At 52.6% G+C, this 56,719-nt stretch carries 57 protein-coding genes, 1 tRNA gene and 2 pseudogenes (1 of these 60 cut by a window edge); 35 read left to right on the forward strand and 25 right to left on the reverse strand.

Annotated elements, in window-relative coordinates; all coding sequences use genetic code 11:
- The first annotated feature begins 9 nt into the window (after positions 1 to 9).
- A complete protein-coding gene (locus L5220_RS05440) occupies positions 10 to 216 on the forward strand; it encodes a zinc ribbon domain-containing protein (protein WP_499572281.1) in 207 nt (68 codons plus the stop codon).
- A gap of 198 nt (positions 217 to 414) precedes the next feature.
- Positions 415 to 708 (forward strand): DUF6825 family protein, encoded by a 294-nt coding sequence (locus tag L5220_RS05445; RefSeq protein WP_198406200.1) that lies wholly within the window; start codon positions 415 to 417, stop codon positions 706 to 708.
- Here the strand turns inward: L5220_RS05445 and L5220_RS05450 are convergent.
- The 8 genes and pseudogenes from L5220_RS05450 to L5220_RS05485 all read right to left on the reverse strand — a co-directional run bounded on the left by L5220_RS05450 (position 705) and on the right by L5220_RS05485 (position 5,567).
- A complete protein-coding gene (locus tag L5220_RS05450; RefSeq protein ID WP_499572198.1) occupies positions 705 to 974 on the reverse strand; it encodes a YciI family protein in 270 nt (89 codons plus the stop codon). The two genes, L5220_RS05445 and L5220_RS05450, sit on opposite strands and share 4 nt — an antisense overlap.
- Positions 975 to 986: 12 nt before the next feature.
- Complete coding sequence (gene prfA / locus L5220_RS05455; RefSeq protein WP_448515313.1) at positions 987 to 2,081, reverse strand: peptide chain release factor 1; 1,095 nt, start codon at positions 2,079 to 2,081, stop codon at positions 987 to 989.
- Positions 2,082 to 2,098: 17 nt separating this feature from the next.
- The gene (gene rpsD / locus L5220_RS05460) at positions 2,099 to 2,707 is read right to left on the reverse strand and encodes a 30S ribosomal protein S4 (RefSeq protein ID WP_499572200.1); all 609 of its coding nucleotides are present in this window, start codon (positions 2,705 to 2,707) and stop codon (positions 2,099 to 2,101) included.
- Positions 2,708 to 2,850: 143 nt separating this feature from the next.
- Positions 2,851 to 3,330 (reverse strand): AI-2E family transporter, encoded by a 480-nt coding sequence (locus tag L5220_RS05465; protein ID WP_499572283.1) that lies wholly within the window; start codon positions 3,328 to 3,330, stop codon positions 2,851 to 2,853.
- A 2-nt stretch (positions 3,331 to 3,332) separates the two neighbouring features.
- Positions 3,333 to 4,536 (reverse strand): annotated as a pseudogene (locus tag L5220_RS05470) (ISL3 family transposase).
- Between the two features lie 22 nt (positions 4,537 to 4,558).
- Entirely contained in the window at positions 4,559 to 5,200 is a 642-nt protein-coding gene (locus tag L5220_RS05475) for an RNA-guided endonuclease InsQ/TnpB family protein (RefSeq protein WP_499572285.1), read from the reverse strand.
- Entirely contained in the window at positions 5,127 to 5,288 is a 162-nt protein-coding gene (locus tag L5220_RS05480) for a helix-turn-helix domain-containing protein (RefSeq protein WP_499572202.1), read from the reverse strand. Before L5220_RS05480 ends, L5220_RS05475 begins: the two co-directional genes overlap by 74 nt.
- A 206-nt stretch (positions 5,289 to 5,494) precedes the next feature.
- A tRNA-Thr gene (locus L5220_RS05485) sits at positions 5,495 to 5,567 on the reverse strand.
- 72 nt (positions 5,568 to 5,639) lie between these two features.
- Between L5220_RS05485 and L5220_RS05490 the strand changes: the two genes are divergently transcribed.
- The 3 genes from L5220_RS05490 to rsmG all read left to right on the forward strand — a co-directional run bounded on the left by L5220_RS05490 (position 5,640) and on the right by rsmG (position 7,539).
- Positions 5,640 to 6,485 (forward strand): M23 family metallopeptidase, encoded by an 846-nt coding sequence (locus tag L5220_RS05490; protein ID WP_499572204.1) that lies wholly within the window; start codon positions 5,640 to 5,642, stop codon positions 6,483 to 6,485.
- 69 nt (positions 6,486 to 6,554) lie between these two features.
- The gene (locus tag L5220_RS05495) at positions 6,555 to 6,872 is read left to right on the forward strand and encodes a hypothetical protein (RefSeq protein ID WP_099799337.1); all 318 of its coding nucleotides are present in this window, start codon (positions 6,555 to 6,557) and stop codon (positions 6,870 to 6,872) included.
- The gene (rsmG, locus tag L5220_RS05500; RefSeq protein ID WP_499572206.1) at positions 6,859 to 7,539 is read left to right on the forward strand and encodes a 16S rRNA (guanine(527)-N(7))-methyltransferase RsmG; all 681 of its coding nucleotides are present in this window, start codon (positions 6,859 to 6,861) and stop codon (positions 7,537 to 7,539) included. Before L5220_RS05495 ends, rsmG begins: the two co-directional genes overlap by 14 nt.
- Positions 7,540 to 7,591: 52 nt before the next feature.
- On the opposite strand, the gene L5220_RS05505 is transcribed toward rsmG, so the two are convergent.
- The 3 genes from L5220_RS05505 to L5220_RS05515 are packed head-to-tail and all read right to left on the reverse strand — an operon-like array spanning position 7,592 to position 10,383.
- Positions 7,592 to 8,215, reverse strand: coding sequence for a hypothetical protein (locus tag L5220_RS05505; protein ID WP_448527830.1), 624 nt, complete (start codon positions 8,213 to 8,215; stop codon positions 7,592 to 7,594).
- Positions 8,216 to 8,236: 21 nt separating this feature from the next.
- On the reverse strand, positions 8,237 to 10,006 hold the full coding sequence (locus L5220_RS05510) for an RDD family protein (protein WP_499572208.1): 1,770 nt from the start codon (positions 10,004 to 10,006) through the stop codon (positions 8,237 to 8,239).
- A 44-nt stretch (positions 10,007 to 10,050) separates the two neighbouring features.
- Positions 10,051 to 10,383: a DUF565 domain-containing protein gene (locus tag L5220_RS05515; RefSeq protein ID WP_448513657.1), complete on the reverse strand. Its 333-nt coding sequence runs from the start codon at positions 10,381 to 10,383 to the stop codon at positions 10,051 to 10,053.
- Positions 10,384 to 10,442: 59 nt separating this feature from the next.
- Here L5220_RS05515 and L5220_RS05520 point away from each other — a divergent pair, with 59 nt between their 5' ends.
- Positions 10,443 to 11,402 (forward strand): alpha-E domain-containing protein, encoded by a 960-nt coding sequence (locus L5220_RS05520; protein WP_198406006.1) that lies wholly within the window; start codon positions 10,443 to 10,445, stop codon positions 11,400 to 11,402.
- A gap of 4 nt (positions 11,403 to 11,406) precedes the next feature.
- A complete protein-coding gene (locus tag L5220_RS05525; RefSeq protein ID WP_227517365.1) occupies positions 11,407 to 11,889 on the forward strand; it encodes a TolB-like translocation protein in 483 nt (160 codons plus the stop codon).
- On the opposite strand, the gene L5220_RS05530 is transcribed toward L5220_RS05525, so the two are convergent.
- Together L5220_RS05530 and coaD are read right to left on the reverse strand one after the other, a co-directional pair.
- Positions 11,886 to 12,530 (reverse strand): F0F1 ATP synthase subunit B, encoded by a 645-nt coding sequence (locus L5220_RS05530; RefSeq protein ID WP_499572211.1) that lies wholly within the window; start codon positions 12,528 to 12,530, stop codon positions 11,886 to 11,888. The two genes, L5220_RS05525 and L5220_RS05530, sit on opposite strands and share 4 nt — an antisense overlap.
- Positions 12,485 to 12,991, reverse strand: coding sequence for a pantetheine-phosphate adenylyltransferase (coaD, locus tag L5220_RS05535; RefSeq protein ID WP_448525969.1), 507 nt, complete (start codon positions 12,989 to 12,991; stop codon positions 12,485 to 12,487). The genes L5220_RS05530 and coaD overlap by 46 nt, the downstream gene beginning before the upstream one ends.
- A 141-nt stretch (positions 12,992 to 13,132) precedes the next feature.
- Here coaD and L5220_RS05540 point away from each other — a divergent pair, with 141 nt between their 5' ends.
- The 10 genes from L5220_RS05540 to L5220_RS05585 all read left to right on the forward strand — a co-directional run bounded on the left by L5220_RS05540 (position 13,133) and on the right by L5220_RS05585 (position 20,269).
- Positions 13,133 to 14,572, forward strand: coding sequence for a RecQ family ATP-dependent DNA helicase (locus L5220_RS05540; protein WP_499572213.1), 1,440 nt, complete (start codon positions 13,133 to 13,135; stop codon positions 14,570 to 14,572).
- Between the two features lie 118 nt (positions 14,573 to 14,690).
- Positions 14,691 to 15,386, forward strand: a complete 696-nt coding sequence (locus tag L5220_RS05545; protein WP_499572215.1) for an FxLYD domain-containing protein — start codon at positions 14,691 to 14,693, stop codon at positions 15,384 to 15,386.
- A 9-nt stretch (positions 15,387 to 15,395) separates the two neighbouring features.
- Complete coding sequence (locus tag L5220_RS05550) at positions 15,396 to 16,187, forward strand: HAD family hydrolase (RefSeq protein ID WP_099799328.1); 792 nt, start codon at positions 15,396 to 15,398, stop codon at positions 16,185 to 16,187.
- A gap of 52 nt (positions 16,188 to 16,239) precedes the next feature.
- Positions 16,240 to 16,521: a UPF0367 protein family gene (locus tag L5220_RS05555; protein ID WP_448527823.1), complete on the forward strand. Its 282-nt coding sequence runs from the start codon at positions 16,240 to 16,242 to the stop codon at positions 16,519 to 16,521.
- A 131-nt stretch (positions 16,522 to 16,652) separates the two neighbouring features.
- A complete protein-coding gene (locus L5220_RS05560; RefSeq protein WP_499572217.1) occupies positions 16,653 to 17,009 on the forward strand; it encodes an RNA-guided endonuclease InsQ/TnpB family protein in 357 nt (118 codons plus the stop codon).
- Positions 17,010 to 17,021: 12 nt separating this feature from the next.
- A complete protein-coding gene (locus L5220_RS05565; protein ID WP_499572287.1) occupies positions 17,022 to 17,864 on the forward strand; it encodes an RNA-guided endonuclease InsQ/TnpB family protein in 843 nt (280 codons plus the stop codon).
- 214 nt (positions 17,865 to 18,078) lie between these two features.
- Positions 18,079 to 18,642 carry a DUF2808 domain-containing protein gene (locus L5220_RS05570; protein ID WP_099799922.1) on the forward strand — a complete coding sequence of 188 codons (564 nt, stop codon included), beginning with the start codon at positions 18,079 to 18,081 and terminating at the stop codon, positions 18,640 to 18,642.
- 32 nt (positions 18,643 to 18,674) lie between these two features.
- The gene (locus L5220_RS05575) at positions 18,675 to 18,818 is read left to right on the forward strand and encodes a hypothetical protein (protein WP_499572220.1); all 144 of its coding nucleotides are present in this window, start codon (positions 18,675 to 18,677) and stop codon (positions 18,816 to 18,818) included.
- Entirely contained in the window at positions 18,811 to 19,494 is a 684-nt protein-coding gene (locus tag L5220_RS05580; RefSeq protein WP_499572222.1) for a lysophospholipid acyltransferase family protein, read from the forward strand. The genes L5220_RS05575 and L5220_RS05580 overlap by 8 nt, the downstream gene beginning before the upstream one ends.
- Positions 19,495 to 19,633: 139 nt before the next feature.
- The gene (locus L5220_RS05585; RefSeq protein ID WP_099799325.1) at positions 19,634 to 20,269 is read left to right on the forward strand and encodes a peroxiredoxin; all 636 of its coding nucleotides are present in this window, start codon (positions 19,634 to 19,636) and stop codon (positions 20,267 to 20,269) included.
- Positions 20,270 to 20,520: 251 nt separating this feature from the next.
- On the opposite strand, the gene L5220_RS05590 is transcribed toward L5220_RS05585, so the two are convergent.
- Entirely contained in the window at positions 20,521 to 22,140 is a 1,620-nt protein-coding gene (locus tag L5220_RS05590; RefSeq protein ID WP_448526576.1) for an HD domain-containing phosphohydrolase, read from the reverse strand.
- Positions 22,141 to 22,642: 502 nt separating this feature from the next.
- Positions 22,643 to 24,217 carry a mechanosensitive ion channel gene (locus tag L5220_RS05595; RefSeq protein WP_499572224.1) on the reverse strand — a complete coding sequence of 525 codons (1,575 nt, stop codon included), beginning with the start codon at positions 24,215 to 24,217 and terminating at the stop codon, positions 22,643 to 22,645.
- A gap of 809 nt (positions 24,218 to 25,026) precedes the next feature.
- Here L5220_RS05595 and L5220_RS05600 point away from each other — a divergent pair.
- From L5220_RS05600 to L5220_RS05615, 4 genes and pseudogenes are all read left to right on the forward strand, one after another.
- Positions 25,027 to 26,118, forward strand: coding sequence for a chlorophyll a/b binding light-harvesting protein (locus tag L5220_RS05600; protein WP_099799322.1), 1,092 nt, complete (start codon positions 25,027 to 25,029; stop codon positions 26,116 to 26,118).
- A 338-nt stretch (positions 26,119 to 26,456) separates the two neighbouring features.
- Positions 26,457 to 26,696: pseudogene (locus L5220_RS05605) on the forward strand (IS4 family transposase); the annotation flags it as partial.
- A 641-nt stretch (positions 26,697 to 27,337) separates the two neighbouring features.
- Positions 27,338 to 29,476 (forward strand): putative bifunctional diguanylate cyclase/phosphodiesterase, encoded by a 2,139-nt coding sequence (locus tag L5220_RS05610; protein WP_499572226.1) that lies wholly within the window; start codon positions 27,338 to 27,340, stop codon positions 29,474 to 29,476.
- A gap of 283 nt (positions 29,477 to 29,759) precedes the next feature.
- Positions 29,760 to 30,218 (forward strand): PepSY-like domain-containing protein, encoded by a 459-nt coding sequence (locus L5220_RS05615; RefSeq protein ID WP_499572228.1) that lies wholly within the window; start codon positions 29,760 to 29,762, stop codon positions 30,216 to 30,218.
- 58 nt (positions 30,219 to 30,276) lie between these two features.
- Here L5220_RS05615 and L5220_RS05620 read toward each other — a convergent pair whose 3' ends face one another.
- From L5220_RS05620 to L5220_RS05635, 4 genes are all read right to left on the reverse strand, one after another.
- Complete coding sequence (locus L5220_RS05620; protein ID WP_499572230.1) at positions 30,277 to 31,257, reverse strand: beta-ketoacyl-ACP synthase III; 981 nt, start codon at positions 31,255 to 31,257, stop codon at positions 30,277 to 30,279.
- Positions 31,257 to 32,282: a phosphate acyltransferase PlsX gene (plsX, locus tag L5220_RS05625; protein WP_448527674.1), complete on the reverse strand. Its 1,026-nt coding sequence runs from the start codon at positions 32,280 to 32,282 to the stop codon at positions 31,257 to 31,259. Before plsX ends, L5220_RS05620 begins: the two co-directional genes overlap by 1 nt.
- A gap of 89 nt (positions 32,283 to 32,371) precedes the next feature.
- Complete coding sequence (locus L5220_RS05630) at positions 32,372 to 32,905, reverse strand: gamma carbonic anhydrase family protein (RefSeq protein ID WP_499572232.1); 534 nt, start codon at positions 32,903 to 32,905, stop codon at positions 32,372 to 32,374.
- 37 nt (positions 32,906 to 32,942) lie between these two features.
- Entirely contained in the window at positions 32,943 to 34,253 is a 1,311-nt protein-coding gene (locus L5220_RS05635; RefSeq protein ID WP_499572234.1) for a dihydroorotase, read from the reverse strand.
- A 189-nt stretch (positions 34,254 to 34,442) separates the two neighbouring features.
- Here L5220_RS05635 and nuoH point away from each other — a divergent pair, with 189 nt between their 5' ends.
- From nuoH to L5220_RS05665, 6 genes are all read left to right on the forward strand, one after another.
- Positions 34,443 to 35,561 carry an NADH-quinone oxidoreductase subunit NuoH gene (gene nuoH, locus L5220_RS05640; RefSeq protein ID WP_448513911.1) on the forward strand — a complete coding sequence of 373 codons (1,119 nt, stop codon included), beginning with the start codon at positions 34,443 to 34,445 and terminating at the stop codon, positions 35,559 to 35,561.
- Between the two features lie 29 nt (positions 35,562 to 35,590).
- On the forward strand, positions 35,591 to 36,175 hold the full coding sequence (ndhI, locus tag L5220_RS05645; protein WP_099799316.1) for an NAD(P)H-quinone oxidoreductase subunit I: 585 nt from the start codon (positions 35,591 to 35,593) through the stop codon (positions 36,173 to 36,175).
- 11 nt (positions 36,176 to 36,186) lie between these two features.
- Positions 36,187 to 36,789 carry an NADH-quinone oxidoreductase subunit J gene (locus L5220_RS05650; RefSeq protein WP_099799315.1) on the forward strand — a complete coding sequence of 201 codons (603 nt, stop codon included), beginning with the start codon at positions 36,187 to 36,189 and terminating at the stop codon, positions 36,787 to 36,789.
- Positions 36,790 to 36,799: 10 nt separating this feature from the next.
- Positions 36,800 to 37,105, forward strand: coding sequence for an NADH-quinone oxidoreductase subunit NuoK (gene nuoK / locus L5220_RS05655; protein WP_499572236.1), 306 nt, complete (start codon positions 36,800 to 36,802; stop codon positions 37,103 to 37,105).
- A gap of 117 nt (positions 37,106 to 37,222) precedes the next feature.
- Entirely contained in the window at positions 37,223 to 38,350 is a 1,128-nt protein-coding gene (locus L5220_RS05660) for an HhoA/HhoB/HtrA family serine endopeptidase (RefSeq protein WP_499572289.1), read from the forward strand.
- Between the two features lies 1 nt (position 38,351).
- Positions 38,352 to 39,401: a DUF3326 domain-containing protein gene (locus tag L5220_RS05665; protein ID WP_499572238.1), complete on the forward strand. Its 1,050-nt coding sequence runs from the start codon at positions 38,352 to 38,354 to the stop codon at positions 39,399 to 39,401.
- Here the strand turns inward: L5220_RS05665 and dusB are convergent.
- From dusB to L5220_RS05680, 3 genes are read right to left on the reverse strand one after another with little or no spacing between them, the layout of a single operon-like run.
- Complete coding sequence (gene dusB, locus L5220_RS05670) at positions 39,376 to 40,401, reverse strand: tRNA dihydrouridine synthase DusB (protein WP_448527667.1); 1,026 nt, start codon at positions 40,399 to 40,401, stop codon at positions 39,376 to 39,378. The genes L5220_RS05665 and dusB overlap by 26 nt on opposite strands.
- Positions 40,402 to 40,439: 38 nt before the next feature.
- Positions 40,440 to 41,387 carry a glycosyltransferase family 2 protein gene (locus L5220_RS05675; protein WP_499572240.1) on the reverse strand — a complete coding sequence of 316 codons (948 nt, stop codon included), beginning with the start codon at positions 41,385 to 41,387 and terminating at the stop codon, positions 40,440 to 40,442.
- A gap of 35 nt (positions 41,388 to 41,422) precedes the next feature.
- On the reverse strand, positions 41,423 to 42,175 hold the full coding sequence (locus L5220_RS05680) for a TIGR00297 family protein (protein ID WP_499572291.1): 753 nt from the start codon (positions 42,173 to 42,175) through the stop codon (positions 41,423 to 41,425).
- A 154-nt stretch (positions 42,176 to 42,329) separates the two neighbouring features.
- On the opposite strand from L5220_RS05680, the gene L5220_RS05685 reads away from it, so the two are divergent.
- Positions 42,330 to 44,624 (forward strand): heavy metal translocating P-type ATPase, encoded by a 2,295-nt coding sequence (locus tag L5220_RS05685; protein ID WP_499572242.1) that lies wholly within the window; start codon positions 42,330 to 42,332, stop codon positions 44,622 to 44,624.
- Here L5220_RS05685 and pxcA read toward each other — a convergent pair.
- Entirely contained in the window at positions 44,548 to 45,933 is a 1,386-nt protein-coding gene (gene pxcA / locus L5220_RS05690) for a proton extrusion protein PcxA (protein WP_448513916.1), read from the reverse strand. The two genes, L5220_RS05685 and pxcA, sit on opposite strands and share 77 nt — an antisense overlap.
- A gap of 98 nt (positions 45,934 to 46,031) precedes the next feature.
- On the opposite strand from pxcA, the gene L5220_RS05695 reads away from it, so the two are divergent.
- The 5 genes from L5220_RS05695 (at position 46,032) to L5220_RS05715 (ending at position 52,389) form a co-directional block, all read left to right on the forward strand.
- Positions 46,032 to 48,134, forward strand: a complete 2,103-nt coding sequence (locus L5220_RS05695) for a hypothetical protein (protein WP_499572244.1) — start codon at positions 46,032 to 46,034, stop codon at positions 48,132 to 48,134.
- A 74-nt stretch (positions 48,135 to 48,208) separates the two neighbouring features.
- Complete coding sequence (gene metG / locus L5220_RS05700; protein ID WP_499572246.1) at positions 48,209 to 49,804, forward strand: methionine--tRNA ligase; 1,596 nt, start codon at positions 48,209 to 48,211, stop codon at positions 49,802 to 49,804.
- Between the two features lie 52 nt (positions 49,805 to 49,856).
- Positions 49,857 to 50,546: a LabA-like NYN domain-containing protein gene (locus L5220_RS05705; protein ID WP_448513919.1), complete on the forward strand. Its 690-nt coding sequence runs from the start codon at positions 49,857 to 49,859 to the stop codon at positions 50,544 to 50,546.
- On the forward strand, positions 50,533 to 51,738 hold the full coding sequence (gene lptC / locus L5220_RS05710; protein ID WP_499572248.1) for an LPS export ABC transporter periplasmic protein LptC: 1,206 nt from the start codon (positions 50,533 to 50,535) through the stop codon (positions 51,736 to 51,738). Before L5220_RS05705 ends, lptC begins: the two co-directional genes overlap by 14 nt.
- A gap of 303 nt (positions 51,739 to 52,041) precedes the next feature.
- Positions 52,042 to 52,389 carry a hypothetical protein gene (locus L5220_RS05715; RefSeq protein WP_499572250.1) on the forward strand — a complete coding sequence of 116 codons (348 nt, stop codon included), beginning with the start codon at positions 52,042 to 52,044 and terminating at the stop codon, positions 52,387 to 52,389.
- A 59-nt stretch (positions 52,390 to 52,448) separates the two neighbouring features.
- On the opposite strand, the gene L5220_RS05720 is transcribed toward L5220_RS05715, so the two are convergent.
- Positions 52,449 to 52,916: a hypothetical protein gene (locus L5220_RS05720; protein WP_499572252.1), complete on the reverse strand. Its 468-nt coding sequence runs from the start codon at positions 52,914 to 52,916 to the stop codon at positions 52,449 to 52,451.
- A gap of 298 nt (positions 52,917 to 53,214) precedes the next feature.
- Here L5220_RS05720 and grpE point away from each other — a divergent pair, with 298 nt between their 5' ends.
- The gene (gene grpE / locus L5220_RS05725) at positions 53,215 to 53,925 is read left to right on the forward strand and encodes a nucleotide exchange factor GrpE (protein WP_448513923.1); all 711 of its coding nucleotides are present in this window, start codon (positions 53,215 to 53,217) and stop codon (positions 53,923 to 53,925) included.
- 5 nt (positions 53,926 to 53,930) lie between these two features.
- Positions 53,931 to 55,307 carry a tRNA (N6-isopentenyl adenosine(37)-C2)-methylthiotransferase MiaB gene (gene miaB, locus L5220_RS05730; protein WP_499572254.1) on the forward strand — a complete coding sequence of 459 codons (1,377 nt, stop codon included), beginning with the start codon at positions 53,931 to 53,933 and terminating at the stop codon, positions 55,305 to 55,307.
- On the opposite strand, the gene menD is transcribed toward miaB, so the two are convergent.
- A protein-coding gene (gene menD / locus L5220_RS05735; protein ID WP_499572256.1) for a 2-succinyl-5-enolpyruvyl-6-hydroxy-3-cyclohexene-1-carboxylic-acid synthase crosses the window boundary here: on the reverse strand, positions 55,237 to 56,719 show its 3' portion. The gene runs 260 nt beyond the window's last position; the window shows 1,483 of its 1,743 coding nt (coding positions 261-1,743); the start codon falls outside the window, past its right edge; it ends in the stop codon at positions 55,237 to 55,239. The genes miaB and menD overlap by 71 nt on opposite strands.

Raw genomic sequence — 56,719 nt, forward strand, 5'->3', positions numbered from 1 at the left:
GCTCTTCCGATCTCCGTTCAATTCATTGAGCGCTGGTTCCCGTCCACCAAGCTTTGCTGGGATTGCGGGTCACTGAACGACAATTTGACGCTCAGTGACCGAGAGTGGAGGTGCCCATCGTGCGGCAGGCAGCATGTTCGCGACGTGACCGCTGCATGGAATATCCTGCAAGAGGCGGTTCGTCTTTTACCGGGGAACCCGGAATTAAGCCCCTAACCGGGGTAGAAGCCTCGCTCTTCTAGGGCGGGGTTCAGTTCACATGGTCTAGAGATATGGTCTAGAGTCATAGACTCTATCGTGAGTTGCCTTTAAGGCGACACGTGTGGGTGCGAGGGTAGGGGCGCAGCGTCGGCAATTGGCAAACTTTGTTACACTCAGGGGTTGGAAGTAATGAATCCAAGGAATGAACCTGCCATGAGTCAATCGCCGCTAGATGCTTTTTTCTTAGGTCGAGCCACAGCGACGCTGCTACGCGACCAAGCGCAACATCTGTTTGTTGAACTACTTAGTCAGATTGGGCGGTTTGATGCCGAGCAACAGCAGCGGCTGCATCAGTTTATGCAAGAGGTTCAGGAGCGGGCGCAGCAGGAAGCCCAAGCTGTTTCCCCCCACGCCAGTGAACCTGTGGACTGGCAAGCCCTTGTGGATGATCTGCGGGCAGAAACTGCGGCCTTGCGTACCGAACTGCAACGCTACCGCAACCGTTAGAGGGCTTGAATCCATTCGTGGATGGTATAGTCTGTCCAGACGTGGTGCTGCCAATAGGGATCGGCTTCGATGAGTTGGCGCACCGCCTCTTCACTCTCGGCAGTGTAGATGGCAAAAAAGTAGCGTAAATCTTTGGTGGGGCCGATGGTCACTAGGCTGCCTTGGTCTTTTTGGCGGGCAAGGCCATCTAGGTGGTCTTGGCGATGGGGGGCACGGCGCTCAAGGACATCCTCGCAGTAGTGCCCCCAGACAACAAATTTAGCCATACTAAGCTCTCCTTAGGCTTGCTCTGCCGCTAACCGCGCTAACTGCTCCTGTTGATCGCGGCTAATGCACGATTGAATAATCGTTTCTAGATCCCCTTCGAGGACGGTGCTCAGGGTAAAGTTCTGCCCTAAGCGGTGATCGGTGACGCGATCGTCTTTGTAGTTATAGGTGCGAATTTTTTCGGAGCGATCGCCAGTGCCCACTTGCGATCGTCGCATGGAGGTAATGGCTTCCTGTTGCTCGCGCAGTTTCATTTCGTAAAGCTTGGCGCGCAAAATCTGAAAAGCCCGCTCTTTATTTTTCAGTTGGCTGCGCTCTTCGGTACAAAAAATGCGGATCCCCGTTGGTTTATGGAACAGATCAACCGCTGTTTCCACCTTGTTGACGTTTTGGCCGCCGGCACCGCCCGATCGCGCAGTGGTCAATTCAATATCCTTGGGGTCAATCTCAACCTCCACCTCATCCACTTCTGGCATCACCGCCACCGTTGCCGTAGAGGTATGCACGCGCCCTCCCGCTTCTGTAACGGGCACCCGCTGCACCCGATGCACTCCGGATTCAAACTTCAGTTTGCTATAGACGCGATCGCCCTTGATCTCCAAAATTGCTTCCTTAAAGCCGCCCATTTCTGCCAGCGATTCGCTGACAAGGTTGACTTGCCACCCTTGCGATTTGGCATAGCGGGAGTACATGCGCACTAAATCTCCCGCCCAAATTCCTGCTTCGTCCCCTCCAGCTCCTGCCCGAATTTCCAGCATGATGTTCTTGTCATCATTGGGATCTCGCGGTAGCAGTAGTACCTTGAGCCGCTCCTCCAGCTCGGCAATACGAGCTGTCAGGTCTGCTATCTCTTCTTCCGCCAGTTGCCGTAGCTCTGGTTCATCGCTAGCGTCCTTGAGGAGTTGCCGCGTATCTGCCAACTGTTGATGCAAGGCTTGCCATTCGTGGTAGGCATTCACTGTTTCCTCGAGGGCTGCTCGTGAGCGAGCCACTTTTTGGAACTCAGAGGGGTTGACGGCAACGTCTGGATCTGCCAGACGCCGCGTCAACTCCGTAAAGGTTTGCTCAACGGTACGCAGTTTTTCCAGAAGATAGGCTTCCGCCATAGCTGCTGACCGCCGCCTTAGACTTTACGCGAGTAGTATTCAACCACCAAGAGTTCATTCACTTGTAGAGCCACCCATTCCCGCTCTACAAGGCCATTCACCTTGCCTGTGAGGGTGTTTTTATCTAGTTCCAAGTGGCTGGGTAAGTTGGCAAGGCCAGGATTCTGTAAGTTGGTTTGTACAAGCTGTCGTGAGCGATCGTTATCGCGCACCGTAATCACGTCACCAGGGCGACATTGATAGCTGGGGATGGATACACTGCGACCATTCACCATAATATGCCCATGACTCACCAATTGGCGGGCTGCCGGAATGGTAGGTGCCATGCCAAGGCGAAAAACGGTGTTGTCTAAGCGCATCTCTAATAATTGCAAGAGCGTCTGGCCAGTGGAGCCGCTGACTCGCCGGGCTTTGCGCACATACCGCACCAACTGCCGCTCAGACACGCCGTAGTTAAACCGCAGTTTTTGCTTTTCATCAAGACGCAGCGGGTACTCCGAGCGCTTTTTACGGGCTTGACCGTGCTGACCAGGCGGATAACTGCGCTTAGGGGCTTTACGGGTTAAACCGGCTAATTCACCCAGACGACGAACAATTCTTAGACGAGGGCCACGATATCGAGCCATGCAACTATACCCAACCTACAATGATGACGGTGTCCAACCAGACGAGTTCATAACGTGAGCGCGATCTATGTCGCAAGGGGCGATTAGATCAGCTTTCCTAGCATATCAATAGTCTGGGGGCGATCGCAACCACCATCTGCGGATCAATTGGCTGGCGGCTGATCTGCGGCAGTTTTTGGCCGCAGTGTCTGGTGCCCTGCCTGCAAGGCTTCTAACTTAAATAGGCTGACAAGTGTTCCGGTAATCGGAATCGCCAGAAAGACCCCGACAAAGCCCGCTAGGGTTGCCCCGACAAGCAGGGCTAAAAACAAGATGACCGGATTCAAATTCACCGAGTTTCGCATAATACGGGGCATCAGAATGTTTTCTTCCACCTGTTGGAGCAAAATGCAGCCAACGAGCACCTTAAAACTGAGAGCAAGACCCTTAGGCAGCAAAATCAAAGACACAATCGCAATACCAAGGGTGGCGCCAATTCCCGGAATCAGATCAAAGGCTCCGGCAATGGCAGCAAGGGCAAGGGCATAGGGGGCGCGCAGCAGTAAAAGGATAATAAAAACCGATACACCAAAAAACAGAGAGAGCAAAAAACGCCCCCAAAAGGGCTCTATCGTCCGAGTTATGCTTAATCAATAGCTAAATGCCAGCAAATTAAGCAACGTAACTGAAAATTGTCAAAGTTCCTGAACCCATAACCTGACCGCTTGATCAGCTTCAATTTATTGTTAATACCTTCGACAACACCACTATTTGTGTGATTATCAAAATAGGCGGTGACTTCACCAAACCACCGACAAATTGTTCTTACGCTCTCTTGAAAAGAATCCTGAGCTTGAGCTAACCAATCGAGCAATTGAAAGGTTCCATCTTTCCAATCTTTTGCTGGCTCAAAGATGGCTCTAAACGATTCCTTCTCCTGATGCATTCGAGCCAGACTTGGCACTACTTCTCGAATTTCTTCCAGTTTTGCTTTTTGCTTCTGAGTTAGATTTTCCTCCGGCTTGAGTAAGGCATATTTACTTTGTTTGAGCGCGGCTGCAATCTGGGCTTTCTGGACTTCATTTACCGTCTGTTCATTCGCTTTACAAATACTTTTTCGAGCCTTATCTAATTCCTGATTCACAATTTTCATAACATGAAATCGGTCGGCAACCACCGTAGCATTAGGTAGGAGTTTATGAACCAAACTTTTATAGTTTCCAGACAGGTCAATGCTCACCTCAATAATTTGATTGAGTACTGCTGCTCACCATGTCTCAAGCACTTGCCTCACATCTTCCTGCTTTCGAGAAGGGGCAAGGGGAATTCGCCGCTCTAAATCGACCAAAACGACTATGTAATCTCCTTGTCCTTTACGTAAGGAAATCTCATCTATACCTAATCGTTTTACTGAACTCACATCGATGTGGAGTTTTTTGACTGACATACTGCACTATTGACCATACTTCTTCATCAGTGAGACCATTTGAAATTGCAACATGATGAATGTTGCTGTGCAAAACCTGTTGCACGATTGACTGAGCAAATCGATCCGTTTGCTTGCGACGATTGCCGATGAAATCGAGCGTTTCACTGAATGGCTTACCACAAGTTCGACACTTAAACTGGCGACGATTGATCTTAAGAAATACGGTTCGTCCACTGAWGATTAAATCTCGCACTAGATGCCAATGATTCTGGTGTAAATGACAACTTTTTTGTTGGCAACGTGGGCAAATCGCCTCGGTTGTCTTTGCTTCCACTATAAGAATCAATTCTCCCGCAACATCGGTATAATCTTCAACCTCAATTCCAGGTAGGTTTAGTAGATCAGTTAGAAGTAGCTGCATATCTCAGATTTCGTATAGCATGTTACATTAGCATACCAAGTCCGATAGACCCAGATGCTTTAACCTTCTTTTTGCGGTTAGGCGCACGTTTGCGCCTCAGCTTTTTAGAAGCTTGCTTGATCTTCTGTTGGTTACTGGTTAAGAATTTCGGATTATCGATTATTGTTCCATCCGAACAAGCAATAGCGTGGTGAATACCAAAATCTAAGCCGATAGCACCGGTGCTAGTTTCTCGCTTCGGCTCACAATTTACAGTGATTGAGGCGTACCATTTACCTTGTTTCCAGAGGATTGTACACGTTGTTGGCGTGCCCCAAGTTCTGGCCTTCCCCCTCATCTGGATTGATCCTAAATTAGACAACTCCAGATAGCCGTTAACGCCTGTTGTATGGGCTTTCCATCCGCTAGTAGCTGGATATGTCCATCTACGATAATGCCGCGCGGGCTTAAACGTTGGATAACCACCTAATCCACCCAGAAATCGCTGGAAGGCATAATCAACACGCTTGACTGTTGCTTGTAGAGCCTGTGCGCCTAATTCCTTGTATTCAGGCCAGCAGTCCTTAAAATCTGGTAGGGTATTTTGTTGATCATACGTAACTAATAGACTTACCGAAACGCTGATATTCAGTCTTTCTATGATAAAGGCAGGCGTTATACAGATCTTTGTGGAGTCGTCGCCAATAATGTAGCTTCGACTCTTGAGATTTAGTAGGATACAATCGAAAAGTAGTTCTACGTGTTACTATCATGTCTAATATGCTAGCACTCACCTAACGTCCAATGCAGCCCTCTCTTAGAAAGAGTTCTCACGCTGTTTTTTGTATTCACTTGATGTGCTGAAAAAATACATCAAGCGACAAGAATCTCCGTCTGAATAACTATATTCTGCCCTTGCTTTCATCCCTAGGTTCCGAAGACTTCACCTAGGGACTTCCCGCAAGGAATGTTAAAGAGAAGCTGGTGAGGGGACTTGAACCCCTGACCTACTGATTACAAGTCAGTTGCTCTGCCAACTGAGCTACACCAGCACAATTGTTAAGTCTATCAAAGATAGAGACCGTTTGGGTGACTAGGAGAAGTGCCGTGGCACTTGAGTTTTTATGATGTCCCAGAACCTCTTGCCTTGGTTTGTCCCTGCTGCCGCACTCATCTCGCTGGCTGCAACCACCACTCCCCTCAGCGTCAGCGTCAGTCCTGATCGTGCTGTTTTAGGGGATACCTTTAGTATTGTGGTCACAGCTGCTGAAAAACCCACAGTAGAGGCCGGCGGTAAACCAATGCCCGTCTTTCCTATCGGGCAGCAACAGTGGCGTGCCTTTGTACCGACGACACCGCTACAACCGCCGGGGCGGCGATCGCTAATTGTGCGGGCGGGCGGTGAAACCCGAAATATGCTGTTGTGGGTTGGCAATCGCTCCTTTCCGGTGCAGCGGATTTGGCTGCCCCCCGGCAAAGACTCCCAAGGCACCGATGCCGAGTTTGATCGGGTGGATGCCTTCAAAGCCCTAGTAACCCTCGAAAAACTCTGGACAGGTGCCTTTGTTCGTCCCAACAGTGGTCCGGTGACGACCCCCTACGGTGTCCGCCGCTACTATAACGGTGTGTTTGCCCAAGACTATTTCCATCGGGGGTTAGACTATGCTGGACCGCGAGGCTCCGCCGTCAAAGCTGCGCAGCGCGGGCGGGTTGCCCTAGTGGGTCGAGAAGCCCAGGGCTTTTTAATTCATGGCAATACCGTTGGCATTGATCATGGTCAAGGTGTTCTCACCATCTACTTACACCTCGATGACATTCGCGTTCAAGAGGGGCAAGTGGTGGAAGCAGGTCAAGTGATTGGGACGGTCGGCAACACAGGCGCATCCACCGGCCCCCATTTGCACTGGGGACTTTACGTGAATGGCGAATGTGTCGATCCCCGCCCATGGATGGCATACGCTTGGCTGTAAGTCCATGGGAGAATCTGAAAAGTCAAGCTATACTCACCAGTAGATGTTTGCTTGGGAGCAATTGCGCTTATGTCTGACGAACCAACCTCTACGGAAACGGTTGATACAACACCAACCTCTGAACCGTCCGAATCTGTTGCTGCTAGCCCCGAAGAGGTAACCGAAGCAGCAAAGGCGCTGATGGCCGCCTTGCAGCGATTTGCAGCAGCCCAGTTGAAAGCGTTGCCAGCGGATGTACAAAAAGCACTGGAAGCCGCAATGGCCGACCTCAAAGCAAATGCTGATACGGTGTCTGTCCACGTCAAAGACTTTGAAGAGCGGCTCAAAGCAGCGTGGGAGGTGCTAACGGCCAAAAAAGAACTMCCCGCCGGTGATGGCGACAGCTAACCCGCTGCTGCTGCCCCTCAATGCTGCGCTGTGGCAAGAAACGCTGCATTGGCAGCCCAGCGATCGCCAACAGGAACAGTTTCAGCGTTTTTATGGTGCAGTTTTAAGGGCGAATCAGTCAATTAACCTCACCCGTATTACCACCGCAACAGATTTTTGGGAAAAGCACCTCTGGGACTCTCTCAGGGGAATTGCCCCGTGGCTACTGCCAAGGTCGTCTCCGTGGGGCGCCTCGATCCAGCGGGTGGTTGATATTGGCAGCGGCGGCGGCTTTCCGGGGGTGCCCGTGGCGATCGCCCGTCCCGATTGGCAGATTACCTTACTGGAGGCCACCCAAAAAAAGGTAAGATTTCTAGAATCGCTACCACAGCAGCTAGGGTTGAGCAACCTCAGATCCGAGTGGGGGCGCGCCGAAGCGCATCAATTCACCTACGACTTAGCGATGATTCGCGCGGTGGGAGACTTAGCTCGTTGCTGTCAGTACGGCCTACCACGGCTGCGTCCGGGGGGTATTCTCATCCTTTATCGTGGGCAATGGACAGCTCCTGAAGTCAACACCTTAAAGGCACTCCTGCCCCGCTATCACAGCCAACTCTTAGACGTGCAGGACTTTGTCACCCCCCTTAGCCACGCTCAGCGCCATTGCCTATACCTCCAGCGAACCTAGAACCGTTCGGCGAAGGACAATGCGCTCAATTTCTCAGTTTCTCAATTTGAGACTAGGGACTTGATGAACGGCGCTTCCACCATTCAAAGCTGCGCTTCCACTCCCGCGATCGCGGCGCTAATTCCTGAGCGGTTGCCGCTACATGGCTAAAGACCTGTTCAATCATTGGCAGCGGCACGTGATCGTCCGCTTCAAAAATAATGGCTAACCGTCGCCCTCCCTGTAGGCGCATTAGGTATAGCTCTTGGTGCAGGGGGCGAGGGGTTTGATGATAAAACACTTCCCCACGAACCCGCCGCCCTAAAATGCGGCGTTCAACCCGTCCGGGGGCAGCAGACAGGGGGCCGTCCACTTCAGTAAACCGCAACCAACTGCGCAGTTCCTGATCCGATAGGCCTCCGAGGACATCACTCATGGGAGGCAAGCTAATTAAGCTCACCATTAGCTCGTGCTCACCGGGCACTGAGTTGGCCGGATAGACCACCGCCACGCCATTTTCCCCCATTGCGGTTGGTGCTGAAAAACTCACGGGGGTTTCAAAGGAGACCCCCATAAGGGCGTAGCGTTGAGGAGTAGGCGCGACGGCTTGTAAAGTTACTTCGCTGGCAACACTGATGGCCGGCGGGATTATGCTCACAAAGGCAAGGCTACAACCAAGGGGGATTAGATAACGCATAGACTTCTCTGCTTCTCTCGATTAGGAGGGGGAGGACGATTGGTACTGTTGGCGGTAGGCAAGGTACAGGGCTTCCAAAAAGGCCTCGGCACTGAGTTGACTGGTATCCAGCGAGAGCGGGTTCTCAGATGGTAGCAATAAGGGTTCTAGGTGTTGCCGCAGTTCACTAGCCGCTTGGTAGCGACCTACTGGGCTGAGTTGATCTCGAGAATTGAGGAAGTTTCGCAGCATTAGATAGTGCTCAGGGGTCATGTGTTCCCAGCGGGCAGTGTGCCGCAACGAGGCAACCCACGCCGTTGTTTCGGCATTCACGGCTGGAGCCAGTGGTGCTAGGCGGGTTGCTTGCTCATCCTGAATGACGAGTGTGCCTGCCACCATATCCCCCAGCCGTTTTTCTGATCGCGTTAACGCAATAAGGAGCGCTCCTATGCCAAAAAAAGCAACATCAATGGACTGTAGCAGACTGCGCAAGGTGGCCTCTTTAATACCAATCGGACGGCCATTCTCTTGGACAACGCGGATTTCCGCATAGCGTTTGCCGGGGGTTTGTCCCTGCCAGTAGGATTCAAAAAAGATGTAGTAGCCGTTATAGAGGGCAAAGATCACCAAAAGGTAAAGCCCTAAGCTCCATGCCTCAAGATGTTGGTCGCTGTTGGGGGCAACCTCAATTAGCCAAGGATAGATGGCATAGATGTAGATGTAAGCTGCCAGCAGAGAAAAGAGCACCAGAGCGCTATAGAGAATGACTTGGTCAATGAGCCAAGCAAGGGCACGACTGCCAATCCCCGCTAGGGCAAAGTCAAGTTCAATACTTTCGGGAGTGCGTAAGGTCACTCGCCGTAGCCACCGCATGGGGTTTGCGGCTTCCGGGCGCACTTGAAAGGCAGCACCTTCGTTACGGATTCGCAGATCCCAGTACATGACCGCTTTAATGCCTTGCCAGAGCGGAAGTAACAATACCCCCACAAATAACCCCGCAATGGGGATAATCACCAAGCTATTAATAATGCTGGCCACAATATTGGCGGGAATGACCAACACAGACGCAATGAAAAAAACGGTGAGGGTATGCCATGTCTGCCCTTGGGTTAACTGCCAACTCCGCTGCAGCGATCGCCTTGGTGTTGTGCCCGGCTCTAGGGCAAGGACAACATCCACAAGGGAGAGGCGGGCACTGACGTAGGAAATGACTAGGAGGGCAAGTAGTAATACCAGCAGCCCACCAAGGGCAGCGCTCATCAACAGAAACCCCCGTGCGGCATCGGACAGGCTGTCGGTGTCAATGAGTTGGATGAGTGGCCAGATCCCTAGGTATAGGACGTAGGCGATCGCCGCCAAAATGGCATAGACAACCGCTAAAATCAGGCCAACCAAGAGGGTTGCCAGCAAATAGTGCGCCATCTTGGGGAAAATGGCTGCGCGGGCTTCGGTTTCTGACTCCTCAAGGGCTGCTAACACCGTGTACATCCGCCGGGAAATAAGGGCACCGCTAGCCATGAAGCGGGTCCAGCCAAACAGATAGATAGGCAGGGCGGTGAGAACACCAGTCCCCACTAGGATTAAAAATCCCCCAGCACCGTTGAAGGCCGCAAGGGTAAACCCAGCAAGGGCGATCGCCACCAGCAAAACGATAATGGCCGCAATCGTCAATAGAAAAAACCATGCATGGGCAAAGAGGCTCAGCAGAAAGTAGCGATTACCTTGGTGGCGATAAATTTCCAGCGCCACAGTGGTGATATTGCCACTGGAGAGGGACTGGGCTGGCCGCCCACGGCGATTAAACCCAAACATGCGATACCCAAACCATCCCTTCCATCATGGCACCAGCTGCTCCCTTAACTGCCCAAGAGGAAGGCCACTAAAAATAACCCGTAGAGGACACCAAACTTGAAAGCATTCAACACTTCACCAAAAAGCGTTTGGCGTAATTTCCAGCGATCGCTATAAAACAGAGCACTGATCACCTCTGCTGCGATCGCCACTAAAGAAGAGGCAACAATATCTAAGTAGCCCACTTGCCCCGCCGTTGAGGAAATGGCTAACCCCAAAAAGATGCCAAAGAGGATCGCAATGACTAACGTAGCCAAACGCCGCCACGGGTTTTTTAGCTGATCTTGAATCTGCGTCCCCAGACGATCCAGCAGAGTGTTTAAGCGGGTTTGCTGCATATGTTCAGGGCCGGCAAAGCTTGCTAGAGTGTGAGCACGGAGTGGATGCTTGTCAGTATATGCTAAGTCGTGTTGCCGATGCCGTCTATTGGCTCAACCGCTACATTGAGCGGGCGGAAAATATTGCCCGGTTTGTGGATGTCAACCTGAATATGCTCCTCGACCTGCCAACGAACCCAGGCGGACAGTGGGAACCACTGGTGTTGACTACCGGCGACTTACCCTTTTTTCAGGAGCACTACGGCGCCCCTACCGCTGATAATGTCATCCATTTTCTGACCTTTGATGCCAGCTACCCTAACTCCATTGTCTCCTGCATTCGAGCGGCGCGGGAAAATGCTACCTCGATTCGCGAAGTTATCTCCTCGGAAATGTGGCAACAGGTCAACGCCTTTTACACCCTAGTGCGCGAAGCAGCCCAAGCCCCTGAACAGGTGGAGATAGCTAGATTTCTGGAGCGCGTGAAACAGGCCAGTCACCTGTTTGCTGGGGTGATGGATAGTACCATGAGCCACAATGAAGCTTGGCATTTTGGCCAAATGGGACGGCTATTAGAGCGTGCCGATAAAACCTCCCGTATTCTAGATGTCAAATATTACCTGCTGTTGCCATCAGTGGAGGATGTTGGCAGCCCCATCGACGAGTTAGGTTGGATTGCCCTCCTGAAATCTGCCAGTGCCTACGAAATGTACCGCAAACGTGGCCTACACCGCATTACCCCTGCGGGGGTCGCAGAGTTTTTGATTTTGGATGCCGAATTTCCGCGGGCAATTCGCTTCTGCCTCTTACAGGTGGAAAAGTCCCTCTACAAAATTACGGGCACCCCCCTTGGGAGTTGGCATAACCGCGTTGAGCGCCACCTTGGACGCTTGCGATCTCAGTTGGACTACCTCACCATTGAAGAGATCATTCGCCAAGGCATGCACGAGTTTTTAGATAGTTTGCAGCAGCACATGAATGAAGTGGACGCAGAGATTTTTCAAACCTTTTTTACCTTGGAGCCGATCAAGGCTCGCTAAGGGTGTGTTGGGGCTTGGCCTGCTGTGCATCCTCATGGGCTGTCAGGATCTACAGGGGTTTGTGCCGCCACCGGTGAACCAAGGGGCAGGATTTAACAGTACCGCTGCGGATGAAGCCCCTTCCCTGAGTGCCGATGGGCGCTATTTGGCCTTTGGCAGCGATCGCCAAGGGCAGCGGAACCTCTACCTGTACGATTTACAGGAGCGCCGTTTTGTGGATCTTCCGAACCTCAATCGCCCGAACTCCAGCCAAGAGCAACCCAGCCTCAGTGCCAATGGTCGCTTTATTGCTTATATTTCCACCGAACGGGGGCGACCCGATGTCTTTGTCTACGATCGCCAGACCCAGCGGCCTCAGCTTCTAAGCCAAGCTGTGCGGGGGATTTGTCGGCACCCAAGCATCAGTGGCGATGGCCGCTATGTTGCCTATCAAACCAGTGAGCGGGGGCAATGGAACATTGAAATTTACGATCGCGGCAGCCCCTAGGACGATCGCGAGGCCTGATGTTGTTTGAGGTACTGGCGACCATTCTGAATCACGGCCAGCATCTCCTTAAATTGACGCTCCATTTCCCCTAGGGTGCGTTCGGCATAGGTATCTGCTTCCTGCTGCCGCTCTTGACACTCGTGGCGGGTCATTTGCCGTAGATGCGCCAGTTCTTTTTCCGTATTTTGCCGGAGTAAATTCATCTCTTCGATCGCCCGCTGTCGCATTAGCTCGACCTCCTGCTGGACTTGCTGGCGAATTTTTTGCGCCTCTAATTCCGCCTGTTGGCGAATCCGCAGTTCATCGGCAATTTGGGCAGCGCGTTGTTCGGCATGGCGAATGATCTCCTGTGCCCGCTGCTGGGCTTGCTTGAGCAGATCATCCCGCTGGTTGAGGATGCGCTGTGCCAAGGCCACGGATTCAGGAATTGCCTGCTCAATCTGAGCCAGATGGGTGAGGAGTTGCTCTTCGTCAATGAGTTTTCGTCCAGTGAAGGGGATTTTTGTCCCTTCCAGAATCAGGAGTTCTTCCAATCGTTGCAACTGCTGTAGCAGGAGGAGGGGAGCCGAACCGGTTACACTCTCCGGTAGCTCTGTCATGCCGGTGGTTGTGGAGATGTAATCAGTGTTTGAGTAAAGCATTCTTCTAAGTCCTTAGCAACGGTTGCTGGAACAAGATGACGAACATTACCACCAAATCGGGCAATTTCTTTCACTAGGCTACTACTTAAGAAACTATACTCATTTGATGTCGTGAGGAACACGGTTTCAATCTCCGGCCATAGGCTTTTGTTGGTGTGAGACATTTGTAACTCATACTCGAAATCTGAGAGCACTCGCAGGCCGCGCAGGAGTACCTTGGCCTGTTGCGATCGCGCATACTCAACGGTCAGGCCATCGAAGGTATCGACCCGCACATTGACCAGATGAGCGGTTGCGGCACGAATTTGGGCAATCCGTTGCTCAACACTAAAAAGAGCTTTCTTTTGGGGATTGTGGGCGATCGCCACGATCACCTCCGCAAACAAACGAGTACCCCGCTCAATAATATCAAGGTGACCGAAGGTAATTGGGTCAAAGCTTCCGGGGTAAACAGCAACCATGGCGTGGCTCCAGTTCTTTCAGCAACAGTCAAAGGATGACAATGGCTAGATTGTACCGAGTTGATGCTGGAATCTCTGCACAATGGGGGCGCGCCATAAAAAAATATAAATTTAAGAATAACGACTTCAGCGAGGTCGCTCATGTCAGAGGTGACTTTGGCGCAAGTCCACCAAGCACTACAACGCTACTGGGGCTACACCGCTTTGCGATCGCCTCAGGGGGAGGTGATCAGTGCACTGCTAGAGCGGCGAGATGTGGTGGTCGTGCTGCCGACTGGTGCAGGCAAGAGTCTGTGCTTTCAGCTCCCAGCATTGCTCCAGGAAGGGATCACCCTTGTGATTTCTCCGTTGCTGGCTCTTATGGAAAACCAAGTGGCAGACCTGCGGCAGCGGGGTCTGAAGGCAGCGGCCTACCACAGCGAGTTATCGACCTACCAGCGACGGCAGGTGTTACGGCAGGTTGAGCAGCAGCAGCTGCGGTTACTCTATCTTTCGCCGGAGTCCCTCTTTAGTCCGGCAGTGTGGCAGTGCCTGTGTGCCCCGACCCTGCGGTTGAACGGCTTCATTGTAGATGAAGCCCATTGCCTAGTTCAGTGGGGCGATCGCTTTCGCCCAAGCTATCGGCGCTTAGGCACCGTTCGGCCGGAAATTGCCCGCCTCAAACCCGAGCACCCCCGTATTGGCCTTGCGGCTTTTACCGCCACCGCCGATCCCAGCAGCCAGCGCGTCCTCATCGAGGTTTTGGGCTTAGACACGCCAGCGCAGATCCGGCACAGCCCCTACCGCCCCAATCTGCACCTGCGGGTACACAGCGTCTGGAGTCGAGGGTACCGCCGCCACTGTTTACGCCACTTTGTCCAGCAGCAGGGGCGCACCTCAGGTTTGATCTATGCCCGCACCCGCCGCGACACAGAAACCCTCGCAGCATGGTTGCAGCACCACGGATATACCACCGCCGCTTACCATGGTGGCCTGCCCGCACCGGAGCGTCGCCGCATTGAAACCGCTTGGCTGCAGGGCACCCTACCCTTTGTGATCTGCACCAGTGCCTTTGGTATGGGGGTGAACAAACCGGATGTGCGCTGGATTTGCCACTATCAACCTCCCCTACAACTCAGTGAATACCTCCAAGAAGTGGGGCGCGCCGGTCGTGATGGCCAACCGGCAGTGGCACTGACCTTGGTGAGCGATCGCTGGGGACTAGATCGCGACGATCAGCAACGGTGGCAGTTTTTCGAGCGCCAGAGCCAAGACATTCAGCGGCAGGCCATGGCACAAGCCACAAAACTTCCTCGCCAAGGCAACCTGAATGCGCTGCGATCAACCGTTGCCAATTTGGAGCTGACCCTTGCCTTGCTCCACCAACAGGGGGCACTCCAGTGGCAGGATCCGTTTCATTTCCAACTGCGGCAAATTGCCCCCAGTGTTGTGCCCCCCAACCGCGAGGATCCTGAAAGCCGCCGTATGCAGGAGTTTCTTAGGTATAAAGGCTGTCGTTGGCAGTTCCTACTGCGCGCCTTTGGATTTACCCAAGAAGCCCAAACCTGCCGCTGTGGCCACTGCGATCGCTGCAATAGCTAGCCCCACCTGTCCTCTTGTAAATTCCCGTAAATTGACGGATTCCCCTTCGCGCTAGGTTGTGTACACTGGCACATATGCGTTAGCAGTCATCCACAGGCAAACGGTGGGGGTTCGGGGCATGGGGCTACTGCAAGTTGAGCAAATTCGCGAAACACTGCAAGAGGTATTGTCCGAGCATTCGGTGATTGTGCAAGTCAATCAGTTTCGCAACCAACTGAATATCATCCTCAACAAACCGCCGGGAACCATCGCCCACTATGCGGCCTTAGTGGACTTGCTCAAGTCGCGCTTAGGGCAGTTTCACCTCGACGACATTGACCGCATTAAAATTATTGGCCGCATCCAAGGGTCGCCCAAATCCGACTGGGAAGAGGTGATTGATCTGCGTCCCACGCCGCTGGTATCCCAACCCACCTATGCATCCTCAGCCCCTTGGGTGGTGGCGATCGCCGCTGGCGTTGTCAGCCTCCTCGTGATTTTTAGCTACCACATGGGACAATGGCAGCAGCAGCAGCGAATGCAGTCATTAATCGGCACAGCGTCCTCTCGTCAAACTGTCACGTTGGCGGACTACAAGTGGCACATCGAGGGAGGGGCACCCTTCTTAGTTGGTGTCCTCAAAAATTACAGCGAAGACAGTTTTCGCCTTGTCCAAGCTGATTTTGAACTGTTTGACAAGGGAGGGCAGCGCGTGGGGCAAGTCTCTGTTCAGGTCTATGGTTTAGGCCCAGAGGAGACGTGGCATTTCCGTGAACCCGTGGGTAACCTACAGGCCGTGCGGGCACGGCTGCTAAAGCTGCAGTCGTTTCTCTAGCAGGGAATCATGACGGATCTCAAAGCCTTAATTTTTGATGTTGATGGTACCTTGGCAGATACCGAGCGGGATGGTCACCGCCTTGCCTTTAACAAAGCCTTTGCCGCTGCTGGGCTTGACTGGGAGTGGGATATCCCCCTCTACGGCCAACTGCTAACGGTTGCTGGCGGCAAGGAGCGGATGAAGTACTACCTGGATCGTTTTCGCCCCGATTGGCCGCGCCCCCAAAATCTTGATGCCCTGATTGCCGATCTCCATAAAGCCAAGACCCGCTACTATACCGAGCTACTTGCTCAGGGCGCGATTCCCCTAAGGCCGGGAGTGAAACGATTACTGACCGAAGCCCGTGAAGCGGGATTACGGCTGGCGATCGCCACCACCACCACCCCCGCCAACGTCACAGCTCTGCTGCAAAATGCCCTTGCGAGCGATGGCGTAGAGTGGTTTGAACTTATTGCGGCTGGGGATATGGTACCCGCCAAAAAACCCGCACCGGATATTTATTTGTATGCCCTAGAGCACATGCGCTTGTCTCCCCAAGAGTGCCTTGCCTTTGAAGACTCTGCCAACGGTATCCAAGCAGCGGCGGCGAGCGATCTGGCCACCATCATTACCATCACCGACTACACCAAGGATCACGATTTTCGTGCCGCTGCCCTTGTGTTGGACTGTCTCGGAGAGCCAGACTACCCCTTCCGCGTACTGAAGGGCGAAGTAGGCTGGACCACCTTTGTCGATGTTGCCCTGTTGCGATCGCTCCACCGTCAATGGCTCACTATGCCAGCCACCAGCCGTCTGTGATCTAAGTTTCCAGAGCGTTCTACAGTAGAATTAGCCAGTTATTTGGACTGCTATGTACACGATTGATTTAATTCTGCGCCATGTCCCCATGCCCGTTGGCGTTGAACGCAAAGACACAACTGCTGCGGAAGCACTGTATCAGACCGTTTGTCAGGCCATGGCCAGCGGTACGCCCACGGTGCTAGAGCTGACCTGCGATCGCCAAGTTGGCAAAAAACTCACCGTGCTCACCACCGATATTGTGGCAGTGCAACTAGCTGATAAGAATGCCTCTACCGCCGTCAGCAGTCGCGGTGGCTTCTTTGCTCAGTTAGTCCAACCGCAAAGCACCTAAAAACCTTTGACAAAAAATTAACCTTTCTTTATCGAGTATGAGCGAAAAAAACTGTCCGCTTGCGGCGGGGATGGATAGCGAACCAATAACCCTGCTTAGAGCCTGCGCAAATACACGGTACGATGTAACGCATGGAAAAAGCGTTTAACGACCGCTTCTACCCAACTGCCGAACAGGAATCCCTGCTGCGGAAAACAGTAGGTTGTGTCCGGTTGGTCTATAACCGAGCTTTGGCGACACGAACGGAAGCGTGGCGTGAACGTCAGGAGAGGATTGACTATCTTCAAACCTCTGCCCTCCTTACCGCATGGAAAACGCAAGATGACCTCCAATTTCTCAATGAGGTGAGTTCTGTTCCCCTTCAGCAAAGCTTGAGGCATCTGCAAGCTGCCTACGATAACTTCTTTGCCGGTCGGGCAAGCTACCCCAACTTCAAAAAGAAACGGAATGGGGGTAGTGCAACGTTTACCAAGTCTGCGTTTAAGTGAAAAGATGGCAAGATATTTCTGGCAAAGTGTTCAGAACCATTGAATATTAGATGGTCTAGACAATTGCCAGAGGGTGTTGAGCCATCCACAGTGACCATTCGGCTGACCCCTGCTGGACAGTGGTACATCAGCATCCGGTTTGACGACCCCAGAGACTTGAGCCTTCAGCCTGTTCAACAATCAGTTGGACTGGATGCTGGGATTAACAGCCTTGTTACCCTGAGTACGGGTGAAAAGGTTGCCAATCCTAAGCACTTTAACCGCCATTACAAGCGGCTCCGTCAGGCTCAGAAGGATTTGAGTCGCAAACAGCAAGGGTCTCGCAATCGAGAGAAAGCCAGACGGAAGGTAGCTAGAGTCCACCAACGCATTTCTAACGCTAGAAATGATCATTTGCACAAGTTGACGACGCGGCTGATTCGTGTTCGCGTAGCGTGCGTGAAGCGCATGAACCAAACGATTGCCGTTGAGTCGTTGGCGGTGAAGAATATGGTCAAAAACCGCACACGTGCCCGTGCCATCAGTGATGCTGGCTGGGGTGAACTGGTGCGGCAGTTGGCGTACAAAGCCCAGTGGTACGGTCAAACACTGGTGCAGATTGACCGCTGGTTTCCCAGTTCTAAACGCTGTGGAACGTGTGGTCACATTGTTGGGCGGTTGCCGTTGAGTATCCGGGAATGGGAGTGTCCTGAGTGTGGGGCACACCATGACCGCGAGGTGAATGCGGCGCGAAACATTTTGGCCGTGGGACACACGGTGACTGTCTGTGGAGCGGGTGTAAGACCTGATAGGCATACGTCTAAAGGGCAACTGCGAAACGCCAGCAATGGAAAGAAGCAGAAACCTAAGTCGTGAGGCTTAGGAATTCCCGCTGCTTGCGGCGGGAAGGATGTCAACAATTGTGATGATTTGTCGCTAGGATACAAAAGATCACAGAGTCGTGCGGCTGCATCTGGAACTTGCTTGTTTCCATGCAGTGGTCTAGGGGAACGTTCAGCGAATCCTCCCCGTCTAAGCATTGGAGCATCTGTGGTGTGTTGTACCTCCTTGAGGGTGTTTTATGGTTACTATGCGGCGTTTCCTTCCGGCGTTAGTGCTGCTCAGTTGTGCAGTTAGCGTTGCCATGCCTGCCCTTGTCCATGCCCAAGTGAACCAAGGGTTTACCTTTACCTGGGGCGACGGGCCGAGCGGACGGCAGCAATTGCAGTACCATCTGGAGAATGGCACACCGGGGTTTATGGGCGATCGCTACTGGCTACGCCTTGGGCAGCAAAAGGTTGCCATCAACCGCATCAATATCACCTACCCCGATTACTACAGTGGCATCATCGATCCCAGCGGTATTGAAGTTAGGATTGGCGGCAATCGCAGTAATAACTTTTTCCAGTTTCGCCGCGATCCCGGCAAAAAAATTGAACTTGCCGAGGTGTCTCTTGATCGCGATAACCGAGTCATTGATATTGTGCCTGCGGAAGTTATTCCTGCCGGTACAACGGTTCAAGTCATTCTCAACAATGTGCGCAACCCTAACAATGGCGGGATGTACTACTTCAACGCCCGCATTGGCTCACCGGGGGATATTCCGTTGATGCGCTACATCGGGACTTGGGTGCTGAGTATTGCCCGCAATTAACCCCGCCCTGACAATTTGCGAACTGGTAGGCTATGGCGATGATTACCGGGGCGATCGCCCTAGGTCTTTATCTTTACTCAAGGCGAGGGCGTGCCACCCTCGCCAGCTCGTTCCTTGAAACCCACCTGCCTCAGCAGTTTTCTATGATTCTGTTCACTGGCTGTGTCAATGTTTAACGTGTTCCATCCCCCTCAGCCTCACATTTCACCCATTTTGACCCCCCTGATGTATTGGGTGGCGGGTGATTTAGTCTTGCAACGCTACTTTCGCGCTATTGACGTGGACGGACAACACCATATCCCTCGATCTGGGCCGGTTATCTTAGCCCCGACCCATCGTTCTCGTTGGGATGCCTTGATTGTTCCCTATGTTGCTGGGCGACGGGTAATGGGGCGAGATTTATACTTTATGGTGTCTCACGATGAGATGCTTGGGCTCCAAGGCTGGGTCATTGGCCAATGCGGTGGTTTTCCAGTGAATACCCAAGCGCCAGCCGTCAGCGCACTACGCACTGGGGTTGAACTCTTGTTGCAAGGGCAGGCACTCGTTGTTTTCCCAGAGGGCAATATTTTCCGTACCCCTCAGATTCAGCCCCTCAAGCCCGGTCTGGCTCGTCTAGCGTTCCAAGCCGCTCAGCGATGCACTGCTGTGACCATTGTCCCCATTTTGCTGACCTACAGCCAGCCCTATCCTCGCTGGAGTAGCCACGTCAACGTAGTCATTGGCGCCCCTTTAACCACGGCAAACTATCCCCTAGATCAACCGAAATTATCGGCACAACAGTTGACGGCGGATTTGTTTGCTGCGTTACAACGCCTACAGCATCCGCAGCGCCACCTCTGCTCCGTCTAGCAATCCCATAACCCTATACAACCCTATACAACAGTGTCGGATTGTATCTTTTCTTCCATATTCCGAGCGGTAAAGGAGAGTTTGTGGCAAGATAGGAGTCGTAGCTAGTGATACATTCATAACCTAGGAGCAACAACCTATGAGCCTAAAACTTGGGGATGTCGTACCGAACTTTACTCAAGCCTCCTCAATGGGGGAGATTAACTTCTACGATTGGGCGGGTGATAGCTGGGTTGTTTTGTTTTCGCACCCTGCAGATTACACCCCCGTCTGTACGACGGAACTGGGTGAGGTGGCACGGTTGCGCTCAGAGTTTGAGAAACGCAATGTGAAAACGCTTGCCCTGAGCGTTGATAGTGTTGAATCTCACTTGGGTTGGATCAAGGATATTGAAGAGGTCAATAACGTTAAGGTTGATTACCCGATCTTGGCAGACGAAGATAAAAAAGTCTCCGAGCTGTACGACATGATCCATCCTAACTCCCTCAACAACTTAACGGTGCGCACCGTTTTTATCATTGATCCCCAGAAAAAACTGCGCTTAACCCTCACCTATCCCGCGAGTACTGGCCGCAACTTTGCTGAAATTCTGCGGGTGATTGACTCACTGCAACTCACCGACAATTACAGTGTGGCAACCCCAGTGAATTGGCAAGACGGGCAGGAGTGTGTGATTGTGCCCTCAATCAACGATGAAGAAGCCAAGGAAAAATTTCCCAAGGGCTTCAATACTGTTAAGCCTTATTTGCGGCTGACTCCTCAGCCCAATAAATAGAGATAAAGGCGTTGCTGAATAGACGTATGATGTTCGGGTTTGAGTCTTTTGTCGCCCTCACCCTAGCCCTCTCGCAAAGGAGAGGGAACAAGACTCTTAGCTCCCTTCTCCCCAAGGAGACGGGTTGGGGATGAGGGAAACTCATAGCCACATTCAGCAATACTGAGATAAATAGAGGATCTAGGAATCTCACGACACTGTTAGCGGCACCCTACAACCCTGTGGGGTGCTTTTTTGATCTGCGCAGGAGCCTAAGCCTCATGCCCCAAAACACGAAACACCTGCTGTTGGGTAAAGAGTTCTACTAGGTCGGCATTAATTTTGAACTCGTCGGCTTCTTGACGCAAAATGCTTAAAGCGGTTTCAACGGGTAAGCTTTTTTTGTAGGGGCGATCGCTAGCGGTGAGGGCATCATAGATATCGGCGATCGCCAACATTTGGGTTTGTAACGGAATGTCTGCTGCTCCAATTCCCCGCGGATAGCCGCCGCCATCGAGCCGTTCATGGTGGCCATAGGCAATAATTGGCACGTTTTTGAGGTGCTGGGTCCAAGGAATGCGTGACAAAAACTCATAGGTATGGGTGACGTGAGACTCAATCATCTGTCGCTCCGCTTGGGTCAAGCTGCCACGGCGCACCAGTAATTGTTCAAGTTCCGAGGCCGTAATCAGGGGGTACAGCTGGCCATCAATCCCCTTGTAGTAGAACTGGGTCATGTCCTGAAGGCGGGCAAGGGGTTCCTCGTCAAGCACTCGCGGTTCATTGGCCTGTTCGAGGGTATGCCAGTAAGATTCTAGGAGGTGCAGGCGCTGCTGTAATTCGCTGTCGAGGTGCCGGAAAAATGCACAGTGATCACAGGGATGCTCGCCGCTGTGGGGCGTGTGAGGATGCGAGATCAGATAGTTCACCTTTGCTTGAGCTGTTTCCATTTCCAAGGTGCGGCGAACCAAGGCAAATCGCTGCCGCATGACTTCAAGGTGTTCTGGAAAAATTTTCTTTTGTTTATTGAGGATCGCTTCGGGAACGCCTATCTTGCCAAAATCGTGGAGTAGCGCAGCGTAGCGAATTTCCTGAAGTTGGCGATCGCTAAAATAGCACTCCCGAAAGACCCCGTGGGTGGTTGCATTTGTGATTTCTGCTAGGCGCACGGTTAGTGCTGCTACGCGCTCTGAATGGCCTGCTGTCGTTGGATCTCGGGCTTCAATTGCCTGTACTGAGGCAGTCACAAAGCCTTCAAATAACTGTTCAATACTTTTAAGAAGATGGTTGCGCTCAATAATCACCGCAGCTTGACTGGCCAGTGCCCGGACAATATGTTCTTCCCATGGGCTGTAAGGCTGAGTGAGGTCTCGGGCAGTCGCAGGGGTTAAAATAGCGTTCTGCTGGCGTTTACGATTAATGAGCTGCAAAACCCCAATCACTTGGCCACTGATATTCTGCATCGGCACCACCAGAACCGAACAGGTGCGGTAGTTAAAGGACTCATCAAAAAAACGATTAAACTGGTAGGTTTCACTGCCTGACAGGGCATACACATCAGCAATATTCAGCGACTCTGCCTTCAGGGCGGCATAGCCCACCAAGCTTTGGGCTGTCAGAGGAACGGTGTACTGCTGGACATGGTCAGGGAGGACTACACTGTCATTTTGTGCCGCCTTGAATTCTAAGACCGCTGGCTCTGCCTCTGCCTTCACCAGAAAAATAGTGCCCGCATCACTGAAGGTTATCTCACGGCTTTTCGTAAGAATCAAATGCAATAACTCGTCTAAGGATTCTGTGGCTGAGAGGGCAAGCCCAATCTCCAATAGTTGATCTACAAGTTGCTGAGTGTTTTTACCTAACGTTTCACGTTCAAAGGGCGTGGTAATCATTGGCAAAGGCTCGTTAGCTACAACCCGCCGAGAAGCCCCGCACTCTATGCGCTAGCATGAGTTCGGCAGTATGTCACGACTGAGGCCATTATAGCTGCCCCACCTCAGTATCGTTATAGTGAAGTACATAGTGAAGTACTTTAATGCGACACTCGCTGAAACAATCTGCAGATGAACCGCTCAATTGCTTGTTGCCGTTGTGACTGACAAACGGCGTTGCTGAATAGACGTATGACTTTCAGGTTTGAGTCTTTTGCCGCCCTCACCCTAGACCTTTCCTGAAGGAGAGGGAACAAGACTCTTAGCTCCCGTCTCCTTGGGGAGAAGGATTGGGGATGAGGGCAATTCATAACTACATTCAGCAACACCCGACAAACGACCACATCTAGTCACACTGAATCATTAGCCGCCCTTTTTTTAGCTCGTACGCTCACTTGGCACGGCACGTTCTGATAGGGTTCATTGAAGTCAAACCAAGTTAGGCAGTACGGCGTTTTCAGACTTAGTTAGACGGATCCCTTTGCTGAAAAACCTCAAGCCAATGGCGTAACTTTTCAGCAGCCAATTCCCGGCCACCAAAACCAAACGCAATGGCAATAGCGACTGCTATGGAACCCATCAACAAACCAAAGGCTAGGTTAATAATATTTGGCGCAATTCCCATCTGTTGTAAAGACATCGCTGCCACCAAAATAATGATGGAGATGCGTGCAGCTTGGGCAAGAATGAGGCCACTACGTCCGCCGGTGTGCCGAATCACATTAAAGGCAAGATTAGCAAAATAGAGGCCAATCGCAAAAACCACTAACCCAGCAATGACCTGCCCCAACATACGCATCAGATCAGTTACAATCTGTGTCAGCTCGACAAAGCCAAGTACATTAGTGGCTGCTACAGCCGCAAAGAGCATGATGCCAACCAAGGCTACCACCCCAACAAATTGGGAGGGGGTATAGGTCACCGTAGCCGAACTCTCTGGCGTGTCGGGAGCTGCCTCAGACCCAGCTGACCCTGCAACAGCGATGGGTAACCCCAACCACTGAAAAACATTGTCAAATCCTAGGCTTGTTAAAAAGTTAGTGACGAGAGATTGAACAAATTGACCCACAAGAAAGGCAATAATCAAAATTACGATAGCGGCAAAGATCTGGGGCACCGCAGCCAAAATTTGATTCAGCATATTGACTGCTGGAACTGTAATTGCCCGAATTTCTAAGGCTTCCAAAGCTGCAATCGCAGTTGGAATTAAAATCAAAACATAGGCCACAATTCCTAAGAGTCCCGAAATGGAATACTGACTTCCTTGGAGGGGGAGGCGGCGCACCAAGCGATCAGCACCAGCAGCGGCTAAAAGATTAGTCACTAAACCTTTGACAACCCGAGCAATCAACCAACCCACACCTGCAATGATGATTGCCTTGAGAACCTTAGGCAACGCAGAGAGCAATTCATCTAGCAAGTTCTGGATGGGTGCAAGCGGACCTTCTAGATTCAAAACGCCTAAAATAGTTGGCAAGAAAAATAAAAAGACAAACCAATAGAGCACGTTACCTAGAGTACGGCTGAGCTTAAAGACGTTCTCTGGAGGAGTTGCCGCTGTAGTTGTTGTTTCTGTTAGCTTTTGATCTAGGTTTAGGGACTCAGCCAGACGAATCACAATAGTTTTAACAATGGTAGCAATGATCCAAGCCAAAATGCTAAGGCCAATAGCGGCACCAATCCGAGGTAAAAATCCCGTAACTTCTTCTAAGAACTTATTGAGAGGGCGAGAAACTTCGGTGAGATTGAGGGCATTGAGAGCAGCAATAATTGCCAAGAGCATGATCACCCAAAAGGTAATCCTGCTGATCCACACTTCAATTGGAATGGTAGGCCTCTCGTGTGCTTCGCCACTCACCCACTCTGTTAGGCGATTATCAAGACCAGTGCGATTCAGCAGTTGTTTAACCCCCGTTGCGACTAAGGTTGCAATCAGCCAGCCTAAAATTAAAAGGGCGATCGCGCCAATCAATTGGCTTAAAAGCAGCCCCAGATCATCAGGAATCAGACGATCAACAAGACTAGTTTCCTGTCTCATATCTGTTGGAAATTGAGCCGGCAATCTGACAATAAAATTAATACAACTTGAACAGCTTGCATAGATCATAATCAGTTCTCCATACTTTAGTCAGGTCGTAAAAACACTAACTCACTACAATAGCAAAAAATTAAAAGCCAATGATTAAAAAATATAGAAAATTATTGCAAAATATTAGTCAATACTTAAAGTAATAGACTCGGAATATGAGGACATAAACATGGCTAACAACAAATTGGCAATTCAATAGGTATCAATACCGAGGGTAGTTACGTGGGATTGGGGAACTAAACCCATAGACACTTCAGTAAAAATAAAAGACAAAAAAGACGTTACCTTAAGTTGTCTGAAATTTTTAATACCCCACATTTGGTAAGAGTAAAAATATTATGGATCACTCTAATTTTTACACCCACTCATTCTATCACCTGTTTTTCAGGCACAAGTATAACTGCTGTTATTAATTTTTGCAACAATATATTGATAAAATTTGCAAAGTTCAGACTTGCAAGTGCAGGGGTCAATCCAGTTCAGCCAAGTGCCAAACCCTGAGAGTCCTAGGTATGGGGGAACGCCTGGGGCAAGGGTCTGACTGGTTGTGTTTGAGGAATTCTAAATTATGCAACGCCAAAGACAACCACTACACCACGCAATACTGCTTAGACCTTGTTACATATCTTTACACTTTGTTGAGTCTTAGTTGAGATTTTTTCTCATTAGATGCGCTAGACTGATTCCGGTGATTGTTGACATAAGCAATCAACAACAATCCCTCAATTGTCCAGACTATTTGTTTCTAGGAGGACTCTATGGCGATCGCCAGCGACCCCGTAGCCACGGTGAATACACCGCCTGCTAGCAGTGCAGGGCTACAAACCTACGGTCAAGCCAACGTCAAGTACGACTGGTGGGCCGGTAATTCACGCTTTGTTGGTCTTTCCGGCCTGTTTATTGCTGCCCATGTTGCTCAAGCCGCCCTGACGGTCTTCTGGGCAGGAGCTTTCACCCTTTATGAAATTTCTCAGTATCAACCCGATGTCCCCATGGGAGAACAAGGGCTGATTTTACTACCCCATCTTGCCACCCTTGGATTTGGGATTGGCGACGGCGGTCAAGTGGTTGACACCTATCCCTACTTTGTTATTGGTGCAGTTCACCTCATTGCTTCAGCCGTGTTGGCCGCTGGGGCTCTGTTTCATACCTTTCGTGCCCCTCAAGATCTCAGCACCGCCAAGGGTCGGGCACGACTCTTTCATTTTCGCTGGGATGATCCGAAACAATTGGGTCTCATCCTTGGGCACCACCTGCTCTTTTTGGGCTTGGGGGCGCTGTTACTGGTGCTTAAAGCCACCGTCTGGGGAGGGCTTTACGATGCCAACCTCCACGAAGTGCGCCTTGTAACTCAGCCCACCTTAGACCCATTTGTGATCTACGGTTATCAGACCCACTTTGCTAGCATCAATAATCTTGAAGACCTCGTCGGTGGGCATATTTACGTGGCAGTCCTCCTGATTGGGGGTGGTATTTGGCATATCGTTGTACCACCGCTGAACTGGGCACGGAAAGTCCTGATTTTCTCTGCTGAAGCCATCCTCTCCTACTCCTTGGGAGGAATTGCGCTGGCTGGTTTTGTTGCCGCCTACTTCTGCGCCGTCAATACCCTCGCTTATCCGGTGGAGTTCTATGGCCCACCCCTTGAAGTGAAATTAGGGATTGCGCCTTACTTTGCCGACACCATCCAACTCCCCCTCGGTCAACATACACCGCGGGCGTGGCTCGCCAATGCTCACTTTTTCCTCGCCTTTTTCTTCCTTCAAGGGCATTTATGGCATGCCCTGCGAGCCATGGGGTTTAACTTCAAGCAATTAGAAAATATTCTCAATCCAATTGCTGAGACTTAATCGCAATTAGTTCTTTATATCTCTTAGGCAGTCTCCCTCGATCCATGGCGATCGGGGGATTCCTAATGGATCAGGTTACTCTACTTCGAGATACGTTGCGTCCCCATTGAGCTTGGCATGGAGCAAGATTAAGCTGTGCTGCTGCCCTCCTCATTGCCCTATTGCGGATGAAGACTTCGCAACAGGCTTTAGCGGCAAGGCTAAAACTGATTCCCATTACAAACACTTGCAACCATTCTTCCGCTTGAGCTGTGAGTCAAACTAAGATTTTGCGTCACAAACGAGGCTAATGGGGACACTGGGTCGATATTGCGGTGTTAAGGTTCCCTAAATCTACCATTACTGATTATGCCAAACGCTGGTCAATTGAAACCTGATTCGGTATCTTCAAAACCCGTGGGTTCTGCCTAGAATCAGCTCATCTAACCGATGGAGAACAGCTGAGCAAACTCCTAGCATAACTCTCAGTCACCCTGTGCTGGATTATCTTCACCGGGGCACGGCGGCATGAGATGAAGCCATTGACAATCAAAACGCATAGGCGTAGAGCCAAGAGTATTTGCCGTTATGGCTTTGACCCACGAGTGTTGACCAACTTGAGCAATCTTTGCGAGATTGATTGGGTTTGCAGATCGATATCACTTTAGTAAGCCACAGGCCAACACGTCATTGGTGCAATGGACAAGGATTTGAGTTCTTTATATGCTCCTTGATTTTTTATACAAAAATACATTGTTCAGATCAAATAAAGATAAATTGGCATTGCATAATATAGATATGAATTAGCGGAGCTGCACCGGAAAACATTGTGCGATTCTAAATCCGTAGAGATGTTAAGATAGTGTATTGTTTTACCAATTTATTATTTGAAGTTTCAAAAAATAATTGTTAACTTTTGATTCATAGCTCCATTCATCAATGCCTAAATAATTAAGAAAAACCTAAATTAGTAGTCTTTAGTATAGTCAACTACAAAGAAAGCGTAAATTGCAGTTTACAATTCAACTATAAAATTACCAAAATTCACCTATAAAATTATCAATTAAAACCTGAGAACTTGTAGGTTCCGTTGATGTCTCAAAAAACAAGGTGTACGCTATGGTCAGCGTTTTAAGGCTGGGAATTGAGGAACTGTGGTTGCTACTTTTAGCCAATTTTGCCCTGCTATCGCCATGTGTTTACCTCATGCTGGGATGCGCCAATAAGCTAGGATAGTACTATGGAAAGTGATAAATTTTTTTTGTATCCCACATTTGATCTGAAGGACATGGTTAGCCGTCAAGGCTATGGATTCGACTGTCCAGCGGGCGCAGACCCTTACGAGCTAATGCGGCCAATTCTTGCGCGGCTACCTCTATTAATGATCTTTTACGGAAATGAAGGTCAAGTTCTTTCGATTAATCAAGAGGTAACAACCCATTTGGGGTGGGATATAGGAGATTTACTCTCACGCGATTTGTTGAGTCAGTGTTTCCCTGACCCCGAAACCCAACGCCAATTCCGCTACTGGATGCTCCATCCCCCCCTTGGTTGGCAAGAGATTCCCTGTCATTCTGCCTATGGCCAAGTATTAGAGATGATCTGGGCGTTTGTGCGTTTTCCCAATGGTGAGGGCTTGGTTTGTGGATATAACGTTACCGACGCAAAGCTCACCCAATCGGCACTGCTAGAAACCAGCGATCGCTATGCGTTGCTCACTCGGGGCATGAATGATGGCGTGTGGGACTGGAACCTCATCACCGATGAAACGTTCTACTCCTCACGCTGGAAAGCCCTGCTCGGGTATCAAGACCACGAAATTGGGAATCACATTGATGACTGGCTACGGCTTATCCACCCTCAGGATGCAGAGCGGGTGAAGTTAAATTTAACCTTACATGTGCGCGGCCAAACTCCACATTTCCACCAAGAGTTTCGCATTCAGCATCGCAATGGTTCCTATCGCTGGGCGTTGGCGCGGGGGTTAGTCTTGCGGGATGCCTACGGCAAAGCCTATCGGGTGGCTGGCTCGTTAACCGATTTAACGGAACATCGCTTAGCAGAGGCGCAGTTACTTCACGATGCCCTCCACGATTCCTTAACGGGGCTAGCAAACCGGACGTTGCTGTTTGATCGCATTGAGCAGGCAGTACGGCATGGTCGTCGCCGTCCTGACTATAAATTTGCCATTTTATTTATTGATATTGACCGCTTTAAGGTCATTAACGATAGTTTGGGGCACAGTTGTGGGGATGTCATTTTAATTGAACTTGGACAGCGCCTTCAGCGCATCGTGCGTCCGGATGATACAGTTGCCCGCATTGGTGGCGATGAATTTGTCATTTTGCTGGATGATATTAATGGCAATAACGATGCCTTGGGGGTGTGCGATCGCATTCATTGTGAACTGAACACTCCTTTTATCCTCAAAGAGGAACGGATTATGCTACGGGTCAGTATTGGGGTGGCCACCCGTACTCCCAACGTTGAAAAGGCCGAAAATTATTTGCGCAATGCCGATATTGCCATGTATCGTGCCAAGCTGGCGGGGGGAAGTTGCTACCAAGTTTTTAGTGAAGAGATGCATCTAATGGCGCGCGATCGCCTGTCGTTAGAGGTGGGACTGCAGCAAGCCCTAGAAAGAGACGAGTTTACACTACACTATCAGCCCATTTACTGTCTTAAGGATAATCATCTCTACGGCTTTGAAGCCTTGATTCGCTGGCAGCATCCCACCGAAGGGTTACTCAGCCCCGAGCGGTTTATCCCTTTGGCTGAAGAAACGAGCTTAATTGTACCGATTGGGGATTGGGTATTGTGGCGAGTCTGTCGTGATCTGCAACGCTGGCAAGAGCAGTATCCCCAACACTCTTTCTGTGTCAATGTGAATCTTTCCAATCGCCAACTCATGCATCCTAGCCTTGTAGAACAGGTGCTAGCGGCGCTTGAGCAGACCCAAGTGCCCCCTGAGTCTCTCCACCTAGAGATTACAGAAAGCGTGGGTATGGATAAACCTGAGCAGGTGCGGGACATTTTGCTCGCCCTCAAGGCTCATGGCCTCAAACTGAGCATGGATGATTTTGGCACGGGGTACTCGTCCCTCAGCTATCTCACTAACTTACCCATTGACAGTCTCAAGGTGGATCGTTCGTTTGTGAAGTTAATTACCGAGACCAACCAACAGCACTCGGTCATTGATGCGATTCTAAGTTTGGCGAAGGGGCTAGATTTGGAGGTGGTTGCCGAGGGGGTTGAGCATGCCTATCAGGTCATTCGCCTGCGGGAATTGGGGTGTGACTATGCCCAAGGCTATTACTTTTCACGGCCTCTAACGCGAGAGCAGGTGGATCAGCTGCTGGCTGAACGCTATCGTGTTTGAGCGCTACAGCGGCCACAAGCGTCACTAAGGCAGCAATGGCTAAAACCAAGGGATTGTTCAGCGATGTCTATCAACTAGATCCCACGAGCAATCGCTTCATGATTGAAATAATGGAGTGATTCTCGTCTTATCAAGGCATAGCAGGCACTGTCCGGAGCATTGCCAGATGAGATGGGTCTTCAAATTATTCTTCAGCCTCAGCGTACTTTGATAGTAATTTCCATGAGCAAAGAGGGAATCATGGGTTTAGATAGAGCATAGTAAAGCCACCCTAGAACAAGCCATGCAACTTTCTGTTAGTAGCATATCCTCTAAACTCCTTATGGCAATTCTATGCCTTGGCATTGCAAGCTGTGACGGATCTGGTTCGGAGGCGTCAGTTCCCAGCGCTGTTTTACGGGCATTCAATACAACCTACCCAAATGTATCTCCGAAATGGGAGCTAATGCCTTATGGGTATGAAGCGGTATTTGTTCAAGATGGACTGGAATATGAAGTGGAGTATTCGTCATCTGGAGAGTGGCTGGAGACGGAATATGAGGTTCAAGAAGTCCAATTTCCCCAAGCCGTATTGCAAACGGTGAGGCAGCAATATCCCAATTACACCATCACGAAGTATGAAATTGAGCTAACACCTCTAGGCACTTTCTATGAAGTAGAAGTGGAAGGGAATGGCCAAGAGATCGAGCTTTATTTTGATGAACAGGGGCGGCCAACTGCCAATTCCAATGAGGATGTATGAGAGACGCTTAAGCATCAATACTCCAGATTGTTATTGTGGGAGCGTATGACCCGTGCGTTTACCCCCAGCGGAACAGCGCCGCTCCCCACGTCAATCCTGCGCCAAAACCAGCTGTGGCAATAAGGTCGCCGCGTTCGATCTGCCGTTGCTGTAGGGGAGTGGTTAAGGCAATGGGAATGGAGGCCGCGGAGGTATTCCCGCACTGGCTGACATTGCTAATGACTTTGTGGGCGGGCACACCGAGGCGATCGGCAACGGCATCTAAAATGCGCTGATTGGCTTGGTGCAACACCAACCAGTCAATGTCGTCAGCACTGAGGTGGGCGCGGTGCAAGGCTTTTTCAATAACTTCCGGCACTTGGGTAACAGCAAAGCGATAGACTTCGCGACCATTCATGGCAATGGGGGCAAAGCTCCCTTGGGCGATCGCCACCGCATCACAGAGGGGCTGGGCGTTGCCCTGAAAGCTAAGGGTTAAATGCTCGTTGAGGCGACCATCACTGCGTAGCTCAAAACTCAGGAGCTGATCCACGTCACTGGCTTGTAGCACCATTGCCCCTGCTCCATCGCCAAAGAGAATGCAGGTGCGACGATCCTGCCAGTCCACCCAACGCGAGAGAATATCTGCCCCAATCACAATCGCATTGCGGTAAGTCCGGGTTTGTAGGTACTGAGCGGCAGTGACCAGCCCAAAGATAAACCCTGAACACGCAGCGGTGAGGTCAAAGGCCACGGCATTCGTAGCGCCAATGCGAGTTTGCACTAAACACGCCGTGCCAAACAGATCATCGGGGGTTGATGTGGCTAAAACCACTAAATCCACGGCGGTGGGGTCTAGGTTTGCCATAGCTAGGGCGGACATCGCCGCCTCGGCAGCCAAATCCACAAGGCGCTGATCCGGTGCAGCAATCAGCCGTTGCGTAATTCCGGTACGGGTGCGAATCCATTCGTCAGAGGTCTCCACCAAGGCACTGAGGTGCGCGTTTGTTAGGGTTTGGGTTGGGGTTGCGGCGCCTACCCCAGTAAATCGAACACCCACTAAGCGCGATCCTCAATGGTAACTGTGTGTTGGTAGCAGGCTTGAATCCGCTCTGAAACTCGATGATCCACCGCCTCTTTAGCAAGGCGAATTGCATTAAACATTGAAGGGGCTTGGGAGCTGCCATGGCTAATGATGCAGATGCCATCCACCCCTAGCAGCAGCCCCCCGCCATGCTCGGCATGATCAATCCGCTGCTTAATTTGCCGCAAATTAGGGCGCAGCAGCGCCGTCCCCAGTTGTCCCCGCCAGCCTCGGGGCAGTTCCTCCCGCAGAATTTGCACCAGTACCCCCCCAAGGGACTCGGCAAATTTCAGCAACACATTTCCCACAAAGCCATCACAAACCACCACATCAAACTGACCAGACATGATGTCGCGGCCTTCGGCATTCCCTAAAAAGGAAATCTGGTCATTTTGGCGCAGCAGTTGGTGCGCTCTGAGGGCAACATCATTCCCTTTGCAGTCTTCTTCACCAATATTCAGCAGACCGACCTTGGGGTCATCAACATCCAGCACATACTTGCTATAGATGGAACCCATCACCGCAAACTGCTCTAGATATTTGGGGCGGCAGTCCACATTGGCACCAACGTCTAGCACCAAGACTGACTTACCGGCAATCAGAGTAGGTAGCACAGCACCAATGGCGGGGCGATCGATACCGGGGAGTCGTCCTAGCCGCAGCAGCGCCGCTGCCATCGCTGCCCCCGAGTGACCCGCTGAAACCACCGCATCTGCACGGCCTGATTTCACTAAGTCCATCGCCACGTTAATCGAGGCATTGGGTTTGCGCTTGAGGGCCACTAAGGGTTCTTCGTCCATATCCACCACATCCGTGGCCGCCACGATTTGGGGCTTGGCGCTGGGGGCGTGCTGATCGAGGTAATTCTGGATTTGAGTAGGGTCACCGACAAGAAAAATATCGGCATCTAATTCTTCACTAGCTCTGAGGGCACCGGCAACGATCTCATCGGGGGCATAGTCACCCCCCATGGCATCCACAGCAATCCGTGCACGAGTCATTGGCTGAACTCTTACGACAAAATCCTTCAGAATTTTAGCAGATGAACTGCCTTGCTACTCTATTACGGATCCCCGAAAGTGATGCAAAATCAGGCATAAAAACCAAGGTTCGTCCCTCGGCCACTGTGAACATAGGCCAATTGCTCATACTTTTGGGCATGGCTAATCAGCTCCGCTGCCTCTGTTTCACTGATCTCTCGCACTACTTTGGCGGGAACACCGACCACCAGCGATCGCGGCGGCACATCTTTACTGACGACGGCCCCCGCACCTACAATACTGCCGCTGCCCACTCGCACGCCGTTGAGCACCACTGCCCCAATGCCGATCAGGCAGCCCGATTCAATGGTGGCACCGTGAATCACCGCCCGATGCCCTACCGTTACATAGTCTCCTAAAATTGTGGGTTGCCCCGGATCTCCGTGGAGGATGGCACCATCCTGAAGGTTGGTGTGCTCACCTACCTCGATATATTCCACATCCCCCCGCACAACTGCCCCATACCAGAGGCTACAGCCTGCCCCTAGGCGGACATCGCCAACGAGGGTGGCATTGGGGGCAATAAAGGCGGCGCGATCGCCCACCACTGGCGGCCAAAAGGAACTGGGTGCAGAGATAGCCATAATATCCCTCGGAAAACTGTTTTAGCGGTGCAATTGTTTATTGCCCAAAGGTCAGCGCTCGCCCCCGCACAGCGGTATTGACCTTACCTTGGCGAAACACAATTTCGCCGTTGACAAAGGTAACAACCGGCCAACCCGTGAGGGACCACCCCTCAAAGGGACTCCAACCGCACTTTGTCAGCAACTCCTCCCGCAGCACAGGACGATAGGTCTGCAAATCCACTAACACCAGATCGGCATCGTACCCAGGCACGATCTGGCCTTTGCGGGGAATTTGGTAAGCGGCGGCGGGGGCGGTTGCCATCCAGCGCACCACTTGGGGAACACTGCAGCGCCCAGCCATGGCTTGGGTGAGCATCAGCGGCAGTGAGGTTTCCACCCCCGGCATACCGGAGGGGCTTTGGGGGTAGGGCTGGGCTTTTTCCGTGAGGGTATGGGGGGCATGATCCGTCGCAATAAAGTCAATCACACCATCAAGCAACCCCTGCCAAAGCTTCTGGTTGTCTAGTTCTGTGCGCAAGGGGGGGTTCATTTGGGCAAGGGAGCCAATGGTCTCGTAGGCAGCGGTCGTCAGCAGGAGGTGCTGGGGCGTTACTTCCGTCGTTACCCACGGGGGTTTATTCTCCCGCAGAAAATCCACTTCAATCCCCGTTGACAGGTGGAGAATGTGCAGACGACGCTGGTACTTGCGCGATAGCTTAACGGCCAACTGGGTGGCGTTGAGGGCGGCAATATCGTCTTGGATTTGCGAGTGAACCGCCACATCAGTGATGCCAGCAAACTCTTGACGGCGTGCCTGAATGCGGCCTTGATCCTCGGCATGAACCGCAATGAGGCGATCGCCCTCGCTAAAGATGCGATCCAAAATCGGCTCTTCATCCACCAAGAGGGGGCCGTGCATTGACCCCATGAAAATCTTAATGCCGCAGACCGGCTTCACGCTGTTGAGAACAGCAAGATTGTCTTTGGTGGCACCAATAAAAAAACCATAGTTGACGACTGACTTGGCCGCCGCCCGCGCTAACTTATCGTCTAAGCTGGTCTGGTCAATCGTGAGTGGACGGGTATTCGGCATCTCCAGAAACGAGGTGACCCCCCCCTTCGCACAGGCACAACTGGCCGTAAACAAATCCTCTTTGTGCTCAAGACCCGGTTCACGAAAATGCACCTGTGGGTCAATGACGCCCGGTAGGAGGGTTAACCCCGTCGCATCAATCACCGTATCCTCGGCGGTAACCGTGACCCTATCCGCCACCTCCACGATGCGATCGCCCTCTAGGCGCACCTCTTGTTGACGCAGTTCCCCCTCAGGGGTACAGATGACGGCATGTTGGATTGCGATCGCCACGGTGTGTTTTTGTCCTCATTGACCTTTCCTCAATCCTAGTGGAATCTCAGCAGCGACCGCTAGAGGCAGCAAACTATAAAAATCAGTAATACTTATGGTGATAAAAATTTGCCGCAGATCTATCTTCGCAACGGAAATAAAACCCTTATACTGAAGAGCGTGTCTGTAGGTAGGGTGCGGCTCATCGCTATGGAATCCGGTATTGACTTACAGGGGCAGTTTATTACTGCTCTTGAAACCTTGGGGCTCAATCACGATCTGGCCAAACTACTCTGGCTCCCCTTGCCAATGCTCATTATGCTTGTGGTGGCCACCGTGGGGGTATTAGTCGCGGTCTGGCTAGAGCGGAAAATTTCAGCCGCAGTGCAGCAGCGCATTGGGCCGGAATACATTGGGCCGTTGGGGATTTTAGCCCCTCTGGCGGATGGTCTAAAACTTCTATTTAAGGAAGATATTTTACCCGCTAACAGTGACCCGTGGCTGTTCACCCTTGGGCCAGCGGTGGTAGTGATTCCCGTCTTTTTGTCCTATATCATTGTCCCCTTTGGCCAAAACCTGCTGATCTCCAATTTGGCGATGGGGGTGTTCCTCTGGATTGCCCTCTCCAGCATTGCCCCGATTGGCTTACTGATGTCTGGCTACGCCTCCAACAATAAGTATTCACTGCTGGGGGGGCTACGGGCAGCAGCGCAGTCCATTAGCTATGAAATCCCCCTCGCCCTAGCGGTACTGGCGGTTGCCATGATGTCCAACGGCTTGGGTACCCTTGAAATTGTCCAGCAGCAGTCCGAGTATGGCATTCTCAGTTGGAATGTTTGGCGGCAGCCGATTGGCTTTCTCATTTTTTGGATTGCCGCCTTGGCAGAGTGCGAGCGCTTACCGTTTGACTTGCCAGAAGCGGAAGAAGAGCTAGTAGCCGGGTATCAAACCGAGTATCCGGGGATGAAGTTTGCTCTGTTTTACCTCGGAGCCTACGTCAATCTGGTGCTGTCCGCCCTACTGGTCAGTGTCCTGTACTTTGGCGGTTGGGACTTCCCCATTCCACTGCACTTTATTGCCGATGCCCTTGGCGTGCCGGAAACAAACCCCTTTCTTCAGATTGCCTTTGCGGTTCTCGGTATTACAATGACCCTCGTGAAAGCTTATTTCTTCATCTTTCTGGCCATTCTCCTGCGCTGGACGGTGCCCCGGGTTCGCATTGACCAACTCTTGGATTTGGGATGGAAATTCCTCTTGCCCGTTGGCCTTGTCAACCTTTTGCTCACCGCTGGCCTCAAGTTAGCCTTTCCCGTCGCCTTTGGCGGTTAGTCGTTTACCTTCTGCGATGAGGTACAACCATGAAATTCCTCAACAAAATTAGCAACTACGCCAAAGAAGCCGTACAGTCAGCCAAATACATTGGTCAGGGATTATCGGTCACCTTTGACCATATGCGCCGCCGACCAGTGACTGTGCAGTATCCCTACGAAAAGCTCATTCCGTCAGAGCGCTTCCGAGGACGCATTCACTTTGAGTTTGACAAGTGTATTGCCTGCGAAGTGTGTGTGCGGGTGTGCCCTATTAACCTGCCTGTGGTGGATTGGGTCTTTAACAAGGAAATTAAAAAGAAAGAACTCAAGCACTACAGTATTGACTTTGGGGTATGTATCTTCTGTGCGAACTGTGTTGAATACTGCCCCACAAACTGCCTATCGGTTACGGAAGAGTACGAACTGGCCACCTACGATCGCCACGAGTTGAACTACGACAGTGTGGCCATGGGGCGGATTCCCTATAAAGTCACTGATGACCCAATGGTGACCCCAATCCGTGAATTTGCCTACTTACCTGCGGGTGTGCTCTCGGGGCACGATCTGCCCGCAGGTGCACAGCGGGCGAGCGAGACAGCGATCGCCGCTGCCAATGAATCAACTGAGAACTAGGAGCCGCTGCTGTGGACTTAGCCACCCTGACCCAAACAATAACCTTCTTTGCCCTCTCTGGTGCGGTGATTGTAGCCGCTTTGGGGGTTGTTCTCCTATCGAATGTTGTTTATTCTGCGTTTTTGCTCGCTGGTGTGTTCATCAGCATTTCCGGCTTATACATTCTCATGAACGCCGATTTTGTGTCGGCGGCGCAGATTTTAATTTACGTTGGCGCCGTGAATGTTCTGATTTTGTTTGCGATCATGCTAGTGAACAAGCGGGAAGAGTACACACCCGTAGCCGGGCGATGGCTGCGGCAGGGGGGAGCAGCAGTTGTGGCTCTAGGGGTCTTTGCGCTGTTAACTAAGACGATTTTGCAAACCCCCTGGCAAATTAGCGACTTGCCCCCCACCAGTGACAGCATTACAACCATTGGCCAGCACTTCTTCAGCGACTTCTTGCTGCCCTTTGAGCTAGCGTCGGTGTTGCTCTTGATGGCGTTAATTGGTGCAGTTGTGCTGGCACGGCGCGAGTTGGTGCTAGAGCCAGAGCCGATCTTTGGGGAAGAGGTCGTCCCCCCCTTGGAATTGCCGGAACGCCCTCGGGAACCAGTAGCTCTGTCTGAAAAGTAAGGGATTTAGTATGCAGTTAACCTATATCTTAATTTTGGCAGCACTCCTCTTTTGTATTGGTATCTACGGTCTGGTCACCAGCCGTAATGCCGTACGGGTGCTGATGTCGATTGAACTGTTGCTCAATGCTGTTAACCTGAACCTCATCGGCTTTGCCAACTATCTTGATGGCCAGCAAATTAGGGGTCAAGTGTTTGCAATCTTTGTGATTACCGTGGCGGCAGCGGAGGCAGCGGTAGGCTTGGCCATTATTTTGGCTATCTATCGCAACCGCGACACCGTCGATATGGAGAAGTTTAATCTCCTGAAATGGTAGTTGGGGAACTGTTGCATAACCTGCTGCGTCTATAACGAAAAACAGTTATCGATTGAAGGGCAGTAACCTATGACGGCGCGTCAACAGCTTGGAAAGTCTGTCACCTACTTGTCATTAATGGCACTGGGTGCAGCAGCAACAATGTTTGCGACTCAGTTTATGCCCTTGGGAACGTCTCTAGAGTCTCCCACCCTTGCCCAGCTACCAGCCCCGCTGCCGGCGGGAAACGATATTAACTTTATTKCCCGCGCGGTCGAGCAGGTGGGGCCAGCGGTGGTGCGAATTGATGCGTCGCGCACAGTGCAAAGCAGTGTCCCCCCCATATTTAATGATCCCTTTTTTCAAGAGTTTTTTGGGCCAATGATGCCACCGCGATCGCGCGAAGAGCGAGGTCTAGGGTCTGGTTTTATTATCAGTAGCGATGGGGTAATCCTCACCAATGCCCACGTCATTGACGGTGCTAACCGTGTCCGCGTCACCCTCAAGGATGGCCGCACCTACGACGGGCAAGTAATTGGCCAAGATCGCCTGACGGATGTGGCGGTGGTCAAGGTGAATGCCACCAATCTCCCCGTGGTGCGTTTGGGAAATTCTGATACTCTGCGCCCGGGAGAGTGGGCGATCGCCATTGGCAATCCCTTGGGGCTAGATAACACGGTTACCGCAGGGATTATCAGTGCCACGGGGCGTTCTAGCGGCGATGTGGGAGTGCCCGACAAGCGGGTTGGCTTTATCCAAACCGATGCGGCCATTAACCCCGGCAACTCCGGTGGGCCGCTCCTCAACCAGCGCGGGGAAGTCATTGGCATCAACACCGCTATTATTGGGGGTGCTCAGGGCTTAGGGTTTGCCATTCCCATCGCAACTGCCCAGCGCATTGCCAACCAACTCATTGCCAATGGGCGCGTGGATCATCCCTTCTTGGGCATTCGTATGACGAACTTAACCCCAGAGGTGCAGCAACGGCTGAACACAACCCCCAACAGTCCGGTGCGGGTTCAGGAAAGCTCAGGGGTGTTAATTTTTCAGGTGTTGCCCAACTCCCCAGCGGCTCGCTCTGGCCTGCAAGCGGGGGATGTGATTAAGCGTATTAACGGCCAGACGATTGCCAAGGCGGATCAAGTGCAGCAAATGGTGGAAAACACCGGCATTGGTCGCACGATGGATATGGAAATTCGCCGCCGTGGCCAAACCTTGACGGTGTCTGTGCAACCTGCTCCTCTGCCGGCTCAAGCTAGTCGCTAGGGTGCTCACAGCGGTTTTGCTAATTCCGACGGGAATTGGTGCAGCCATTGGTGGCTATGCCGGAGATGCGATTCCGGTGGTTCGCGCCATGGCTCAGGTGTGCGATCGCCTGATTACCCATCCCAACGTGCTCAACGGCGCCATGCTGTACTGGCCGTTGGCCAATGTTTGGTACGTTGAGGGCTATGCCTTAGATCAGTTTGCAGCGGGGGAGTGGGGGTTGCGATCGCCGCGCCCCAACCGCATTGGTTTAGTTTTGGATGCTGCCCTAGAGCCAGATCTAAAACTCCGCCATCTTCAAGCAGCGGCAGCCTGCCAAGCGACCCTAGGCTTAACCCTGACAGAGAGCATCACTACCGATAGACCGCTGGGGGTCTGCTTACAAACCGCTGCGTCAGGCGCTACGTGGGGAACCCTCCAAGAACCTGGGAGCCTGCTGCAGGCGGCGGAACGCCTAGTCCAAGAGGCCAACGCCGAGGCGATCGCCATTGTCAGCCGTTTTCCTGACGATCTGGGTAGTGCTGCCCTCCACAACTACCGCAGCGGCCATGGGGTCGATCCCCTCGCAGGGGCAGAAGCCGTCATCAGCCATTTGGTCGTACAACACCTACAGGTGCCTGCCGCCCATGCCCCAGCACTACAACCCTTGCCCCTAGATGACAGTGTTCATCCCCGCGCCCTTGCCGAAGAAATTGGCTATACCTTTTTGCCCTCTGTTCTCGTTGGACTCAGCCGTGCCCCCCGCTATACCCTTCAGCCTGAGGCTGATACGCTATGGCAAACTGCCGTTGATGCGGTGATTTCGCCAGCCACTGCCCTCGGTGGCCGCGGCCTGCTCGCCTTGGCACGGCAGGGCACCCCGATTCTCAGCATTGCCAATAATACAACCACATTGGCGGTCACTGCAGAGGGCTTGGGTCTGGACACCATTCCCTGCCAGTCCTACGCCGAAGCCATTGGCTTCCTCGCGGCCTTAAAAGCAGGGGTTAACTGGCAGACCTTACTCAATCAAATCTCAATCAAATCTAAGGGGCAGCAGCCAAATTCCTAAGCCGCTCAATGGCCTCATCCAACAGTGCCAGCCCCCCTGCCACGGTTTCAATGCGGCAGAGTTGACTCCGCAGTTCTGCCGCCGCCGCAAACCCCTTGGCATACCATGTCAAATGCTTACGGGCTTGGCGAATCCCCCGCTCGCCGTTGTACTCCCACAGGGCAATAAGGTGATCTCGGGCGCATTGGAGTCGCTCGATCACTGTAGGGGCGGGCCGCTGTTGGCCAGTTTTCAAAAAATGATCAATTTCCCCCACCAAGAAGGGATACCCCATCGTCCCCCGGGAGCACATCACCCCGTCGGCACCGGTTTGCTCAAGGCACTGTACCGCTGCCTCTACCGAGAAAATATCACCATTGGCAATGACCGGAATTCGCAGATGCTGTTTAACGCGGCCAATCCACTCCCAGCGCGCAGCACCATTGAAGCCTTGGGCACGGGTACGGGCATGAATGGTGATCATGGCGGCTCCTGCATCTTCCATAGCCTTGGCAAAGTCAAGAATGTTAATCTCCTGATCACTCCAGCCTAGGCGGGTTTTCACCGTCACCGGCACGGAAACTGCCGCCGATACGGTGCGCACGATCGCCGCTGCGGTGGGAACATCTCGCAACAGGGAGGAACCTCCGCCATTCTTTGTAATTTTATTGACTGGACAGCCCATGTTGATGTCCACGGTGTCTGCCCCTTCCGCCACCGCCTTGATGGCTGCTTCCGCCAAAAAATCGGGGCGACAGTCAAACAGTTGAATACTGATGGGGTGCTCGTTGGCATCCACTTCCATGATGCGGGGCAGCGTTTTCAGGTAGTGCAGGCCAGAGGCACTCACCATTTCGGTGTACATCATTGAGTCTGGCGCATACCGCCGCACCAACCGCCGAAACACTAAATCGGTAACCCCAGCAAGGGGAGACTGAAATACACGACTGTTGAGGGTAACCGTGCCAATTTGTAGGGGGGTTGCCAACCGTGACCTTAGCTCTGGAGAGAGTGCCAGCATGAGCAGTGCAATGAACGGTGCTCTGGAACTTCGGATCTCTATTGTCCGCCAAGGAGTTCCGGTTCGGCAATGCTGCTTTGGCGTACCCCTTGGACAATGTACCAGTTCAAAAACACACTACAGCACTGTAGCGCCAGTTCGGAGTATCCCCGCTCGATCAGCCACTGCAAGAAGGGTGCCATCGTTTTTTCGTTTAGCTGCCCCCACAAGGACAAGATCCCCCAAAGCCACCAATGGAAAACCGTGCGTTGCACCATCAGTCGCACGGCAAAGGTGGGATGCTTTTTATAAAAAAGGGCACCGGTTTTTCCGCGCTGAATGGCTTTGCTGACCAAGTAGGGCAATTGCTCTAGGGTAAAGGGCGGATGAACATGGTAACCGATGGCTTGGGGGGCTTTAGCTAAGCGAACACCAATATTTTTGAGCCGCAGCCCAAGTTCTAGATCATGCCACCCATACCCTTTGAAGTCTGTGTCAAAGAGGCCGACCTCGAACAGCAGGTGCTTGGCGATCGCCACATTTTTGGTATCAAAGAATGCCGCTGAAAAATCGGTGATTTTAGCTGGGGTGCGGGTTGGGTCTTCTAGGTTACAGGTTTCAATGCAGTGGCCGTAGGTAAATACTTTGTCGTCGCCGTACTGAGTGTAGGCGCGGTGTAGTGCTTCGGCATGGCCTTGGAGAAAGTGGGGCGTGGCAATGAGGTCACTATCAACAAAAAGGATAATGTCTCCCGTTGCCTTTTCGACCCCAAGGTTACGGGCAGCGGCCGGGCCTGTATTCTCTTTCGTGAACCAGCGCACATGGGGCAAGTCTTTTTGGTTGGCCTCTAGCCACGAAAGGGTGTCATCTGTTGAGCCATCATCGACGACAATAATTTCATAGCCCTCTAGCAGTTCAGTATTGTAAGTTTGCTGCTCAAGAGCTTGTAGTGCCTTGGCCAACAGCGATCGCCGATTGTAGGTAGGAATAACAACACTAAAAAACATTCTGATTGCTGAACGGGTTCCCAACACTAATTATCCTAGGTCAGCTCCAACAGTGGGGCAGTAACGGTCAGCATAAGCACCGCCAGTAGTGCGCCTGTGGTGGTATTAATACCATTCACTACCTCGTTACTCAGCCAAGTATAACGCTCTTGGAGGGTTGCCCCAACGACGCTTTCCACAAGATTCGCAAGAAAGGCCGCCAATATGCAGATCGGCACCGCGATCGCCGCCATTAATCCCAGCTCCCACCCCAGCCCAGCAATGAGCGCCGCCCCTAGGAATCCCGCCAGCGTTCCCTCTAGACTGACAGCCCCCTCTGTCCCCCGCGGCACGGGTTGCAGGGTTGTAATCAAAAACGTCCGCTGACCGTAGGCTTTCCCCACTTCACTGGCACAGGTATCGAAGAGTTTAGTACTAAAGCTGGCAACAAAGGCCACGAGTAATAAGTCGTGCCCCTTTGGCAGTAGCGGGATCAACAGGGCACACACTGCCCCCGTCAAGGCTGACCCCCACACATTCTCTGGTCCCCGGGCACCCTGCCGTTTTTCAGCAATGCCCGCCGCTTGTTTTTGCGCCATGCCAACCCGCGTCACCGCTGAACCCACTAAAAAGTAAACTATAACCACCAGATACCCTCGCCAGCCAAGGGTGCCCCAGATCAGCACCCCCAGTAGCCATGCATGAAGCAGTCCGGCAAGGGTGAGCAAGGTTTGGCGGCTCAAGAGGCCAAGGCCCGCTAAGGCTGTGTTGAGGAGAATTCCCACCAGCCACGGCGGTGTGGCCACCATAATATCCAGTAGTTGATTCACCGTGGTGTGCAATGCTTCGAGCTTCAGCCAGTCCTTATCATACCCTGCGGCTGCAAGAGTGCCACAATAGCAAGGGGGCGCAGGGTATGGGAGGTATCGATCTGCCACGGTGTTGTTTGGGAGGTTATACAGCGTGTCCCCACTCTCGACGTTGAATGGATCGGATGCCACCTCGGCAACGGTGCTGCTGCGGGTGTCTGGCTTGCGTTGCGCAGGCTGTGTGCGCTCCCTAGAGCGACAGTTAGAGCAGTTGCCCGGAGTCACTGCGGCGGCGGTCAATTTAGTGACGGGCACGGCCATTGTTACCTACGGGTCAAGCCTGACAAGTCCAGACGCAATTGTTCAGCACATCAATCAGGGGACGTTTCAAGCCGCACTGGTGGCACCGAATGCACCGCTGCAACTGCCACCCCCTTCAGACGGTAAACCTCTCGCCGCCTTGGCGATTGGGCTGTTGATTCTCTCTAGCCTCGGCCATGGTATTCACCTGTTGCCCGGCCACTGGCCGATGTTGGAAACGATGGTGTGGCATTGGGGGTTGGCTACCCTAGCGTTGCTGCTGCCAGGGCGCGATATTGTCCGAGAAGGGATCAAGGGGCTGTGGCACGGTCGCCCGAATATGAATACCCTTGTGGCCTTGGGGGCGTTGGCTGCCTATGGTACGAGTACGGTGGCGTGGCTATGGCCGCAATTGGGGTGGGACTGTTTTTTTGATGAGCCGGTGATGATCTTGGGGTTTATCCTCTTGGGGCGCACCCTAGAGCAGGGGGTGCGGCAACGGGCGCAGCAGGGATTGCGATCGCTTCTGGCATTGCAGCCCCTTGAAGCCACATGGCTGCCCAGTTTAGAGTGCCGGAAACCGTGGCCCATTCCAGTCAGCCAAATTCAGGTGGGAGACTGGCTCTGGGTGGCCGCAGGGGACACCTTTCCTGCGGATGGCACAATTGTGGCGGGCGAAACCTTAGTGGATGAGTCCATGCTCACCGGGGAAGCCACACCTGTCCTCAAGGGACTAGGCGCAACAGTTTTGGCGGGCAGTCGTAATCAAGCTGCCGCCGTGACGATTCGGGTCGAGCGGTGTGGGCAAGCCGCCTTTCTTGGTCAAATTTTAGAGTTGGTACTACAGGCTCAAAACCGCAAGGCTCCTGTCCAGAGAGTGGCCGATAGGGTTGCGGGCTATTTTGGCTATGGGGTTTTGGCCTTGGCTGCTGCTACAGGGCTGTTTTGGTGGGCGATCGCGCCCCATTTTTGGCCAAATCTCACAACACCACTGTTACCCTTGAAACTGGCCTTGAGTGTGTTAGTCATTGCCTGTCCTTGCGCCTTGGGGTTAGCCACCCCCATTGCCCTCTTGGTGGGCACCAGTCGCGCGGCGGCCAACGGTGTGGTTATCCGGGGGGGCGATGTCCTTGAGCGTAGCCAACACCTGACCACCATTGTCTTCGATAAAACGGGCACCCTAACCAGCGGTCAACTCGAGCTAGAGGCTGTGACCCGCTACGGTTCCCTTGAGGAAGAGGAGGTGCTCACGGTGCTTGCTAGCCTAGAGCAAGAGAGTTCCCATCCCCTTGCCCGTGCCATTCAGCGCGCCCATGGTTGCGCTGAGCTACTAGCCGTAACCGATCTCACCACTGAGTTGGGGCTAGGGGTCTGCGGTTGGATTGGCGAGCACTACTACCAAGCCGGGCGCTTAGCATGGCTCGAGCGCCAAGGAATTGACTGCCGTAATGCCCACCCAAGCACAACCCACGTTGCCTTAGCCTGCGATCGCCAGTTGGTTGCTGTGTGCACCTTTCGCGATCGCCTGCGCAGCGATGCCATCGAAACCGTAAAAGCCCTAAAAAACCAAGGTTTCGCCGTGCACGTCCTGACAGGGGATACCGCACATGCCACCCAGCCGTTACTGGCCCCCTTGAACCTGCCAGCAGATGCCATTCACACCGATCTGCAACCCCATGAGAAGTTAGCCTTAATTGAGGCATGGCAAGCAGCGGGAGAAACCGTTGCCATGGTGGGGGATGGCCTGAATGATGCCCCTGCCCTCACCACCGCCGCCGTTGGCATTAGCTTAGCCAGTGGCACAGAGGTCGCCATTGACGCAGCGGATGTGATTCTTGTCCGTAACCAGCTTGGCGATCTCCTAAAGGTGTTGTCCCTGAGCCATGCCACCTTTGCTAAAATTCAACAAAATTTGCTCTGGGCGGTAGCCTACAATCTGGTGGGGTTACCCGTTGCAGCTGGTGCCTTGCTCCCCTTGTGGGGGCTGAGCTTGACACCAGCGGTGGCAGCCGCTTGCATGGCGTTTAGTTCCATTGCGGTTGTTGTCAACTCACTTTGGGGTGTCAATGCCTTTACTCATTCATATTCTTATAGGTCGCTACTGCGGACGGTGAAATCTGATTCAAGTATCGGAAAATCCAATACTTAAAGACAGTATCGAGCATAACCGGAAAAGTGGCAATGAACATATTGATAAAATCCTCATTACGGGGAAAGCCAAAATGTTCAAGAGTGTTATTCACTAAAACCTCCCAGCCATGGGGGGAGTGAAAACCGACAAAAACATCAGTAAATAAAATAATCACAAAGGCTTTGGCACTATCACTCAGACCATAGACAACCTCATCTAAAAAGGCTTTAACAATAGCCAGTTGCCGCTGTCCTGTAAACACCAGCGTTAAGAACACTGAAAAACCCAGCGCATCGGACAGAATATTTTTTAGGGGTTCAATAAGTTCTTTTTGGTACTCTGTCGATAGCTCAATGGCTTTCTCCCGAATACGAGCCTGAATCTCTGCGGATGAAACCGCTACATTACCAACAAGACTTTCAAAACGAATCTTGTTTTCAAATCGTGCTAGTTCATCAAGAATATTATCTTCAAGTTGAGAGTTAATAATGCGCTCAATTTGCCCCACTGCCTTAAAGTGATTCACGAGGGGGCTAACAATTAGTGCTTTAGAAATTTGCTGTGTCAGCAAGGGCAAAATGATGAGAAGTAATAGAAATCGAACAGCTAAGCGAGTTCGTAATTTTGACGTGCGAAAATCCCGCACAACTTCGGTTTCAGTGGTTTCATCAGAGTTGAGTTCACGACGAAAACGATCGGCGGTTCGTAAAATTGAGCGGGGAATAAAGCTACTGCTGTCAAGCTTAGAGTCGTCGGTTAAATCATCATTAATATATTCCGATAAATACAGTGAATCATCCTCGACACGATCTAGCGCTGCCGATCGCTGTCGTTGGTCAGGGTCTTGGTGACTAAGGCTGGGACGGGCAAGGGCATTCAGTTCTCGTTCCCGCTGTCGGCGATAGCGGTTAAGAGTGGCATCAATCACTCGTAGTTTTTCATAGACGGTTGGTTCTGGGGTATCCTCGCTGGCGGTGGCTGTAACCGTGTAGGTTGCTGCTGAACCATTGCGCTCTACACCAGAAACTGGGCGACGCTCAGGGCTGGGGGACAGGGGCAAAAACTGACGGCTGGCGCGGAATTCTGTCATCCGCATCCGAATGGTTTTCAAACGTTGTTTTAGCTCTGTTTCAAAGTAGTTGGAGACTTCCCCAAGGGGCAAATTGAGCGGACTAATGGGTTGCCCATCGAAGTGTTCGAGCTCAATTTTACGAATGCTGAGAGCAGCCTCGTAGGCTTCTTGCAGTGCCCGCTCCGGAGTTGTTAGGTACCACTGTTCTGCACGCTTAATCCATTGTCCAAGGCGGGCAAGGGGGTTACTGGACATTGTTCCTCTCGGCAGTTGTTCAACACGCCATGTACAAAGCTATGCAAAAGCTATGTAGTAGGATCGTACCAACTTAATTTTAGTGAGTGTCGTCTTACGTGTTGCGGTGGATTAGTGGCGGCAGCCGCAGTGGTAAAACCCACACCCTCGTTGGCTACATTGCCGAATGGCTACAGGCGCAGCAGATCCCAGAGCAGCCAAAATGTCCGCCCTACATTTCCTGTGAGCGATCGCTCCTGCTGTTAGCCGATACTGGCGAAGGACGAGACCATCTCAGCACCCAAATTGAGCGCAAACTCGGTGCCGGTTACTTTCCCTATATCACGACACCGCTTGGCTTTATGCAGGATGAGGTGATGCTGTTTTGGCCCCTGTTAGTCAAGCTCAACGCAGTGGCAGCCCGTCCACCCCTACGGTTGGCAACGGAACTGGAACTTCTTTGGGCGAAGGCACTGTGGCACTCAGACTTAGAGCAAAACACCTTTGCCGCACTCAGTAACAATCGCGATCGCGCCGTGCGCCATTTGCTGGATATTTTCCAGTTAGCGGCCTTTGCGGGTATGGATCTGCCAGAGATTTCCACCGTCATGGCCGATCACGGGGTGGCCGTTGCCCCAGAAACGATGGCGGCCATTGTGGCGGTGCTGAGTCGGTGGCGACATTGGTGTACCCAACATAGCCTGCTGACCTATGGCATCATCGCGGATTTATTTGGCCGGGTACTCCTGCGGCAGCAAGACTATCAACTTTCGCTGCGGCGGCGGTTTCGTGGCATTGTGGCCGATAACATCCACAACTACCCTGCCCTTGTTGCTGATCTATTGGGGCTGCTGGCCAGTGGCATTCCTCCTGAGATCCCTGTCCCGCCAGATATTCCCAGACAGGCGGTCACCATGGTTCTGAGCCACCAACCCACTGGTGGAGTGCGCCTAGGGCTTGGGGCGGATCCCGATGCGTTTTTGGCCTTGAAGGCAAGGGCGACGGTGGAGGAACTGCCGCCCCCCCAGCAAACAATCCTCGGTGTTGGCGACCCTAGGATTCGTGTTGCCGAACTCCTGACAACCCCACAGCCACAGTTGCCGCCGCAAATTGTAACGCTGCAAACCACCTCCCGCATGCAGTTACTCAGCCAAATCTGCGCGACAGTGACCCAGGCAGTGCGCAGCCAGCAGGTCATGCCGCAGGAGATTGCCATCCTTGGTCCGGGGATCGATACCATTGCCCGCTATGTCCTCACCACGGAGCTAGGCCAGCAGGGGATTCCCGTCGTTGTTCTCAACGATCAACGGCCGTTAATTCAATCACCCTACGTGCGTGCCCTCTTAACAGTGCTGATGTTGGTCTATCCGGGGATCAGTCTGGAGTGCTCAGCGGGAGCGATCGCCGAACTATTGGAGGTGTTCCACGCCAAAAACCATGAGATTGATGCGGTGCGGGCAGGTCTGTTAGCCGCCCATTGTTTGCAGCCACGCCCCCTCAAACTCTTAGCCGCTAGCCACTATAGTCGCTGGGATCGCTTGGGGCATCGAGCCAGCACTGCCTACGAAACCTTTCGCACGTGGCTCAGTAGCCTACCGACAACCCAGCCCCCCACAGCTGTGATGGATGCCGCCATTCAGCGCTACCTCTGGCCACAAAATTTACCGGCAACCGAATTGGCTGCCCTACGGTCACTCCTAGAGAGCGCCGCGGACTACTGGCAGGTCTGCGAGCACCTGCATACCCTGACCCCCCCTGAGCAGCGGCTGGAGGAATGGATTCGCCTGCTGCGACGGGGCACCGTAACGGCTGATCCGCCCCCCTTGCACCCCCCACCCCAAGGGGTTCTATTGGCAACGACATTTCAGTATCGCAGCACACAGCAAGCCCATCGTTGGCATTTTTGGCTAGACGCTAGCAGCCCTCGCTGGCAAGATGGTGGCCTGCAAACCCTGTGGCAAGCCCCTATCTTTCTACGTCAAGGCACCGCCAGTCCCAGTGCCTTGGTATGGCAGTCTGAATCAGAGCGATTGCAGCAGCTACTGGTTGATCTGTGCTCGCGGGTGGGCGATCGCCTCTACCTGTGCCATAGTGACCTTGCAGCCAACGGCAAAGAACAGGACGGTCCACTGCTGGCATTCGTCGATTTGGCGGCAGGTTCCATGGATGGGAGTATGATAGATACAGCCAATTCCCAACTCGGCAAGCCGAAACAGCAATAGCCGCCGGACGTTACGTGCGCTTGCTGATAGGGTGCTGTAACGCCATCGGGCAAACCAACTAGGGAGACCACTGCTTGTCGCCACGCTTTTCACTGACTACACCGCTTTACTATGTCAATGCCTTACCCCACATTGGCAGCGCCTACACAACCATTGCTGCCGATGTCGTTGCTCGCTTTTATCGTCTCCAAGGGTATCATGTGCGCTTTATCACCGGTACGGATGAGCACGGCCAGAAAATTGAGCGCACCGCCCAGCAGCGCGGCCTCACGCCCCAAGATCACTGCGATGAAATTGCCGCTGGCTTTGAAGCCCTGTGGCAGCAGTTACACATTACCTACGACCGCTTTAGTCGCACCACCAGTCCGCGCCACCATGCCATTGTTCGGGAGTTCTTCCAGCGGGTGTGGGACAACGGCGACATTTATCTAGGGCAACAACAGGGGTGGTACTGCGTTGAGTGCGAAGAATTCAAAGAAGAGCGGGAATTACTCGAGGGACAGCGCTGTCCCATTCATGTCAATCGGCCAGTGGAGTGGCGCGATGAACGGAACTACTTTTTCCGTTTGTCGACGTACCAAGATGCACTGCTGGCCTACTACGCCACCCATCCTGACTTTGTGCAGCCCCGCAGCCGCCGCAATGAAGTCCTGAGTTTCATAGAGCAGGGGTTGCAAGATTTTTCGATTTCGCGGGTGAACCTTGACTGGGGCTTTCCGGTACCCACCGATCCAGAGCATACCCTTTACGTTTGGTTTGATGCCCTCCTAGGGTATGTCACCGCACTGTTAGAGCCGGAACAGGAACCCACCCTAGCAAATGCACTAAGCACATGGTGGCCGATTAACTTGCACATTATTGGCAAGGATATTTTGCGCTTCCATGCCATTTCCTGGCCGGCTATGCTCATGTCGGCAGGGTTACCGTTGCCCGAGCAAATTTTTGTCCATGGGTTCCTCACGAAAAACGGTCAGAAAATGGGGAAAAGTTTGGGGAATACCCTCGATCCCGTTGCCCTAGTGCAGCAGTATAGTGCGGATGCCGTTCGCTATTACTTCATGAAAGAAGTAGAATTTGGCCGCGATGGCGACTTTAGCGAAACTCGCTTTGTGAATATCCTCAATGCCGACTTGGCCAACGATATTGGTAACTTGCTCAACCGCACCCTCAAAATGGCATGGAAATATACTGGCGGCGRGGTGCCCGCCATTGACATCCATGCCATTGCGCCAGAGCATCCTCTCCGGCAATTGGCAGAGCACGTGAGCCAGTCCTACGGGACGGCTTATCGGCGCTTAGCCTTCCACGAGGTCTGCCAACTCGCCTTGGGGTTGGCGCGATCGGGAAATAAATTCTTAGATGAAGAAGCACCGTGGAAGCGGGCAAAAGCTGGGGAGATGAATGCCGTGGCAGAAATTCTCTATTGTGTTCTAGAGGCCGTACGTTTACTAGCCTACGTACTTGCGCCCATTATCCCCCACTTGAGTGAAGCTATCTATCAACAGTTGGGTTATAGTGTTAATTTTAATGGATCGGTGATCGACTCAGCATTGTTGGCCGATAGTCAGGCGCACTGGGGGGTTCTGCCTGCCGGTCAGCCCTTGTCTCAGCCAGCGCCAGTATTTCAAAAGCTCTCAGTCCTAGCCCCAGTCCCCAGTGACCCGAACTAGGCTAGAGTAATACCTCCATTTACATAAAACATTTTTTTGAGATGGTTTTTGCATGGTTACATCTTCTACATCTGTGATTTACAGTCCTGAACACGTGCTGCAAAATCGGGGTCGGATTGCCATTTTTATTGATGGTTCAAATCTATTTTATGCAGCATTGCAATTGGGTATTGAAATTGACTACTCAAAGCTGCTTTGCCATCTGACCCAAGGCTCTCGTTTGTTTCGTTCTTTTTTCTATACTGGAGTTGATCCCTCCAACGAGAAACAGCAAGGGTTCCTCTTATGGATGCGGCGCAATGGCTACCGGGTTGTCTCTAAGGAACTTGTGCAGTTACCCGATGGCTCTAAAAAAGCCAACCTAGATGTTGAAATTGCCGTTGATATGATGGCCTTAGTGGGGTGTTATGACACAGCCATTCTAGTCAGTGGCGATGGAGATTTGGCCTATGCGGTTGATGCAGTCAGTTATCGGGGAGCACGGGTCGAGGTAGTCAGTTTGCGCTCGATGACCAGCGATAGCCTTATTAACGTTGCCGATCGCTACATTGACCTTGAAAGTATTCGCGAAGACATCCAAAAAGCACCGCGGACAACCTATACCTACCGCCCTTTAACCGGTGGATTGACACCTCCGGAGCTATCGAGTACATCATGGGAAGACAATGTCTCTGAGTCTGCGAATGCTGGAACATCGCCGCTGGAACCGTTGGACAATTTGGACAATAATGCCCCTGCTTAGGCTTGTCCTCCTCGGCAGCTTGGCGGGGTGTGGCTGGGTCGATGCTTGGATTGGCGACGAACCCACCCCAGAGCCAGAAGTGACCGGAGCAGTTCGCTTGCAAAACCTGACCCTGCGGCAGACGGATGATCAAGGGCAGATTCTCTGGTTACTACAGGCAGACGGTGCTCGCTACAGTGATGGGGGTCTCCAGCAAATTGAGATCGACAATTTGCGCGGGGATCTGCGGGTGGCGGGCAAGCCCACTTACACCCTAGAGGCGAAAGCCGTCAAGGTTCGGCAGCGCAATGACCAACTCTGGATTGAGGGGCGAACCACGGTGACCGATGTTGCGGCTAGGGGAACGATTGTTGCGGATCAGTTTGTGTGGCGGGGCGATCGCGCCCTACTGCAAGCGCAGAAAAACCTACAAATTCGCTATCCGCAAGTGGCTATCACAGCGCAACGGTTAGAAGCAGACAGTCAACGCCAAGAACTGCGAGCACTGAAGGCGGTGCAGGTCACGTCCAGCCTGCCTGAAGCACAAGATCTGCGCCTCAGCACCGATGTCCTCGTGTGGCAACAGGAGCAGGAGCGCCTCTTGGCCGGTGTGGGGGGGGCTGGAGGGGTTACAGTCGTAGGCGTTGCTGGCGATCGCCTCCGTGCCCAAGAAGCCGAATGGTCAATTCCGCAGCAGCAGGTCACCCTACGGCGATCGGTACAGGTGGACTTGCAGGAACCTAGGCTCTTGGCTCGGGGAGAGCTGATCCAGTGGCGGATCGACCGTCAGCAAATCATCAGTGATGCCCCTCTCACCGTCGAATACCCCTCCCAAGGGATCACAGGCCAAGCCCGTCGCGGTGTTCTCTTTTTAGACGATAATCGTGCCATCTTTGAGAATGCACGCTTACAAAGTCAGCCCCAAGCGGCGCAACTACGGGCACAACGCCTGACGTGGCGGATTTCTCAACAACAGGTGGAGGCCAGCGGCCACGTCGAAATCCAGCGGCCTAATGCCACCCTGCGCACGGCGCAACTGGTGTGGCGCATGCCCCAGCAGGAAGTCGAAGCCCAAGGCGGCGTGTTTTATCACCAAGCCAACCCGCGCATTCAGGTGCGCGGTCAGCAGGCCCAAGGCTGGCTCGATCGCCAAGAAGTCATCGTTACGGGCCGCGTGCAAACCCAAGTCCCTATTCAGGTGCGATTGCCGTGACATACTCCGGACCCTCACGCTAACGCATAGAGTGCGGGCTTCTCAGTGACTCCTGCTAGTGCCTCGGACGTTATTCAAAAAACTAGAGAATCACATTGGGGGGATCGGGTACGTTGTTCAGCATTACAACGCATCCTTACTTGTTTAGCACTACACTTGTTTAGCACTACGTCTTCAGGACTATCTAAAAAAATGTCATCATGTCTAAATTCTAGAAACGATTTATTACTAACCGCAATGATTATTGGGCGCAATTGCTAGAATCGCAACACCATCGTTCCTTAGGTCAAGGAGTTATTCATAATGCTGCGCCCTTCCTTTGCCCTCCTCGGAGCCGCTACCCTCGGTTTGACAGTAGCGATCGCCCCCCCGGTTCTAGCAGAGCGGGAAGTTGAAGTTGCCCGCGATAGCCGGGGCCGCGTTTATACTGCAGACATGGATTCGCGCCGCTTTTACACTAACAGTAATGGCATCACCCAAGTGGACTTTAGCCTTTCCACCCGTGGTGATGACTATTGGCATAAGGCAACAGCCTCCTGTAATCCGTACGATGTCAAAAGTGAGTACTACGGTTGGGATTGGAGCGGTACCAAGAGCTATCCCCCCGGTACCGTTGGCGGTGATATTGCCCGCGCTGTTTGCCGTCGCTAACTAATTGCTAACTAGTAAGAATCGTAGGGTGTATAGAGCCCGCGCTGTCAGATTGGCAATTACAAAGTGTTGGTATTGGATAGTTCTGGCGCAGGCATCGGATTCATGGGGTCAATACTGGGAGAAGTGACAGCCTCTTGAGCCTGAATTGGACCATTATAGTCAATCCGGATCATCGGGTTTGCCGAATCTGGATTCACCGTCACGATACTTTCAATCGTAGGCGGTGCTGCTGGCGGTCCTCCTAAAAACCGAAAGGTAAAGGAGCCATCGCCATTCTCAACAAACGGTGACTGACTGGCCGGCCCAAACATCGACTCTTCAGCACGGTAGCGACTAAGCCCCCCGTTGGCTCGCTCCGCTGCCTGTCGCGCCCAGTTCCGTGCCCGCTGTAGAACCGGGTTGTCAACCCCAAAGGGATTAAAGGTCTCTGAAGGGGGGGCTGGGGAGAGTTGTGCTAAAACGGGGGGCGTGCCTATTAATGTGCTACACAGGATCAGACTAGGTATGACTGGACACAGTAACATGATCAACCTCTCACCATTCAAATATATTTTTGGACATTTTTATCGTATGTCTTGGACGGAGGAGGTAAGTGCGCAGTTCCATCCCATGCAGCCAATGCCAATAGCTGCTATAGCGTAAAAGCTACAAAACTTACAAGCTGTGGCCAGTAACATTGGGGGTGAAGTCAAGATGTCCGAAATTATTACACTTTGATACAATAGTTAAATGCTAGGCTAATTAAGATCGCACCGTGCAATATCTTCACGTTGCAGTAGGCTTTTTTATTTGTAACCGTAGGGGCATGATTTGAGTCAACCTATGAGTGATGAAACCATAACCAATTCTGTCACTGATGCTTCGGAGCCACTGGCCACCGATACAGCGATCGCTAACGAAGCAGAGACTGAAACGGCAGACACAGCAGAAACCGTTGAAACGCCTGACGCTGTAGCGGCAGACGCGACTGCTGCCGAGTTAGCTGATGATCGGGCAGACTTGCTCGAAAAAATTGCCGCCCTAGAAGCCGCGCAAGCAAGTCTCTCCCAGCTTGTTGAAGAGCGGAACACTCAGTACATGCGCCTAGCCGCTGACTTTGAAAACTTTCGCAAGCGGACACAGCGGGAAAAGGAAGAGCTAGAGGTGCAAATTAAATGCAAAACCATCTCGGAGCTACTGCCTGTCGTCGATAGTTTTGAGTTAGCGCGTACCCATATTCAGACGGCCACGGAAGCAGAGGAAAAAATCCACCGCAGCTATCAAGGGGTGTATAAGCAGTTAGTGGACTGCCTGAAGCGTATTGGGGTTTCTGCCATGCGACCGGAAGGAAAACCCTTTGACCCCAACCACCACGAAGCGGTGATGCGAGAACCCACCAGCGAGCACCCTGAAGGAACAGTCCTAGAAGAATTGAAGCGGGGGTATATGCTCGGAGACCGCGTGCTGCGACACGCCATGGTTAAAGTGGCAGCAACGCCAGAAGAGGACGGTGGCAGCGAGATGAATCCGACCAATGATGTCACGGATGTGTAAGCAAAATGCCACGCCGCTACTACATCACGACGTTTGGCTGTCAAATGAACAAGGCCGACTCCGAGCGGATGGCCGGCGTTTTAGAGGCTATGGGCTTAGAGCCAGTTGCTGAGCCAGATCAGGCAGATGTGTTACTCTACAACACCTGCACGATTCGCGATAACGCAGAGCAAAAACTCTACTCCTACCTTGGCCGCCAAGCAAAGCGTAAGCACCAAAACCCCAATCTAACGCTGGTGGTGGCAGGCTGCGTTGCACAGCAGGAAGGAGAGCAGCTCCTGCGGCGCGTGCCGGAAGTCGATTTGGTGATGGGGCCACAGTACGCCAATCGCCTTGGTGAACTTCTAGAGCAGGTGTGGAGCGGCAGCCAAGTCGTGGCTACGGAACCTCTGCACATTGTCGAAGACATTACCAAGCCCCGTCGCGACAGTACGGTAACGGCGTGGGTGAATGTCATCTACGGCTGTAACGAGCGCTGCACCTACTGTGTGGTGCCGGGGGTTCGGGGTCAGGAACAGTCCCGTACACCCGCCGCCATCCGTGCAGAAATTGAGGAACTGGCTGCGCAAGGGTATCGCGAGGTAACGCTCTTGGGGCAAAATATCGATGCCTACGGTCGAGATTTGCCCGGAATTACGCCGGAGGGTCGCCGCCAGCATACGTTTACGGATTTGCTCTACTACATTCATGATGTGGCCGGCATTGAGCGCATCCGCTTTGCCACCAGTCACCCCCGCTATTTTACAGAGCGGTTGATCCGAGCCTGTGCCGAGTTGCCCAAGGTGTGCAAGCATTTTCACATTCCCTTTCAATCGGGCAATAATGACATCCTCAAGGCAATGGGGCGGGGCTATACGCGGGAGCGCTATCTGCACATTATTGACACCATTCGCCGCTATATGCCCGATGCAGCAATCAGTGCCGATGCCATTGTGGGCTTTCCGGCAGAAACAGAGGCGCAGTTTGCCGACACCCTTGATTTAGTCGCAACGGTGGGGTTTGATCAGTTAAACACCGCGGCCTACTCCCCTCGTCCGAATACGCCGGCGGCCACTTGGCCGGACCAAGTGTCGGAGGCGGTGAAAGAGGATCGCCTTCAGCGGCTCAATCATCTTGTGGCAACCGTGGCGGCTGACCGCTCCCAGCGCTATCTAGGACGCACAGAAGTGGTTTTAGTGGAGGGGGTGAACCCCAAAGACCCCACGCAGGTCTATGGCCGCACGGATGGCAATCGTCTCACCTATTTACAGGGAGAGATCGAAGCGTTGCGGGGGCAGTTGGTGCGTGTCCAGATTACGGAGGCTCGTGCTTTTAGTTTGAGTGGGGAACCTTTAGAGCCATTGCCACGCACGCCAGCACCTCTTGCCGCCACTGGGCATTAAGTTTGCGATCGCTGTGGAACTCTAGCAGCCGTACCTTGGCAGCCGACCCATCTTGGAGGTGCTTCTCAAGGTCTAGGGTGTCCTCAAGGGTGTGGTAGGGCACACCATAGGCCGCGGCAAGATGGCTTAAGGTAGCGGTTTGGGGAGTGGCAAAGAAGGTTTCAAAGGGTGGCTCAAACGCATGGATAGGTAGGTGCTCAAAAATGCCGCCCCCCTGATTGTTGATGACGACAACTGTGAGGGAGCCGTGGAACTGTGGTGTAATGAGCCAGCCATTGGTATCGTGAAGACAGGCCAGATCGCCGGTAATCAGAACCGTGGGCTGGCCGCGGTGGGCGGCTCCTAAGGCACTAGAAAGGGTGCCATCAATGCCATTGGCACCGCGATTAAAGTAAAAGCGATAGTGGCGATCGCTAGCGACCCAAACACTTTCAACATCCCGAACCGGCATACTACTGGCCACAAACACTGCTGTATTGCTGGGAAGAATCTGGCTGAGGCGGTGAATTAGTTTGACATCGCAGTGCCAGTCAATGGCATCTAGGGTTGCCGCCAATGCGTTGGCGATGCTCTTGTCAAGATAGAGCCACTGATCTAGGTAGGCGGAGGAAGGGGTGGGTGAGCGGCGCTCAGGCGACACCACTGGCGATAAGTGCACTGGATCCACCGCTAGGGTAACACTGCGACCGTGGAGGGGATTATTGTTATCGGCAACTGCATCCAAACACCAAATCAACGGATCTGCTTGCTTGAGCCACGCCCGTAGGGGCTTACTGGTGGGAAGAGGCCCCAATTGCAGAACAGCGGTTGGGCATAGTGCGTCTTGCACGTGGGGCGATCGCAACAATAGATCGTAGTGGGCAATCACATTTGGGCAGCCGTAGTGCCGTAAGGGGGAGAGGGCATCAGCGAGAATCGGCCACTGTAAATAATCACTCAGGCGTGCAACAGCGGTGGCATAAGTGTGGGGCTGCGGCGTATGACTAGGCCCAGCAATAATCAGTCCCTTGGGATGGCCGCACCAGTCTGACCACGGTAAGGCAGTTGGAATAGGCGCAAGTGGGCAAGGTGGTTTGAGGGCGCGAAAAAACCCCATTTCTTCTAGGGTTGGAGCGATAAAGCTGGCATCCACTACTGGCGCTAGGGGGTCAGCGAAGGGAATATTCAGGTGCACAGGCCCCGGATCCGGCCACAGGCAGCGCTGCCAACAGTGGCTGAGGGTTTGGCGCAGGTAAGGCATAAGAGTTAAGTCTGGCAGACTCAGTTCCCGAAACTCGCGCACATAGCAGCCGTACAGACGCACTTGATCGATGGTTTGTCCGGCTTGGCAGCCTCGCAACTCCGGTGGGCGATCGGCGCTCAGAACAACAAGGGGCAGATGACTCAGGCTAGCTTCAATGATGGCTGGGTAA

The sequence above is a fragment of the Synechococcus sp. PCC 6716 genome (assembly GCF_022570815.1).
Taxonomy (GTDB): Bacteria; Cyanobacteriota; Cyanobacteriia; order Thermosynechococcales; family Thermosynechococcaceae; genus Thermosynechococcus; species Thermosynechococcus lividus.

Excerpts from the sequence above, each read along its gene's own strand:
- plsX (WP_448527674.1), bottom strand. The coding sequence starts at position 32,282 with ATGACTCGTGCACGGATTGCTGTGGATGCCATGGGGGGTGACTATGCC.
- L5220_RS05560 (WP_499572217.1), top strand. The coding sequence starts at position 16,653 with ATGGAAAAAGCGTTTAACGACCGCTTCTACCCAACTGCCGAACAGGAA.
- L5220_RS05530 (WP_499572211.1), bottom strand. The coding sequence starts at position 12,530 with ATGCTTTACTCAAACACTGATTACATCTCCACAACCACCGGCATGACA.
- L5220_RS05520 (WP_198406006.1), top strand. The coding sequence starts at position 10,443 with ATGCTAAGTCGTGTTGCCGATGCCGTCTATTGGCTCAACCGCTACATT.
- L5220_RS05480 (WP_499572202.1), bottom strand. The coding sequence starts at position 5,288 with ATGATAGTAACACGTAGAACTACTTTTCGATTGTATCCTACTAAATCT.
- rpsD (WP_499572200.1), bottom strand. The coding sequence starts at position 2,707 with ATGGCTCGATATCGTGGCCCTCGTCTAAGAATTGTTCGTCGTCTGGGT.
- L5220_RS05545 (WP_499572215.1), top strand. The coding sequence starts at position 14,691 with ATGGGGCTACTGCAAGTTGAGCAAATTCGCGAAACACTGCAAGAGGTA.
- grpE (WP_448513923.1), top strand. The coding sequence starts at position 53,215 with ATGAGTGATGAAACCATAACCAATTCTGTCACTGATGCTTCGGAGCCA.
- L5220_RS05615 (WP_499572228.1), top strand. The coding sequence starts at position 29,760 with ATGCAACTTTCTGTTAGTAGCATATCCTCTAAACTCCTTATGGCAATT.
- L5220_RS05610 (WP_499572226.1), top strand. The coding sequence starts at position 27,338 with ATGGAAAGTGATAAATTTTTTTTGTATCCCACATTTGATCTGAAGGAC.
- L5220_RS05595 (WP_499572224.1), bottom strand. The coding sequence starts at position 24,217 with ATGAGACAGGAAACTAGTCTTGTTGATCGTCTGATTCCTGATGATCTG.
- lptC (WP_499572248.1), top strand. The coding sequence starts at position 50,533 with ATGCCCCTGCTTAGGCTTGTCCTCCTCGGCAGCTTGGCGGGGTGTGGC.
- L5220_RS05510 (WP_499572208.1), bottom strand. The coding sequence starts at position 10,006 with ATGTTTGGGTTTAATCGCCGTGGGCGGCCAGCCCAGTCCCTCTCCAGT.
- L5220_RS05585 (WP_099799325.1), top strand. The coding sequence starts at position 19,634 with ATGAGCCTAAAACTTGGGGATGTCGTACCGAACTTTACTCAAGCCTCC.
- nuoK (WP_499572236.1), top strand. The coding sequence starts at position 36,800 with ATGCAGTTAACCTATATCTTAATTTTGGCAGCACTCCTCTTTTGTATT.
- miaB (WP_499572254.1), top strand. The coding sequence starts at position 53,931 with ATGCCACGCCGCTACTACATCACGACGTTTGGCTGTCAAATGAACAAG.
- L5220_RS05450 (WP_499572198.1), bottom strand. The coding sequence starts at position 974 with ATGGCTAAATTTGTTGTCTGGGGGCACTACTGCGAGGATGTCCTTGAG.
- L5220_RS05555 (WP_448527823.1), top strand. The coding sequence starts at position 16,240 with ATGTACACGATTGATTTAATTCTGCGCCATGTCCCCATGCCCGTTGGC.
- L5220_RS05550 (WP_099799328.1), top strand. The coding sequence starts at position 15,396 with ATGACGGATCTCAAAGCCTTAATTTTTGATGTTGATGGTACCTTGGCA.
- nuoH (WP_448513911.1), top strand. The coding sequence starts at position 34,443 with ATGGAATCCGGTATTGACTTACAGGGGCAGTTTATTACTGCTCTTGAA.
- coaD (WP_448525969.1), bottom strand. The coding sequence starts at position 12,991 with ATGGTTGCTGTTTACCCCGGAAGCTTTGACCCAATTACCTTCGGTCAC.
- L5220_RS05675 (WP_499572240.1), bottom strand. The coding sequence starts at position 41,387 with ATGTTTTTTAGTGTTGTTATTCCTACCTACAATCGGCGATCGCTGTTG.
- L5220_RS05715 (WP_499572250.1), top strand. The coding sequence starts at position 52,042 with ATGCTGCGCCCTTCCTTTGCCCTCCTCGGAGCCGCTACCCTCGGTTTG.
- L5220_RS05515 (WP_448513657.1), bottom strand. The coding sequence starts at position 10,383 with ATGCAGCAAACCCGCTTAAACACTCTGCTGGATCGTCTGGGGACGCAG.
- L5220_RS05705 (WP_448513919.1), top strand. The coding sequence starts at position 49,857 with ATGGTTACATCTTCTACATCTGTGATTTACAGTCCTGAACACGTGCTG.
- L5220_RS05600 (WP_099799322.1), top strand. The coding sequence starts at position 25,027 with ATGGCGATCGCCAGCGACCCCGTAGCCACGGTGAATACACCGCCTGCT.
- ndhI (WP_099799316.1), top strand. The coding sequence starts at position 35,591 with ATGAAATTCCTCAACAAAATTAGCAACTACGCCAAAGAAGCCGTACAG.
- L5220_RS05490 (WP_499572204.1), top strand. The coding sequence starts at position 5,640 with ATGATGTCCCAGAACCTCTTGCCTTGGTTTGTCCCTGCTGCCGCACTC.
- pxcA (WP_448513916.1), bottom strand. The coding sequence starts at position 45,933 with ATGTCCAGTAACCCCCTTGCCCGCCTTGGACAATGGATTAAGCGTGCA.
- L5220_RS05575 (WP_499572220.1), top strand. The coding sequence starts at position 18,675 with ATGGCGATGATTACCGGGGCGATCGCCCTAGGTCTTTATCTTTACTCA.
- rsmG (WP_499572206.1), top strand. The coding sequence starts at position 6,859 with ATGGCGACAGCTAACCCGCTGCTGCTGCCCCTCAATGCTGCGCTGTGG.
- L5220_RS05580 (WP_499572222.1), top strand. The coding sequence starts at position 18,811 with ATGTTTAACGTGTTCCATCCCCCTCAGCCTCACATTTCACCCATTTTG.
- L5220_RS05720 (WP_499572252.1), bottom strand. The coding sequence starts at position 52,916 with ATGTTACTGTGTCCAGTCATACCTAGTCTGATCCTGTGTAGCACATTA.
- prfA (WP_448515313.1), bottom strand. The coding sequence starts at position 2,081 with ATGGCGGAAGCCTATCTTCTGGAAAAACTGCGTACCGTTGAGCAAACC.
- L5220_RS05680 (WP_499572291.1), bottom strand. The coding sequence starts at position 42,175 with ATGGTGGCCACACCGCCGTGGCTGGTGGGAATTCTCCTCAACACAGCC.
- dusB (WP_448527667.1), bottom strand. The coding sequence starts at position 40,401 with ATGCTGGCACTCTCTCCAGAGCTAAGGTCACGGTTGGCAACCCCCCTA.
- L5220_RS05445 (WP_198406200.1), top strand. The coding sequence starts at position 415 with ATGAGTCAATCGCCGCTAGATGCTTTTTTCTTAGGTCGAGCCACAGCG.
- L5220_RS05590 (WP_448526576.1), bottom strand. The coding sequence starts at position 22,140 with ATGATTACCACGCCCTTTGAACGTGAAACGTTAGGTAAAAACACTCAG.
- L5220_RS05630 (WP_499572232.1), bottom strand. The coding sequence starts at position 32,905 with ATGGCTATCTCTGCACCCAGTTCCTTTTGGCCGCCAGTGGTGGGCGAT.
- L5220_RS05570 (WP_099799922.1), top strand. The coding sequence starts at position 18,079 with ATGCGGCGTTTCCTTCCGGCGTTAGTGCTGCTCAGTTGTGCAGTTAGC.
- L5220_RS05540 (WP_499572213.1), top strand. The coding sequence starts at position 13,133 with ATGTCAGAGGTGACTTTGGCGCAAGTCCACCAAGCACTACAACGCTAC.
- L5220_RS05505 (WP_448527830.1), bottom strand. The coding sequence starts at position 8,215 with ATGCGTTATCTAATCCCCCTTGGTTGTAGCCTTGCCTTTGTGAGCATA.